This window comes from Catenulispora sp. MAP12-49, from assembly GCF_041262705.1.
Lineage (GTDB): Bacteria > Actinomycetota > Actinomycetes > Streptomycetales > Catenulisporaceae > Catenulispora.
Genome location: NZ_JBGCCP010000051.1, coordinates 1 through 57,671, shown reverse-complemented (window position 1 = coordinate 57,671; position 57,671 = coordinate 1). Strand labels below are relative to the sequence as shown.

The following is a 57,671-nucleotide window of genomic DNA, read 5'->3' as shown; positions in this document are numbered from 1 at the left end:
GTCCGGGCTCTTCATCGTCAGCTCGCCGATCAGCTCTGCCAGCAGCAGGTCCTCCGGGTGCCGGCCCGCCATGGTGCGCAGGTTGCCCACTACGGCGCGCGCCTTGCGGTTCCAGTCCTGGTACAGCTCGCGGCAGTGTGGGTCGAGGAACAGCATCCGGCTCATGTTCGGGCGGCGGACTGGGTTGTGGGGAGCCAGGGGATCCAGGTGTCCGGCGAGGAGTGCGTGGCCCAGGCTGTTCCAGGCGAGCACGTCTGTGCGCCGGCCGAGGAGCAGTGCCGGGACACCGTCCATCGTGCGCATCAGGTCCCGGGTCTCCTCGGCGACCTTTTCCGGCCGGGGCCGGCGGATCCGGGTTGTGCGGCGTGAGGAGTCGGCGAGCCGGGTGAGGTGGTCGCGTTCGTGGTCGCCGAGTTGCAGGGCCCGCCCGATGGCGTCCAGCACCTCCCGCGAGGCGCCGCGCGACAGTCCTTGTTCGAGCCGGGTGTAGTAGGAGGGGCTGACGCCTGCCAGCTGCGCCAGCTCCTCTCGGCGCAGTCCGGCCACCCTGCGGGGCCCGAAGGTGGGCAGCCCGATGTCCTCCGGTCGGAGCTGAGCCCGGCGCGCCTGTAAGAAGTCGCCCAGTGGGCCGGGTCCGTCCATACGCACAGTGTGCAACGTGGCGAAGGACGCAGCCACTCCCTGACAGGGGTAGGACATGGCGGGACTGGTCGGCCCGGGTGACACCGCCCAAGCTCGGGGTACCTGCTCACGTTCCCGATCACCAAGGAAGACCATGGAACAGATCACCCTGGGCGATGTCACCGTCGACCGTGTCAAGGAGTACTACGGCTCAGTCGGGATGGCTCCTTCAGAGTTCTTCCCGGACGCCTCCGACGAGGCTTGGGGACGGCACCATCCCGTCCTGGCGCCGGACTTCTGGGACCCCGCGACGAACGAGTGCAACTCGGCCCTCCAGTCCTGGCTGCTTCGCAGCGAAGGGCGCACGATCCTCGTCGACACAGGGGTGGGCAACCACAAAGACCGGCCCTACGCGCCGGTCTGGAGCCGGCTGGACACCGACTACCTCGAAAACCTCGCGGCTGTCGGCGTCCGGCGCGAAGACGTCGACATCGTGGTCAACACCCACCTGCACATCGACCATGTCGGCTGGAACACCTACCTCGACGGCCGTACGTGGGTGCCGACCTTCCCGAACGCCACCTACCTCATGCCGCGGCGGGACTTCGACTTCTGGAACCCGGCCAACGGCCACGAACCACGTCTGGGCCGCGGCAACCAGAACGTGTTCGAGGACAGTGTCGCCCCTGTGCATCAGGCCGGGCTGGCCGAGCTGTGGGACGGCTCCTACCGGATCGACAAGAACCTGCGGCTGGAGTCGGCGCCCGGCCACACCCCGGGTTCATCGGTCCTGACGCTGGAGTCGGGTCCTGATCGTGCGCTCTTCGTCGGGGACATGGTGCACACCGTCCTGCAAATCATGGAACCGGACACGAACTCCTGCTTCTGCGAGGACCCGGTCCAGGCGCGGGCGACCAGGCACAAGCTGCTCGGCCGTGCCGCTGAGAGCAACGCTCTTGTCTTCCCCGCGCACCTGGCCGGCCACGGAGCGGCCGAGGTCGACAGGGACGGCTCGAAGTTCGCGATCAAGCAGTGGGCCGGATTCTCCCGCATCGCCTGAAGCGCCGAGATCGAAAGGAAGTGCTCCCATGTCCCAGCGCTCCCAGCGCTCATACCGTCTCGTCGAGACGCCTGCCGGCACCGTCCGCGGCCTGCGCGACCGATTCGGCGAGTGGTACCGGGCCATCCCGTATGCGATGGCACCGCAAGGCGCTCGACGCTTCGCCGCCCCGGTACCGCACCCCGGCTGGTCCGGAGTCAGGAACGCCACTGAACCCGCACCGACGGCACCGCAGCCCGCCCGCACCTTCGGCCGTCTCGACATGACGCCCTACTTCGGACCGGGATGGGTGCCGGGTGAGGAGTACCTGACCGTCGACATCCGCACCCCCGCGGCGGACGGCGAGAAGCGGCCGGTCATGGTCTTCGTGCACGGCGGCGGGTTCGTCAGCGGGTCCACCCGCGCCGCGCTGTACGACGGCGCGGCCTTCGCCCGCGACGGAGTCATCCTGGTGACGGTGAACTACCGGCTCGGCATTCCAGGATTCCTCGACCTTGCCGGAGCCCCGGCCAACCGCGGACTGCTCGATGTGCTCGCCGCGCTGCGCTGGGTGCGCGACACCATCTCCGCCTTCGGGGGCGACCCCGGCAACATCACCGTCTTCGGTCAGTCGGCGGGCGCGACGATCACCGGTGCACTGCTCGCGACACCGGAGGCGGCGGGCCTGTTCCGGCGCGCGATCGTCCAAAGCGGCAGCGGCACCGGCGCCTTCACCCCCGAGCAGGCCGAGCGGGTGACCGCGGCGGCGGCGAACGCGCTCGGCGTCCGGGCGACCGCTGAGCAGTTCGCCGCGGTCCCGGACGAGCGCCTCCTCGGCATTCTGCCGGAGCTGACCGGACTCGATTTACGCACGGCCACGGCCAGGGACCCGCTGCTCGGGTTGAGCCCGTTCAGCCTGGTCTTGCCGCTCCAGCCCGCCGACGGGCTGGCCGACGGACCAGCCGCCGAGGTCTCCGTGCTCATCGGCGCCAACACCGAGGAGGGGAATCTGTACCTCGTGCCCCAAGACAAGCTGGAGACCTCCACCGAAGCCGACGTCCTCGCGCTCGCCGCAGCCGGATACGCCGATCCCGACGCGGCGGTCGCTGACATCAAGGCAGCGCGCCCGAACGCGACTCCCGGTGAACTGCGCTCGGCACTTCTCGGTGAAGCACTGTTCGGCACCGGTACCACGCGCATGGCCGAGGCCCACGCCCGGATCTCGGGACGCCAGACACACCTCTACTCGTTCGCTCAGCGCTCGACGGCTCTAGACGGCCGACTCGGGGCCGCGCACGCAAGCGAGCTGCCTTACGTGTTCGACCTCGCCGAAAAGCCATGGCTGCACGGCGACAGCGGACTGCTCGGCCCGGACACGGCACCGGCCGGCCTCGCCGAGGCGATGCACGGAGCGTGGATCGCGTTCGCCCGCGACGGCGACCCCGGCTGGGACGCCTACGATCCGGAACACCCGGCTGTGAAGGTCTTCGGGGGCTGACGCACCAGGCTCAGGGGCCGCGCAGCCGACGGGTCGATCAAAGCTCGGGGCTTCTCCCGACAGTCCCGACAGGGTCCTGAAAAAGCGGCTCCAGAGCGAACTGTGCTCCGCCGCGGACCGTCGAGGTGTACCGGTACGTGGACGGCCGCACCTCACAGCGGCCCGTGGACGGAGCCAGGACCCGTTCGTCGATCGTTCGCTGTACCGGTTCGAGCAAGTAGTCGGCGAACTGGGTGAAGTAGCCCCCGAGTACGACGAGCTCGGGGTCGAACGCGTCGACCAGCAGTGCCACGCCGCGTCCCAGGCCGGCGGCGACCTCGCGGAGCGCGGTCAGTGTGCGCTCGTCGCCGGCCTCGGCGCGGCTGTGCAGTTCGGCCAGCCGCCGCTCCCGGTCGGTCAGCGGGTCCCGGACGGCGTCGCCGGAGTCGGTGGCGCGTTCCAGGAACGCTCCCAGGCCGACCATCGTCTCCCAGCACCCGACCCGGCCGCAGGGACAGGGGACGGGTTCGGGATTGATCGGCATGTGGCCGAATTCGCAGGCCCGACCCCGAGAACCCTGATACGGCTGCCCGCCGTTGTAGACGCCGCCGCCGACGCCGACCTCGCCGGTCACGTACAGCAGGTCGCGCACGCCGTCGCCGGCCACGGCCACGTACTCCGCCACCGTCGCGACGTGGGCGTCGTTGCGGATGGCGATCGGCGGGAGCGGGGTGTGCGGGCCGAGCCGTTCGCGCAGCGAGGCGACGATCGGGGCGTCGCGCCAGCCCAGGTTCACCGCGGTCGTGATCGATCCATCGGCCGCGTCGACGCCGCCGGGCGCCGCGATCGTCATCCCGACCGGGCGGATGCCCGCGGCGCGAGTCCGGGTGACCGCCTCGGTGGTGAGCTCGGCGACGATGGCGACCGTCCCGGCCGGACCCAGCGCCGGAACGTCGGCGGCGGCGCGCCGCTCGAAGACGGTCCTGCCGCGCAGATCCAGGGCGATGGCGGCGACATAGTCGACGTTGATCTCGACGCCGATTCCGCAGACGCGGCTTCCGTCCAGTTCCACCGCCAGACGCGGACGCCCGATCGCGCCCTCGCTGCGCCGCGGATCGCCCTCGCGGACCAGGCCGAGGTCCGTCAGCTCGTTCACCAGGGTGGAGACGGTCGCCTTCGGCAGACCGGTGTCCGCCGCGAGCTCGGTCCGGGAGCGCGGACCGTCGTCCCGCAAGCGCCGCAGGATCGACCCGAGGTTGCCGGGGCGGATCGAGGAACGGTCCGTGACCGGGGCGCGGGTGCGGGCGCCCGGGTCTTTCGGCGCTGCGGGCAAGGGGCTCTCCAAGGGGTCGCGTCGTCGCTTCCTGTCATACCACGGCTGGTGAAGCGGTGTATTGACAGTCGTCCGAGTTAGTTAGAACAATAGCCGAACTAAAGGTCCCGTGTCACATGCGCCACGGAAGGATCCCTTCACCGTGTTCCGAATCCCCCCGTCATCAGCTTCCGCATCACGCCCCCGAAGAGCGCTCGCCGCCGTCGCCGCCCTGGCCGCCACCGCCGCGATCACGGTCAGCCCGCTGACGGCCACGACCGCCTCCGCGACCCCGCCGAGCGCCACCTACAGCGTCACCGTCGACTCCACGGGCAGCTTCCCCTACCAGACCGACTCGCCGGCCAGCCCTTACATCGACAAAGACGGCACCTTCTACTTCCAGCAGTCGTACAACCAGTACGACGCCGCGACCACGCCCGACCACTATTGGCAGTTCTTCAGCGGCACCACGATGGACACCGCCACGGAGAACACCGCCATCAGCAACGCGGTCGACCCGAACAACCCCCAGGACAGCAACGCCAACACCGTCTGGCGCTGCCAGAACAGCCCCACCGGCCTCACCGCGACCCCGAGCTCGGGGTACCCGCTGGACGACTACTGCGACCTGATCGGCACCTGGGTCGACCCGGACACCGGCGACTGGTACGGCCTGGTGCACAACGAGTTCACCGGCCAGCCCTTCGGCGACGGCCTGCACTACGACTCGATCGACTGGGCCGTCTCCCGCGACCAGGGCAAGACCTGGAAGATCACGGGCCACGCGATCACGTCGCCGTACAGCACCACCCGCGGCGACACCACCGCTTTCCCGAACCAGTCCTACGACTACGGCGACGGCGACCCGCGCTTGTACGTGGACGCGGCATCAGGGTACTTCTACCTCTACTACACCTCGCGCATCGTCCCCAAGGGCGGCGCCGGAGGAAACACCGACAGCCTGGCGCACGTCGCCCGCGCGCCGATCAGCGGCAAGCTGGCGACCGGGACGTGGCAGAAGTGGTACGACGGCGCCTGGTCGCAGCCCGGGGTCGGCGGCCTGGAAAGCAACATGGTCCCGGTGACGTCCGCGAACGCCAACGGCTACACGCCTGTGGCGAACGACTACAACCCGGCCACCACCGGCACCACGGACCAGCAGATAGCCGCCGGGACGCTGCCGCCCAAGTCCGACCTGCTCACCATGAACATCGCCTACGACGCCTACCTGGGCCTGTACATCGGCGAGCCCGAGGTCAACGACCAGGACACCGGAGCACCCCAGCGGTTCTACGTCACCGACGACCTGGCGACGCAGAAGTGGTACCTCATCGGCGACACCGGCAGCAGCTACGCCACAGGGTCCTGGTACCGGTGGTTCCTCGACAACGTCAACAAGACGAGCTCCACGATCATCGGCAAGACGTTCCGCTCGTACTGCTCCACCAACTGCATGAACCTCGGCTCCGAGGCCACGATCACCATCGGCTCGACCGCACCCGCGGCCTCGCCGATCGACACCTCGAAGACCTACCTGATCGGCAGCGGCTCCGGACGGGTCCTGGCCCAGGTGTCCGGCGGTTCGGCGACGACCTCGGTGCCGGCCGCGACCGGTTCGGCCTTGCAGTCGTGGTCGTTCAAGGCCCTCGGTGACGGCTCCTTCGCCATCACCAATGCCGGCACCGGCCAGGCCCTGGGCGTCGACTCCAGCACCACCGCGGGCCGCGCGTGGGGCACGAAGCCGACCGCCGCGGCGCTCGGGGCGGGCGGCGCAACCGTCGGGCAGGAGTGGTTCGTCATCAAGAACGCGGCCGGCACCTTCCGCCTCGTCAACCGGTACAGCGGACTCATGCTGGCCATGTCCTCGGACACGTCCCGGCTCGCCGAGACGACCCCGCTGCGGAACTGGACGAACGCCACCGGCAACGCCGTCGGCGGGACCCGCACCGAGGCCGAGCAGACCCTGAACTTCACCCCGACCGGATCAGGGGTCGATATAGCCCAGGGCAAAGCGACCACCGCCTCGTCCACCGAGAACGCGAACTTCCCGGCGGCTTTCGCCACCGACGGCGACCCCGGCACGCGCTGGTCCAGCGCCTACAGCGATCCGCAGTGGCTCCAGGTCGACCTGGGCCAGTCCTACGCCATCACGCACGCGACGCTGAACTGGGAAGCCGCCTATGCCAAGGCGTATCAGATCCAGACCTCACCGGACGGCACGAACTGGACCACCGTCTATTCGACCACCACCGGCGCGGGCGGTACCGATGACCTCGCGATCACCGGCACGGGCAGATACATCCGCATGTACGGCACCGCCCGAGGCACCGGTTACGGCTACTCGCTATGGGGGTTCTCCGTCCAGGGCACCCCGACCTCCAGCGGACCGACCCTGCTTTCCCAGGGACGCCCGACCACGGCTTCGTCCATCCAGAGCACGATGTATCCGGCTGCCGCCGCCACCGACGGCGACCCCACGACCCGCTGGTCGAGTGCGCCGAGCGATCCGCAATGGCTCCAGGTCGACCTCGGCGCCACGCACACCCTCACCGCCGTCGATCTGAACTGGGAGACGGCCTTCGCGACGGCCTTCAAGATCCAGACCTCGAACGACGGCACCACCTGGACCACCGTCTACTCCACGACCAGCGGTACGGGCGGCGTCCAGAATCTGGCCGTGTCCGGAAGCGGGCGCTACGTCCGCATGCTCGGCACCACCCGCGCCACCGGGTACGGCTACTCGCTCTGGGAGTTCCCGGTCTACGGGACCTGATTCACCGTGCCGGGCGGGAGCGGTCCCGCCCGGCACGGCTGGACCCGGGTCGCGGTGGATCAGGAGCGGTGGATCAGGAGTCGTATACCGTCCAGTCGCTGTTGTTGGTCACGATGTGGAAGACCATCTTCGGGCACTTGTAGGACGACGGGTTCGGGCTGGCCGAGGGCTGCCAGGTGGAGTTGCCGGGCCCCGACGGCGCCCAGCCGGAGGCGGTGTCGACCTGGACGTTGCTGCTCTCGATGGTCTCCTTGGCCTTGGCCAGGTCGCCGCAGACGTAGGTGTTGCCGGTGCTGGGGTTGGTGCTGGAGTAGAACTCGAACATGTCCCAGCCGTAGGACAGGCCGCTCTGGTCCGTGCCGCTGCTGGTGAACAGGGTGTCCCAGGCTCCGGTGCGCACGTTGTACAGGTACGCGGTCCAGGTGTTGGTGGACTTGTTGGTCTGGACGTTCTTCTGCGTGTACGCGATCCGGCCGTTGACCGTCGTGGTGTAGTTGCTCAGGAAGCTGCTGTCGACGTCGACCTCGGCGCCGGGCGCGATCGAGTTGCACCAGTCCCACGCCCAGACCTGCGGCGTCGTGGTGGTGTGCACGGTGACGACCTCGATGCACGAGTTGTTGGCCGGCGTCATCGTCGGCGCGTAGAGCACGTCGGCGGAGTTCGACAACCGCAGGTTGGGATCAACGCTCTGCGTCGCCATGCCGCCGGGACCGCTGTTGGTGTTGGGGAACGTGCCCCACCAGTCGTGGAGCTGCGAAGCCTGCGGCGCTGCGGCGCCGGTGTCAGCGCCGGTGCCGACGTTGGCATCGGCGTGCTGGGCCGACGCGACGATGTCCTGGTGGGTGCTGCGGAAACCGGACGCGGCAGTGCCCGCGCGCTGTACGGCAGTGGTTCCGTACACCGCCCCGGCGACCTTGTTCCCGCTTAGCGGCGCGGTCGCGGACACCGGCGCGGTGCGGGCGGTGCCGGCGGTGTCCGACGGTCGGGCGTACGCGGGACCCGGCACGACGGTCGCGGCGCCGACGACGGCGACCACGCAGGCGGCGAGGAGTGCGCCGCGGGACCGTGGGGATCTGATGGAGACTCGCATTTCGCCTTCCAATCACGGTGTGGCGGACGAGAGCGCGGCGGATCGCATCACGACCGCGGACGAGGGTGGCGCACCGCGGCGGGCACCGGACATCGGCCCGCGCACGGCTGGTCTGCGGCATATCTCGCAGACCATTGACTCTGTGATAAGTGTGCGCAGCGCGGGGCGTTCGCGGTATAGACAGATGGCGGCAAAATACGGACTCTGATTCGACAGCTGCTCAAACGCCCGGCGAACGCCGCATCACCGGTCATGCCCGCCGGCGGCTCTTCAGCCGGCAATCGCAGCGTCAGTGCTCCAGCAGCGGAGCCATCGTCAGCGCGAGCTGCAACCGCAGCCGTCCGTGGCCGGTCCGCAGGTCGATGCCCGTCACCTGTTCTGCTTTGGCGATCCGGTAGTAAAGCGTCTGCCGGTGGATGTGCAGCGCGCGGGCGGCGAGCTGCGCGTTGCCGGCGTGATCGAAATAGACCTGAACCGTGTGCCGCAGCTCGGTATCCGGATGCTCGATCAGGCGGCGCACCGCGTCGTCGATGACCAGCGCGGCCAGATCGACGCGCGTGTCGGCGGCCAGCAACCGGTAGACGCCGAGCGCGTCCCACTCGGCGATCGGCCCGGCGTCCGGAACCGTCGCGGCCACTCGCGCGGCCACGCGTGCCTCCTGCCAACTGGCGCGCGCATCGAGCAGATCAGTGCGCGGGGCCCCGATTCCGGCAGCCAACGCCGGCCGCCACTCCGCCGCGAGGAGCTGCGCGTAGCGGGCCAGGAGCAGCGCCGCGATCTCCCGCGCCGAGCCCAGATCGTCACCGCGCCGCACCGGCACCAGGAGAACGGTCTGCCCGCCACTGGCCGACCGCAGCACCGGCCCCGGCGGCTGCCAGGGATCGATCGCCACCTCCCGCGGCGCACCGCCCCGCCACACCCCCGCGACCACCGCGACCACCGCATCGCCCCGCGCCAGGAACCCGCTGTCCCGGAGCCGATCGGCAGCGGCCGAACTACTCTCCCGATCGGCGGCCAGCAGATCGTCGACCACCGCCGCCTCGCTGCGCCGCTGCCGGCTCTGCCGCGCCAAACACACCGCCGCATGCTCAGCCAGCGCGACGGCCCGGACCACGACCGGATCCTCCAACGCCCGCGTCTCATCGAGCACCCAGATATAGCCGTACGTGACCCCTCGCCACCGCGCCGGCACACACAACCGCGACCGCACCCCGTTGACGTCATCGGCCGGAGTCCGCAACGGCTCATCACTGGTGGCGATCCCGAACTGCTCGAACCACGCCCGCACTTCAGAGGTGGACCGCCGCGACAGGATCGACGCCTCCCGCACCGGATCGATATCAGCCCGCTGCGCCCCGTGCGCGATGAGGTTGAAGTCCCGATCCTCCATCGTCACCGCGGCGTCGAACAACCGAGCCGCCTCATCAGCGATCTGCTGCAGCTCCGTCGACATGCGGTGAAGCATAATGACGCAGTCAGGATGCTGACAGAGTCAAGCGCTTCGGGTCGGCACGCCAGTCAGGTGCCCGGGGGGGTCCGGGCACCTGACAGCGTTCTGACTTCCGGGCTACTGCTGAACCGCCTGCGGCCGCCCGCCCGCCGTCGACCCGGACGGCCGCTTGGCGGCCGCGGCCTTCTGGGGCTCCGCCGCAAGGCGCACCGACAAGGGCACGACGCCACCGGGCTCCAGCGAGTCGATGGAGACGTGACCGGGAACGCCGATCACTCCGGCCCCCTGCAGGGCGATGGCATTCGGCAGCGCGGCCGGTCCGCCGAGCAGGTGCAGCGCGTAGAGGCTCGACGACTCACCGCTGAGGTAGTTCAGCAGGGCCGGGCTCATGCCGGAGGGGTTCGTGAGCAGGAGCGGGCCGCCGCGGTGGCCCACCATCGCGCCGCCGGACAGGGCGTCGGGCCAGCTCAGGCCGGTGGCGACCGCGGCGTCGGTCTCGCCGCTGAAGAAGGCCTGGGCGACCATCAGGGACGTGGCGTACCGGGTGCTGCCGGCCAGCGGCAGGCGGCTGATCTGGTTGGGCCAGCTCGGCATCTCGTGGTTCTGGTAGCCGGAGACCAGAGCCTTGTCCCCCGGGCCGCCCACGGTGATGAGCTGGGTACCGCCCGAGCCCGGGTTGGGGTTCAGGCCATTGAGGTACTTCGCGGTGTCGGCGGGCATCGTCGCGCCCTCGGTCAGCAGCACGGGCAGGCCCGTGGCCCCCGCCGACAGCGCGTCGGGGTAGTCCGCCCCGGTCGCGACGATGACCGTGCGCGGGTGCGGATCGACGACGCGCGCGATCGCCACCGCGGTGGCGTACCGGGTGCTGCCGGCCAGTCGCTCGACCTGGAAGTGCTTCGCCGCCAGCGCCTGGGCGACCGCAGGGGACAGCGCCGCCGTGCCGCCGAGCAGGTAGACCTTGCCGCCGGGCGCCAGAACCCGGCTGATCTCCGCCGCGACGCCGGCATTGAGCGACCCGGTCGGGGTGACCAGCAGCGGTGCGTTCTCGTGGACGGCCAGCGCCGAGCCGCCGAGCGCGTCGGCGAAGTTGTCGTCGCGGGCCAGCACGACCGCGCCGGCCTGGGTGCGCTTCGGGTCGGAGGTGTCGCCGTGGTTGGCGAAGTTCAGCTGGGACGCCGCGATCGCGGTCCCGTGCCGGTCGGGCCCCCACTCGCGCACGACGTGGGTGGTCGCCGGCGGTGCGGTCCAGGTGGGGTCGTCGGCGTCGGGGATGCTTCCCACCGCGGCACCGCCGCCGGCCGGGATCTCGACGATCTCGTTGAAGACAGGGTTCTCATAAGCGAGGTACCTGCCGTCGGGCGACCACGCCGGCTTGGTCGCGCCGTTCCGGTCCTGGGTGATCTGGGTCAGTCCGGTCCTGCCGTCGGCGCCGACGCTGAACAGCTGCGGGATGCCGTTGGCGTCGTTCCGGACGAAGACGATCTTCGTGCCGTCCGGGGAGTACGCGGCCTGCCCGGCGTTCGCGATCAGAAGCGTCGTGGTGCCGTTGGCGAACCGGTAGGTGTCCGGCGGACCGGTCACCTTGTCGCACTGGAGGATGATGTTGTAATTCGGTGCGATGCTCGGGAACTCGTCACCCTGGCAATTGACGTCGCTGGTCGACGCCGGTCCCAGCGGGAGGGTGTAGCCGTGCCCGGCCTGCGAGCCGTCGGTCGCGAAGGACACCAGACCGGTGTCGGGGGTGAACGCCACCATGAACGAGCCGTCCGGACTCACCGCGGGCTCGCTGAACAAGCTGGCACCCGCCGCCGACTCGCCCGAGACCGGCTGCCGGCCCGAGCCGTCACGACGAACGCTCGATATGTCCGGACCCGATGTCGACAACAGCCGGGTTCCCAGCGGCGTCCACGCGGTGCGGCCGGTGTCGCCGGCCCCCACGGACGCCGGCGGAACGATCCCCGAAGCCGGAAGCGGAACAGTCGCGATCTGGGTACCGCCGACACCGCTTCCCGGATTGGAGATGATCGCCTGGCCACGCCGGAACGTGATCGGTGCGATGCTGCCGGACGGGGCCGCCGGCGGCAGGCCGGTCGGCGCGCCGGCCGGTGCGGGGCCGGTTGCGTTGTACCGCACCAGACCCTGGACTGTCTGACCGGTGAAGCCGACCGCACGGAAATGGGCCTCGAACTGCGTCACAGCCCCGCCGCTCCAGGCCAGCTGGTCGATGGTGAAACTCCCCGTCTGGTACTCGGCACCGCCGTCGAGTTCCAGCACCGGACCAGGCCCGCCGGCGTAAGTGGCGTTGTTGTACGTCGTACCGGCCGCGAGCGGCGCACCGTTCTCGGCGCTCTCGAACATCACGGAGAACGTCCCGCCGCCCGGCAGACCACTGACATTCGCGGTGACCTCGGACGTCGAAGCGTTCTGCACGCCGTTCACGGCCACCGCCTGGCCCGGCGGCACGGCCAGTCCGGTCCAGTTCACCACCGGGTAGTCCGTGGGCGAGGACTCCACGGCGACCTCGGTCGCCGGCGGATCGCCCGCGGACGCCTTCGACGTGGCGGCCATGGCCGGCAACACCGAAGGTGCCAGAGCGGTGAGCGTCCCCACCGCGATTGCAGACAGACGTTGCGCGCGCATTCGCGCCCCTCCCCGGGTATGCGGTCCCCGATTGGACCGCACGCGATCCTACATTCGCGCATCGGCACATGGACGCTGGTATTCGGCCATCGTCCAGGGGCGAGATTCCGCCCCGCCATCTGCGAGATTCCACGCGGGCCGCGATCGCGACCATCGCCGGCGCCCGGCTTCCGAAACCACCATGATCTACCACGGCAGCCGCAGCAGCCTGAAGCCCGGCCGCGAGTGCGTCTTCGAGTTTTGCGAAGTCCTCGCCATTCATTCGGCCAGCCTGGCTACGTTCTGATTGACCTCGCCGACACTCATCGCCTCGACAGCGGGGATCTCCACGGTGTCGTTCACGCGGCCGTGGCCCAGGTCGGGAGTCATCGGCTCGATCACCGCGGCACGGCGCAACCGCACGATCCTGGCGCTCCCGATCCCGGCGGCCGTCACGCCGGCCGAGGCGGCGGACGCCAGCAGGGCCACCGCGCGGGGGAAGCGGCCGTGCCAGCCCAGGAAGCTCACTTGAACCGGTTGGGAGTTCTGGGCGATGAACACGATGAGCGCGACCGAGACGCCGATCGCGCCGCAGATCGCGATACCGGATTGGTCGGATTGGTCACCAATTCATCTGACTTCCGACATGCGCTCACCGGCAATCCAAGAAGCCCTCGGCGCCGAATAACGACTGTGAGGCGACATTCGGGAGAGCCGGCGCGACTGCACACCGCAGACGGCGTCGAGGACTGGAGACGACAGCCGATGCTTGGACGTACCAGTTCCAAGGACGCCGAGGCGCAGGCGACGCTGGAGTCGCACCTGCATCAGGTCGCCCTCGGGGACCGCGAGGCCTTCGACGAGGTCTACCGGCAGCTGGCCGGGCCCATCCTGGGCATGGCCCGCCGGGTCGTGCGCGATCCGGCGCAGGCCGAGGAGGTCGCGCAGGAGGTGCTGGTCGAGATCTGGCGCACCGCCAGCCGCTTCGACCCCGCTCGCGGGTCGGCGCGCGCCTGGGCCCTGACCATGGCGCACGCCCGGGCCGTGGACCGGGTCCGGTCCGCCGACGCCGCCGCCCGGCGTGACACCCGGGCCGCCGCGCTCATGGTCGAGATCCCGTTCGACGAGGTCGTCGAGACCGTCGAGGCGCAGCTGGACCGTCAGCGGGTCCGCCACTGCCTGGAGGCGCTGACGGAGTTGCAGCGTCAGTCCGTCACGCTGGCCTACTACGGGGGCTACACCTACGCGCAGGTCGCGCACCTGTTGAACACTCCGCTGGGCACTGTGAAGACCCGCCTGCGCGACGGTCTGGCCCGGCTCCGCGACTGCCTGGGGGTGGCGGCATGAGCACGATGAATCCCGACGTCCACTCGCTGACCGGCGCCTACGTGTGCCACGCGCTGGAACCGGCCGAACGCGCCGCCTTCGAGCGCCACCTGGCCCAGTGCCCGGTCTGCACCGCGGAAGTGGCCGAGTTGCTGGAGACCACGGCGCTGCTGGCCTGGGCCGCCGCCGAGCCCCCGCCGGCCCGGCTGAAGAGCGCGGTCGACGCCCGGATCGCGACCACCCGGCAGATCCCGCCGATCATCGCCCACGTCCCGGTGCCGCACACCATCGCCCGGCCGCGGCGGCGCTGGTTCACCGTCGCCGGCTGGGGCCTGGCCACCGGTCTGGCCGCGGCCGCCGCGGTGCTCGGCGTCCAGGTGGGCGACCAGCAGCACCACGTCGACCAGGCCAACCAGCACGCCACCGCGATCTCCGCGCTGCTGTCCGCCCCGGACGCCCGCAGCGACAGCGTGGCCGTACGTACCGGCGGAACCGGCACGGTCCTGGTGTCGCGCTCCCACGACGAGGCCGCGATCACCATCACCGGACTCGCCAAGCTCTCGCCCGGCCAGGCCTATCAGCTGTGGATGATGGGACCGTCCGGCACCCGCTCCGGCGGCCTGCTGGCCCCGGGAGCGGACGGCACGCACGGGGCGGTCCTGGCCCACGGTCTGGGCGACGCGCAGACCATCGGGCTCACCGTCGAGCCGTCCGGCGGATCGACTCAGCCCACGACTGTTCCGGTCATGCTGTTGCCGATGCCGGCGTGATCTCTTCAAAGGGACATCATTGGTTCCATGATCCGCATTCACCTGGATCCGGCGACGCTGGCGCGCACCCGGATCGCGACCAGCCCGCTGGCCGAGGCGGTCTCCGCGCTGCAGATGGTCCAGCGGAGCGGGCCGCGCGCCCCGTGGCCTTACACCGCTTGGTCGGAGCAGGCGTGGAGGGTGTTGCAGACGGAGGAAGGGCTGGCGCCGTTGGGGGTGTACGGCCTGTTGCAGGAGTGGCAGAAACACGGGCCGACGCCGGACTTCTTCGAGCCGGTGCCCGAGACGCCGCGCGCCGAACTGGCCGACGAACTCGAAGCGCTGCGGCGCACGCCGGCGACGGTGGTCGGCGAGCAGTTCGCCCGCCACTTCCCACCGGACCCGCGCAACCTGCCCGAGCCGCTGCGCCCCTTACACGACGATCACGTCTCGGCCCTCGGCGCACTCGCCGACGCGCTCGACCGGTTCTGGCGCCTGACGTTGGAACCGGTGTGGCCCAGGATGCGCGCCGCCCTGGACGAGGAGGTGCTGCTGCGGGCCCGCTCGCTGGCGTCCTACGGCCCCGAGTCCGTGATCGCGGGCCTGGGCGGACGCACCGTGTGGGAGGAGCCGGTGCTCTCGCTGCCGAAGCGGAAGGTTTCGAAGATCGACACCGTCGACCAGCGCCTGGTGCTGGTGCCGCTGGTCTTCGCGCAGGAGCGGGTCTCCTGCTCCACCGATCATTCGCGCATCGTGCGGGTGAGCTACCAGGCGCGGGGTGCGGCGCTGCTGGCCGGGGGCGCGGCGGCGCCGGCCGGCGCCGAGCCGGATCGGCTGGTCCCCCTGGTCGGGTCACGGCGCGCCGCGGTGCTGCGGGCGCTGGAGGCCCCCATGACCACGAGTGCGCTGGCCACGCGGCTGGCATTGGCTCCCAGCACCGTCTCGGAACAGTTGGCGGCGCTCGTGGAGTCCGGAGTCGCTCGGCGGACGCGATCGGGTCGGCAGGTCTTCTACGAGCTGGAGCCCGCCGGAGAGGTGCTGCTCGCCCTGTTCCAGGCGGCCGGCACACCGCCGCCGGCCGCATGATTCGGTGACGCCGAATCCATGGAGCCCTTGAGCCGAGGGTGCATACCGTGGCGCCGTTCCGCTGAGAAAGGGCGCCACTATGACAGAGTCCATATCCGCGCACGCCGCCGGCATTCCGCTGCCGCGCGACGTCCTGCGCACCGTGCTGCGAAGGCAGGCACGGTCTTTGACGATCGCGGCCGCGGCTTCCTGCGTCCACCAGGCCTGTGAGGCCCTGGTACCGCTGGCCATCGGCCTGGCCGTTCAGGACGCGGTGGCCGGCGGGCACCTGTCCGACACCGTGTCGGCCGTCGCGGGCGTCCTCGGGCTGTTCGCCGTACTGGCGGCCGGCGGGGGAATCGCGTTCTACCTCAACGCCAGCAGCGTGTTGCGGGAGGCACACCGGCTGCGGACCGATGCCACGGCCCGCCTGCTGGCCGACCGCTCGGCCGGGGCCGGACGCACCGCCGGGGAGTGGGCCTCGGTCCTCACCTCCGACGCCACCGCGACCGCGCAGGCCGCGCGCGCCCGCTCGAACGTGCTGTCCGGGGCCGTGGGCCTGGCCGTCACCGCGCTGGTCCTGCTGGACATCGACCCCTGGCTGGGCCTGGGCACGCTGGTGACGGTGCCGCCGCTGATCCTCGGCATCGAGGCGATCAGCCCCCGGTTGGAGGCGCGGCTGCGCGAGCGTTCGCAGGCCGCCGGGCTGGCGGCGGCGCTGGCCGCGGAGCTGGTTCGGGCCCTGGCTCCCCTGCGGGCCTTCGGCGGGACCGGCGAGGCGCTGCGCCGCTACCGGGCTGCCACCGCGCGGTGCCTGGACGCCGACCTGGCCGCGGCGTCGGCGAACGCGGTGGTCGCGGGGGTCGGCCTGGTCGCGACGGCGGGTGTGACGGTGGCGATCGCCGCGGCGGCGGGGTGGATGGCCTTCGCCGGACGGATCGACGTCGGGCAGTTCGTGACCGTGGTGGCGATGGCGTCCTTCGTCGGCGATCCGGTCAGCAGGGTCGCCTTCGGGGTCCAGCAGCTCACCGCCGCCCGGGCGAGCGCGGCTCGCATCGCTCCGCTGCTCGGATCCGTCTCCGGCAGCGGCGACCGTACCGAACCGGACGCCCGACCCGGCCCGGATGAATCACCTCTGGGGCCTGTTATCCTCAGCCAGATGTCGGCCGGCCCGATCCGGGCCCTGACACTACGCCTCGATCCCGGCACGGTCCTGGGCATGGTGGCCCTGGATCCGGCGGCGGCCACGGCGCTTCTGGCGATCCTGACCGGACAGTCGGCACCGGCCGCCGGCACCGCATGCTGGGGCGACACGCCGTTGCACGCTGTCGCCCCGTACGAGCTGCGTTCCCACCTCCTCGTGGTCCCGCACGAGATCCACCTGCTCGGTCCCACTCTGACGGAGGCCCTGAATACCGGACGCGGCACCGATGCGGCACAGCTGCGAACCGCGCTGACCGCCGCGAGTGCGACAGGGCTGCCGGAGCAGCTGAGCGAGGCCGGCACCAACCTCTCCGGCGGTCAGCGTCAGCGGGTCGCCCTGGCCCGCGCCCTGGCCGCGGAGCCCGCCGTCCTGGTGCTCAGCGACCCGCTCACAGCCCTGGACGCGGTGACCGAGGACCAAGTGGCCGCCGGCCTGACCGCCGCCCGCCGGGCCCACGGCGGGGCGACCCTGGTCATCACCACCTCCCCTCCCCTGCTCTCCCGATGCGACCACGTGCTGTTCATCGACGCCGAAGGCACCGTGCTGGACGCCACCCACGCCGAGCTCATGGCCGAGCCGGGCTACGCCGCGGCGGTGCTTCGGTGAGTACTGCGATGAGTGCTGCGGTGAGTGGTGCGATGAGGGCACTGCCGGTGGCCGGCGGGCGGCGGACCCTGGCCACGATGGTGCGTCTGGCGCGACGCCATCCGCGCGACTGCGCGGCGACCGCGGCGTGGACCGTCAGCGCCGCGACGGCGACCGTGTGCGCGCCGCTGATCCTCGGCGCGCTGGTCGACGCGGTCGGCAGCCGGCACCGCGACCAGGTGATACCGCTGGTCGCCCTGCTCGCCGTGGTCACGGTCGGCGCGGCGGTCCTGAGCGCGCTGGCTCAGCGGGCGATCGTCGCGCTCGCCGCGCGGATCACCGCCGTGCTGCGCGAGCAGATCGTGGACCGGGTCCTGGCCCTGGACCCGACCGTCGTGCACGGCGCCGGAAGCGGGGACGTCACCTCGCGGGTGACCGAGGACATGGAGATCTTCTCCGAGGCGGCACCGCTGCTGGCCGAGGTCTTCGCCGCCGCGGTGACCGTCGCCGTGGCACTGGTCGGCTTCAGCTCGCTGGACTGGCGCCTGGCGGCCACCTTCGCCATCGTCTTCCCGGTCTACGCGATCAGCCTGCGCGGCTACCTGCCGAAGGCCGGTGTGCGCTACGCCGCCGAACGCCGCGCCGCCGCCGCTCGCACGCAGACGATCCTGGAGTCGCTGCACGGAACCGCGACCGTCGAGGCCTTCACCATGGCCCCGCTGCAATCCGGCCGCGTCGCCGGCGCCTGCGCCCACGCCACCGAGGCTGGAATCAGTGCTCTGCGTCTGTCGCTGTGGCTCACCAAGACGATGAACGGCGCCGAGGCCCTGGGCCTGTCGGCGATCCTGCTCACCGGCTCCCTGCTGGTGCACGACCACGCGATCGCCGTCGGCGCCGTGGCCGCCGCGGCGCTGCTCTTCCACCGGCTGTTCGACCCGCTCGGCACCCTGCTGGGCTCCTTCGACGACGTCCAGCGGGCCGGCGCCGCGATGGCCCGCGTGGTCGGCGTCGCCGTGATGCCGGCGAAGCAGCCGGCGCCCGTGCGCGCGCCTTCGGGCGCCGTCGCGATCGAGGTGCGCGGCGTGCGCCACAGCTACGACGGCGAGACCGACGTCCTGGGGCCCCTGGACCTCACCGTGCCGGCCGGCACATCGGTCGCCGTGGTCGGTGCCAGCGGCGCGGGCAAGTCCACGTTCGCCGCGATCGTCGCCGGCCTGCTGCCGCAGACAGCCGGCACGACCGTGCTGCGCGACGCGGACGGGGCCCTACCGTGCGCCGACCTCGGCGAAGCCGGCCGCTCCCGCTGGATCGGCATGGCCTCGCAGGACACGCATGTCTTCGCCGGAACCCTGCGCGAGGACGTGACGCTGGCCGTGCCCGACGCCGACGACCAACGGATCAGCGCGGCCCTGGCCGCCGTCGGTGCCCGCTGGGCCGCCGCCCTCCCGGATGGTCTTGACACCCGGGTCGGCCCCGACGGCCTGCAGCTGGATGCCGCCCAGGCCCAGCAGCTCGCACTGGCCCGCATCGTGCTGGCCGACCCGCCGGCGGTGATCCTGGACGAAGCCAGCGCCGAGGCCGGCAGCGCGCACGCCGGCGAGCTGGAGGCGGCGGCCACCGCGCTCGTGCGCGGACGTACGGCGCTCGTGGTCGCGCACCGGCTTTCGCAGGCTCGCGCGTGCGACCGCGTCGTCGTCCTGGAGGAGGGCCGGGTCATCGAGGAAGGCACTCACGAGGAACTGGTGGCCCGCGCGGGCCGGTACGCGATGCTGTGGAGCGCTTGGACGATGCGGACTCATGCCCCGACCGGACGATGAAGCGTGCTGGAGGCCGGCGAGAGCTTGACGCGGCGTCGTCGTAGGCGCACGACTGCCGATCACATGTCTGGTTCGCTTCCGGTCATCAGGGCGAGCACGCTGTGCGGGGCCTGGTCGTCGATCATGATCGTGTAGAACCCGTCGTCGTGCGCTTCCACAGCGGCGGCCCGGGCGAACATGGCTTGTTCGTGTGCGGCGAGCGCGGCCTCCGCATCGCCGGGGTGCGCGGCGAGGGCGCGGCCGAGTTCGGCTCCGTCCAGCATGGCCAGGTTGGCGCCTTCGCCGTTCGGTGCCCGCAGGTGGGCGGCATCGCCGAGCAGGGTCACCCCGGGCGCGCGGTCCCAGCGGTGCCCGGCCGGCAGGGTGAAGATGGGGCGCAGCACCGGCGGTGTGTCGCTGTCGGTGATCAGGGCGGTGAGTGCGGGAGCCCACCCGTCGAACTCCTTGGCAACCCGCGCCGTGAGGGCTGCGGCGGCGGTGGCATTGGTGGCGTCGGTGGTGTCAGTGGCATCGACGTCACCGAACCACTCCTGCCGCACCTTCAGCTGCGCGTACGCGTGCAGGGTTCCGCCGCCTTCACGGTGGGCCAGCAGTCCCCTGCCCGGTGCGAGCGCGAACAGCGAGCCGGCTCCGACCGCCTCGGCGGAAGCGCGGTGGAGGGCATCCGCCTCGAAGAGGAACGTCTCCACGCCGCAGACGCCGAAATACTCAGGAGCGGCCGTCGAAAGCAGCGGTCGTACCCGCGACCAGGCTCCGTCGGCACCGATGAGCAGGTCTGCGACAGTGGCGGTGCCGCCGGCGAAGTCGACCTGGTGGCGGCCGTCGCCCAACGCCCGCACGGCCGTGACCTTGCGGCCCCAACGGACCGTGCCGGCGGGCAGGGAGTCCAGGAGCATCTGCCGCAGCTCGCCGCGCGGTGCCTCCGGGCGTTCGCCGGTTCCCTCGTCAGGCAGATCGAGCAGCACGTTCCCCGCGTGATCCATGACCCGGTACGCCTCACGGCCCGGGAGGATCAGCTTCCGGTACTCCTCGGTCAGCCCGGCCGTTTCCACAGCGGCCTGCCCGCTGCCGGGGTGCAGGTCGAGCAGGCCGCCCTGGCGGCGGGAGTCCGGTGCGGGCTCGGCCTCGTAGACCGTGGCCGGGATGCCGTGCACGTGCAGTACCCGGGCCAGCGTCAGGCCGCCCAGACCTGCTCCGATGATCGTGACAGGCGTCGTCATGGTGTCCTCCACAGCCGGCGTGCCGGCGCCCCGGCGCCCCATTGGATCGCCGCTCCAATCACGCTAACACGAAGTTGGATCGCCGCTCCATCCATGCAATCCTGGGGCCATGGCGAAGGAAGCAGCGAAGGGATCCACGCGGGCGCCGCGACGAACGGACAGCCTGTCCAGGGAGCTGATCATCCAGACCGCGATCGAGATGCTGGACGCAGGCGGCGAGAAGGCCCTGACACTGCGCGCACTCACCCTGCGCCTGAGCACCGGCTACGGGGCGATCTACCACCACGTCGCGGACAAGGGCGATCTGCTGGCGACCGCGGCCGACGAGGTCATCGCGGGCGTGCTGTCCGGCGTGGTCGCCGACGCGGACCCGCGAACAGCTCTGCGCCACCTCGCCCTCGGCCTGTTCGACGCGATCGACGCCCACCCCTGGGCCGCCACAGAATTCTCCCGCCAACCATGGCGCCCCGCACTGCTGGACTTCTACGAGGGCATCGGCCGCCTGCTCGACGATCTCGGCGTTCCGGAGAAAGCGCGCTTCGACGCGGCGGGCACCCTCGTGAACTACGTCCTCGGCGTCGCCGCACAGAACGCAGCGAACGCACGGCTCCGGTCAGGCACCGACACGGACCGGGAAACCTTCCTGAAGAACGCCGCCGCGCAATGGGCCCAGATCGACCCGGCCCGGTACCCGTTCGTACACGCGGCGGCGACACAGTTGGCCGAACACGACGACCGCGAGCAGTTCCTGGTCGGGGTGGACATCTTTCTCGTCGGCATCTCAGCCCTGCGCTAACAGATGTGTTCGGCAGCGCCTGCTCGGCGCGGCCTGCACGGAGCGCGATAACCCGTTGCGTCCCGGTGGCCGCTTCGCCGCCTTTGCCTGGTGACAGCACACGTCTCGGCGACCCGCTGGTCGACCACGACGGCCGGAGTCGTGGCAGACGAGGTGGTCTGCCATGGCGACTTCGGTCCCTGGAACGTCGTGTGGAGCGGTGACCGGCCGATCGGGATCATCGATTGGGACCACGCCCGTCCGGCGCCGCGCCGGCATGATGTCGCCTACGCCCTCGAATACGTCGCCCCGTTCCGCGACGATGCCGAGTGCCTGCGCTGGCTGCGTTACGCCGAGCCGCCCGACCGGCGCCGCCGCCTTGAGCTGTTCGCCGGCGCATACGGTCTCACGGACACCGCGGGCCTGGTCGATGCCGTCATCGCCGTTCAGGAACAGGATGTCGACGCTGTTCGGCGGCTGGCCGAGCAGGGCCACGAGCCGCAGGCCGCGTGGGTTGCCGACGGGCATCTGGACGAGCTTCGAGCCCGGGTCGCGTGGAGCCGGGCCAACCGGCACCTGGTGGACTGACGGCTCCGCCGGTCTCGCGTCGGCGGCCTCGGTCCTTCCCGTGGCCGCCCGCCGTTACTACGCAGCCGTCTCTTGCAAGTTCTGCCACGCCTCGAAGACCCGCTCCCGCGCCACGTCCACCGCGGCCGCCACCGCCCCGTGCAGCACCGCCCCGGGGCCGAGTGTCGAGGCCGCCAGCTCGATCCGCAGCGGAGTGACCGTCGCCAGTGCCTCGCGCGTCAGCGGAAGCAGCAGGTCGGCGTTCTTTCCGACGCCGCCGCCGAGGATCACCAGATCCGGGTCGATGACGGCCGCCACCGCCGCGATGCCGTGCGCCAGGCGTTTCGCTTCCTCCGCCACGACGGCGCGGGCCAGGTCGTCGCCGGCGCGGGCGGCGTCGAAGACCTGCTTCGCGGTGGAGACGTCGGCCACGCCCGCTGCGCGCGCCATCGCCACCACCGCATCCGCGGCGGCGGCGTGTTCCAGGAGACCGCGGCGTTCCTCGCGGCCACCGGCCGGCGTGCCCGGAGTGTGCGGCGCCCCCGGCGTGCCCGGCGTGCCCGGCGTGCCCCAGGGCAGATAGCCGAGCTCCCCGGCGGCACCGTGGGCACCGGGAAAGAGTTCGCCGTCGATGACGATGCCGCCGCCGACGCCGGTGCCCACCATGACGTACACGAACACCTTCCGGCCCTGGCCGGCGCCGGCCGCGTATTCGCCGAGCGCCGCGAGGTTCGCGTCGTTGCGCAGCGACAAGCCGGTGCCCAGTTCGGCCTGCAGCCGGTCGGCGACGCCTGGTTCGCCCCAGCCCGGGAGGTTCACCGCGTAGCGGACGGAGTGGGAGTCCGTGTCCACGACCCCGGGGCTGCCGACGACCGCGTGCAGCACGCTGTCCATGGCCACTCCCGCCTCGGCGGCGACCTTGCGGGCCACCGCCGCGACCGCGGCGACCATGCCGTCGGCGTCCTGGGCCGCGTTCGGTGAGTCGTGGCGGCCCACGATCAGCCCGTCCAGGTCGGCCAGCGCGACACGGATCCAGCTCCGGCCGATGTCCACGCCCAGCGCGAACGCGGCGCCCGGATGGGCCTCGTAGAGCACCGGCGAGCGGCCCCGTCCGGCGGCCGCGACTTTGCCGAGCTCGCGGACCAGGCCGGCCGAACTCAGGCGGTTCAGCGCGGTCGACACGGTGGGCTTGGACAATCCGGTGGTGCGGGCCAGTTCGGCCCGGGAGGTGGCGCCGCCCGCACGCAGCAGGTCGAGCAGGAGACGCTCGTTGTTGGTTCGCAGGACACTGCGGTTCCAGGCGGCTTCCACGGCGGTGAGGTCTTCTTCCTGTCGGCGGTCTTCCTGTCGGTGGCGGCAGCCCTACCTGGTCAGCGTGACCTTGGCCAGACCTGCCGGCCGGTCCGGGTCGACGCCGAGGGCTTCGGAGGTCGCCAGGGCCAGTTGCTGGCCCCTGACTGTCGCCAGGAGACACTCCAGGAGGTTGCCGGTGGCGGGCCAGGACAGGTCGGCTTCCGGGGCCGTGCCGGCCAGCAGGACCGGGGCACCGCGCTGAGCCAGTGCCGCGCGGAGGTCGAGCGTGTCCGCGTCCGCCGGGCCGGAGCCCGCGAGCAGCAGGCCCGGGGAATCCGGCCCGCAGACGGCGATGGGTCCGTGCCGGAAGTCCGCCGTGGAGAAGCCGTGCGCCATCAGGCCCGTGGTCTCCTGCAGCTTCAGCGCACCTTCCAAAGCCGCCGGGTAACACGCACCGCGCCCGACCACGGCGAGCCGGTCATGCGCCGCGAGCACCTGCGCGGCCCGCGCCGGCGCTTCGGTGTCGCCCAGGACGCCGGCCACGGCTTCGGGCAGGACCTCGACCTGGCTCGTCGTCAGACCGCCCAGGCCCAGGCCCGACGCGATCGCCAGGACCGCCAGCATCTGGGCGGTGACCGTCTTCGTGGCGGGCACGGCCAGCTCCGCACCGGCGTTCAGTGCGATGGTGAGGTGGGAGGCATCGGCGAGGTCGGAATCAGGGTCGTTCGTCACCGCGACGACCCGGGCGCCCGCGGCGGCGTGGCGTCGGGCCAGGTCGACGATTTCCGGCGTCCGTCCGGACTGCGAGAGGGCTACCAGCAGCCAACTGTCGAAACCCGTGGGGTCGTTGCCGTACGCCGTCGCCAGGCTCGGCGCGATCAGGCAGGTGGGCAGGCCGGTCTGCAACTCCACCGCGTAGCGGCCCAACAGCGCGGCATGGTCTGAGGATCCGCGTGCCAGGAACGCCACGCCGAGCGGGGCCGTGCTCCGGTTCAGGTTGGCGACCTGCGCGGTCAGCATCGGCCAGCGAGCGGCGAGCGCCGCCAGCACCTGGGGCTGTTCCGCCATCTCGGCGCGCATCTGGCTGCCGGGACGAGTGGCTGGGGACGAGACGGACATGAGAGGACTCCAAGGTCTAGATCACCAAGGTCTGGGTCACGAAGGGCTATGGCTGTGGGCTGTGCCGGCGCAGGCTGTCCAAGGCCAGATCCACCGCTCCGTGGAGTGCGGCGTCCTGGGAGAAGCGGGCCGCCCGGAGTTCGGGCGGGAACGGGACGGCACCGGAGAGCAGGCGTTCCAAGGCGGGAAGGATCACGTCGGCGGCGTTCATCAGGCCGCCGCCGAGGACGATCCGGGACGGGTCGACGAGAACCGTCATGGTGGCCAGCGCCGTCGCCAGGATGCCCAAGGTCCGCTGGGCCAGTTCCCGGGCCGCGGGCTCGGCGCTTCGGAAGAGGGCAGCCGCGCCGACTGGTGCTCCCAGCAGTTCCTCGGCGCGCTCGGCGAGGTACCTGCCGCCGATGATCTCCTCAAGCGGTGCGCGCCCGGCGGCTACCGCATCCTGCGGCGCGATGCCGGGGTTCAGGTAGCCGATCTCTCCGGCGGCCTGGTTGGCGCCGGGCACGACTCGTCCGCCGAAGGTGACCGCGGCGGCGATCCCCGTGCCGAGGTTGACGTACAGCCCGGGGTCCGCGTCACGCAGGGCGCCGCGCCGCAGTTCGGCCAGGGCTCCGGCCCGCACGTCGTTGGCGACCGGGACCGCCGGGACGCTCAGTTCCTCGGCGAGCCGCGAGCTCAGGTCCAGATCCTCCCAGCCGGGCAGGTTGGGCGTGAGCAGGATCCGACGGGGCTGGATGATGCCCGGCGCCACCGCCGCGTGCGCCGCGACCGGGGCGCCGAAGCGGTCCTCGGCTTCGGCGGCCAGCGTGCGTGCGGTATCGGCGGCACGCGCGATGGTCTGGTCCGGCCCGCGCTCGGCCCGGGTTTCCAGCCGCTGCCGGGCCAGGATGGCGCCCTTCGGGTCGGCGAGGGCGACTTCGGTCTTGGTGCCGCCGAAGTCGATGGCCATCACGGTGAACGCCGGGCCGTGATCGCCGGCGCCGGGCGTCTGGTCGTGGTGGTCGAGAAGGGACGAACTGCTCTGCTGCATCAGGGGTTTCCTCTTGCGCGGGCCCGGCCGATCACAGTGTGCTGCGAGCGGCCGAGCCCGACGTTCCGGTCGTGGTTCTAAGATGCCGAGCCGACGCGCTCGGCCGGCGCTTCGGCCAGGTACTGCTCGTGGATCTCCTTCGCGCCGAAGGGCCAGACCTTCTCGACCCGGGACCAGATCAGGAAGGCGATGATCCCCAGGACCACCCAGGCGATGGACCATTCGATGGGGTGCACACCGGGGTTGGCCTTGTCGGCGTAGCAGTAGATGACCAGCCAGCCGATGCCGGCCACGATGCTCGGCAGCGGGTAGAGCAGCATCCGGTAGGGCCGGGCCAGGTTCGGCTGGCGCCTGCGCAGGACCGTGACGGCGGCGATCTGGGCCAGCGCCTGGACGATCACCATGACCGTGGTCAGCAGGGCGATCAGGACGGCCAGCGGCGGGTGGGACGCCGAGGTGCCGACGTGCCGGGCGAACAGGAAGCCGGCGATGGTGATGACGCACATCGCGACCAGGCCGGCGACGGGGAAGTTGTACTTCGGGTGGAGCTTGGCGAACGAGCGGAAGAAGACGCGGTCCCGGGCGGCGTCGTAGGGCACGCGGGACCCGCCGAGCAGACCGGTGAACACCGAGGCGAACGCCGTGATCAGGATCAGCACGGTGACGACGTCGGCGGCGGTCTTGCCGAACGTCTTCTGCAGCACCGCCGAGGCGACCGACTGGGAGGCGACGTTGTTCGGGTCGAGCATGTCCTTCCACGGCACCACGCCCAGGACACCGACCTGCAGCAGCAGGTAGATCCCCATGATCGAGATGATCGAGAAGACGATGGAGCGCGGCAGGACCCGCCCCGGGTCCTTCACCTCGGCGCCCATGTACGCGGTGGTGTTGTAGCCGAGGTAGTCGTAGATGCCGATGGTCAGGCCCGAGGCGAACCCGATCCAGAACGTGCCGTGCCCGAGCTGGATGGCGTGCGCGGGCCAGGTGAAGGCCATCGACGGGTGGAAGTGCGTGAAGGCCGCGAAGATCACGACGCAGACCGAGACGACCATCACCGCCCACAGGACGACCGTGACCTTGCCGATGTTCTCGATCTTGCGCCACAACAGCAGGAACACCAGCACCACGACGCCGACCCCGACCAGGTCCCCCTGCCCGGTGCTCATGTGCGGCCACAGGTAGCCGAGATACTGCACCAGCCCCTGCACACCGGTCGACATGATCAGCGGAATGAACAGCATCGCCGTCCAGACGAACAGGAACGGCATCAGCCGCCCACTGCGGTACTGGAACGCCTCCCGCAGGTAGACGTAGGTCCCGCCGGAGCCGGGCATCGCCGCCCCCAACTCGGCCCAGATCAATCCGTCGACCAGCGCGAGGATCGCACCGGCGATCCACCCGATGATCGCCTGGGGACCGCCGAAGGCGGCCACCATCAGCGGGATGGTGACGAACGGACCGATACCGCACATCTGGCTCATGTTGATGGCGGTGGCTTGGAACAGGCCGATACGTCTGGCCAGGGCGGGAGGGCGATCGAGGGACATGGCTTCCTCCGGGACCGGGGGCTGAGGGTTAAGTAAAGTTAAATTCCTTTATCTCCCGGCGTCAAGGGGTCGGAGGTAACGGATCACACACGGATTCTCGGAGCCGGCTGGGCGCACGTTGACAGGTTCAGCAGCCGGCCGCTCCGAAGTCTCGCGGATCTGACCTCACGCTATCTGGACATGATGTTGATTTCCGACCGCCGGCCAAAGATCGGACTGGACAAGGCCACTCGGGCCCTGCCACTGGAGATCAATCCGCCAGAACGTCTCGACGCTCTCGACTGGTCCGCTCAGCCGCGACAGGCCGCGCGGGCCCCGGCCCCGGCTGCGGCTGCGGCTGCGGCTGCGGCTGCGGCTGCGGCTGCGGCTGCGGCTGCGGCTGCGGCTGCGGCTGCGAGGCGGAGGTGGATTCGCTGGGCGTCCGCGCCCATGCCGAGGCGCTGATAGATCTCCAGGGCCTGCCGGAGGTGCGCGGTTCCCTCCGGGGTGTCGCCGGTGGCTAGATGGTGCTCGCCGATGCCTTCCAGGGAAATCGCTTCGTCGTCGGGTTTGTTCAGTTCCTGGTGCGTGGCCAGAGCCTGTTGGTAGAGGGCCAGGGCGCGGGGTCGGTCGCCGGCTGCGGCGATCGCGGCGGCGTAGTGGTTCAGCGCCCAGGCCTCGTTGCCGCGCTCGCCGAGTTCGCGGTAGATCTCCAGGGCCCGGGTGAGGTCGGCGACGGCTTCGGGGAGGTCCCCTTCCTGCTGCCGGATGCGTCCCAGGTCGGCTATGGCGTTGGCCTCGCCGTTGAGGTGACCGGTCTCGCGGAAGATGTCCAGGGCCCGGGTGAGGTTGGCGATGGCTGCGGAGGAGTCCCCGGTCAGGTCCCGGACGTTGCCCAGGTTCATCTGGGCGGTGGCCTCGCCGTTGCGGTGGCCGAGCGCGCGGTAGATCTCCATGGCTTGGGCGAAGGCCTCGCCGGCCCCGGGGTGGTCGCCGGTCTGCTGCCGGATCCGCCCCAGGTTCATCAGGGCGGTGCTTTCACCGTTACGGAGGCCGAGCGCGCGGTAGATGCCCATGGCGCGGGTGAAGGCTTCGCCGGCCCGGGCGTAGTCCCCGGTCTGGCTCCATGCGCGCCCCAGGGCGGTCAGCGCTGTGGCTTGGCCGAGGCCGTGGCCGGTCTCGTCGTAGATCTCCAGGGCCCGGGTGAGGTCGGCGACGGCACCTGGGACGTTCCCGGCCTGCTGCTGCATACCGGCCAGGTTCATCAGGGTGGTGCCTTCACCGGCGCGGTGGCCGAGTTCGCGGTAGATCTCCCTGGCCCGGGTGAAGGCTTCGCCGGCCCGGGGGTACTCCCCGGTCTGGATCCATGCGCGCCCCAGGTCGGTCAGCGCGATGGCCTGCCCGGCGGGTTCCCCCAGGCGTTCGGCGGCCTCGACGGCGGCGAGGTGGAGTTCCACGGCGTCGGGCCAGGGACCGTCGGTGTGGAGGATGTCGGCCAGTCCGGTGACCAGGGCGACGGTGTGGCCGTCGAGATGGTGGGTGCGCGCGTGGGTGAAGGCGGCGAAGAGGTTCGGGTGCTCGATCCGCAGCCAGGCCCGGGCAACGTCCGGGTCATGGACGTCCGGCATGTGGGCCGGAGCCGGGGTGTCCGGTTCGGGTCGTGGAAAGCGGGTGGTGGCTTGCGAAGCGCTTTGCGAGGTGTGGGAGTAGTAGTGCAGCAGGCGGTCCAAGGCGCGGTCGCGCTCGGGTCCGGGGTCCACGGCCGTCGCCTTGGTGTGGGCGTAGCTGCGAATCAGGTCGTGCATCTGGTAGCGGCCGGCAGTCGGTTCGGTCAACAGGTGATGGTCGACCAGGTCCTGCAGGAGATGTTCGGCCCGGGCCGGGTCGGTGTCCAGCAGGGCGGCCACGGCGTAGGAGTCGGCGTCCGACCCGGGAGCCAGGCCCAGGCGCCGCAGCACCTCCCGCTGGTCGTCGGCCAGGCTCTGGTATGAGAGGTCGAACACCGTCGCCAGGTCCCGCTCGCCGTCGGTGAAGGATCCCGGATCCAGCGGTGCCGCACGCAGCTTGTCGGCCAAGTGGTCCAGCGTCCAGGCCGGACGGTGACGGATCAGGGCCGCGGCGATGCGCAGGGCCAGCGGCAGACATCCGCACAGGTCGGCGATCTCCTGCCATCCCGGGTCCTGGGCCGGAGCGCGGGTGGGCCCGACCAGGGCATGCAGCAGAGCGACCGCGTCTAGAGCCGGAAGCACGTCCAAGGCCACGGTGTGGGCGTCGTCCAGAGCTTTGAGGCGTTTGCGGCTGGTGATCAGGACCAGGCATCCGCCGTGGCCCGGTATCAGGGGCCGTACCTGCGCCTCGGAGGCGGCGTTGTCCAGCAGGATCAGGGTTCTGGTACCGGCCAGGCGGTCGCGGTAGGCCGCGGCCCGGGCCTCCAGCTCCGCGGGGATCTTCCCGGGCGGGACGTCGAGCGCGGCCAGCAGCGAGGCCAGGGCGTCGGCGGGGTCGCGCGGGGCCAGGCCCCGGGTGTAGCCGTGCAGGTCCAGGAACAGCTGTCCGTCCGGGAACCGGTCGGCGAGCAGATGCGCGGCACGCACGGCCAGCGTGGACTTGCCGACCCCGGCCATCCCGTCGATCGCCGTGATCACCATGGCCGGAGTCGGCGTGCGGTCGATGCCCGACCGGGCCGCGTGAAGCAGACCGTCGAGTTCCGCCGCACGACCGGTGAACGTGCGGGTGTCCGCGGGCAGGAGGCGCACGACGTTCGCGGACTCAGCTCGTCTGGGCTCACCATGTGCCCGCACGCAGGCGGCGCGCCACCGCGCCACATCCGCCTCGGGCACGCCCAGCGCCCGCACGGTCGCCACCACCAGATCCAGGTCCAGCCGCCGGCGGCCGGGCTGGAACATGTGGGCGAGCGTCCGGAAGGGCACCTCGCGCGGTGGCCGCAGCAGCGACCCGACCCGCTTGGCCAAGGTCCGGTAGGGCGGATTCCCGGCACGGGCCCGCAGCAGGCCCAGTCCCGCGATCAACCCGTCGACATCGACGACATCCTCTGGCCGTGGAACGTCCCCCAACGCTTCCAACGCCGCCCCTCCCCCGCGTGTTCTGGCCGTGCTCCGTGCTTGTGCAACCTTGTGCCGGCCTGTGCAAGAAGCCTGGCCGCCGAAATCCAGCCACGGCAACAGTAGTCCCGGCACGAATCAGCCCTCACACCATCGGGGAAACGATATGAAGCTCTCCAGAAGAATCGCCACAGACCAGTACACCACCGGCGTGGCGGGCTGCCGAGCAGGCGTGGGCGACGCGCAGTCGGCCACCTTGTCGCGTTCCGCCGACCGTGACCCGGACAGGCCGGCATCGTACGCCCTCGTCTTCCACCGGGACGAGGAGTCCGGCCGGCAGCCGGTGTCGAGAACGCAGGTCGTTCGAGACTCCAGCGCGGCCACCTACACGTACTGGTACGGAGTCCTGCATCAACCCCTTCTGATCGGTTGAAAGGGCCGAAATCCGGGGAGCGCCCCAGTGTCGTTCAATCTTCGTCAGTGCTCTGAGGTACGCGCCACCGCGACCCCGCCGGCGACAGGAGTCAGTCGTGACCCAGGTGCAGCTGAGAACCGGACTGGCCCGGGATGCCGTGGGCCTGCGCGAAGTACTGTTCCAGAGCATCACCGCGATGGCGCCCGGCGCCGCCATCGCGGCCTCCATCCCCTCCGGGGCCGCGTTCGCCGGCGGCGCGCTGCCTTTGTCGGTGCTGCTGGCGATGGCTGCGTGCCTGCTGGCCGCGAACTCCATCGCCGAGCTGGCCCGGCATCTGCCCGCGGCGGCCTCGGTCGGCGCGTACGCCGGGCGGGGGTTGCACCCCGCCGCGGGCTTCGTCGTCGGCTGGATGTACGTGTTCGTCCAAGCGCTGGTGCCCACGCTGCTGCTGCTCCAGCTGGGCTTCACCGTGGCGCCGACGCTGCACGACGAGTGGCGTTCCTACCCGGCCGACCTGTGGTGGCCGTGGGTCCTCGTCGGGGCGCTGGTGATCGGCGCCGCCGACTACCGCGGTATCCAGACCAGCGCGGTGCTGGGCACCGTGCTCGGCGCCTTCGAGATCGCGGTGTTCGTGGTGCTGGCCGCGATGTTCGTGGTGAAGGCCGGCAGTCACAACACGCTGTCGGTGTTCGGCACGAGCCACACCCCGCCGGCGCACCGCGGGATGAGCGGTGTCATCGCGGGGTCCGTGTACACGATCCTGGCGTTCGCGGGTTTCGAGGCCGCCGCGCCGCTGGCCGAGGAGGCGCGCGATCCGCGCCGCACCATCCGCCGGGCCGTGCTGGGCGCGACGCTGGCGATCGGCGCCCTGTACGTGTTCACGACCTACGCCGCCGCGGTGGTCTTCGGCCCGGACAAGTTCTCCGCGTTCGGCACCGACTCGTGGACCGGCATGGCCAAGGCGTCCTACGGACTGTTCTGGGTGCTGGTGTTCTTCGCCATCGTGAACTCGACGATCGCCAACGCCAACGCCGGATTGAACGTCTCGACCCGCACGGCGTTCGCCTTGGCGCGGGCCGGGGTCCTGCCCCGGCAGCTGGCCGTCCTGCACCCGCGGTTCCGGTCGCCGGTGGTGGCGGTCGCGGCCCAGTTCGTGATCGCCGTCGGCGCGACGCTGGCGGTCGGGTTCGCCTGGGGTCCGTCCGCGGCGTTCCTCCTGGTGGCGACCGGGATCGTCATCGTGGTCATCGCCGTCTACATGATCGCCAACCTGGCCTGCATAGGCTTCTTCGCCCGCTTCCGCCGCGAGGAGTTCTCCTGGCTCCGACACGGCCTGGTGCCGCTGCTGGGCATCGCCGCCTTCGTGCCGGCCCTGCTGACGGCGGCCGGCGTGCCGGCGTTCTCCTTCGTCAGCAAGCTGACACCCCCGGCCTCATACGCGGGCCCGGCGGTGGGCGTCTGGCTGCTGGTGGGACTCGGCGTCCTGGCGTGGCTCTGGACGCGGCATCGGGAGCGGGTCGTGCGGATCGGCACGCTGGCCGGAGAAGCCGAAAGCCCTGAAGCCGAAAGCCCTGAAGCCGATAGCCCTGAAGCCGAAAGCCCTATCGCCGAAAGCCCTCACTGAAACAGCACCACAGAGCGCAGCACCTCGCCGCGGTGCATCCGCGCGAACGACTCCTCGACGTCCTCCAGCCGGATCGTCTCGCTGACGAAAGCGTCCAGGTCCAGACGCCCCTGCCGGTACAGATCGATCAGCATCGGGAAGTCGCGGCTGGGCAGGCAGTCGCCGTACCAGGACGACTTCAGCGCGCCGCCGCGGCCGAAGACGTCCAGCAGCGGCAGCTCCAGCGTCATCTGCGGGGTCGGAACGCCGACCAGCACCACCGTACCGGCCAGGTCGCGGGCGTAGAACGCCTGTTGGTAGGTCTCGGGACGGCCCACCGCGTCGATGACGACGTCGGCGCCGAAGCCGCCGGTCAGCTCACGGATCGCCGCGACGGCGTCGGTGGTGCGGGAGTCGACGGTGTGCGTGGCGCCGAGCCGGCGCGCGCCGTCGAGCTTGCGCTCGTCGACGTCCACGGCGATGATCCTCGACGCGCCGGCCAGCCGGGAGCCGGCGATCGCGGCCCCGCCGACGCCGCCGCAGCCGATCACCGCGACCGAGTCGCCGCGGGTGACGCCGCCGGTGTTGATCGCCGCTCCGAGCCCGGCCATCACTCCGCAGCCCAGCAGTCCCGCGGCCGCCGCCGAGGCAGTGGGGTCGACCTTCGTGCACTGACCCGCCGCGACGAGCGTCTTCTCCGCGAACGCGCCGACGCCCAGCGCCGGGGACAGGACCGTCCCGTCCTCGAGGGTCATCTTCTGCGCCGCGTTGTGGGTGTCGAAGCAGTACCAGGGCCGCCCGCGCAGGCACGCACGGCACCGGCCGCACACCGCTCGCCAGTTGAGGATCACGAAGTCGCCGGGAGCCACCTCGGTCACGCCCGCGCCGACCGACTCCACCACCCCGGCGGCCTCGTGGCCGAGCAGGAACGGGAAATCGTCGTTGATACCGCCCTCGCGGTAGTGCAGGTCGGTGTGGCACACGCCGCACGCCTGCACCGCGACCACCGCCTCACCGGGGCCGGGATCCGGGACGACGACGGTCTGGACGCGGACCGGCGCGCCCTTGCCGGGGGCGATGACGCCGTTGACCTTCTGAGACATGGAATGCGCCTTTCACAGGAACAGTGGTGTGGGCGGGGACGAGGAGTGCGCGCGTTCGGGTCAGCCGCGCAGCCGGTCGCCGACCCACTCGTGGAACGCCGCGATGTGGTGCTCGCTGGGCACCAGCACCCCGCCGGCGCGGTAAGCACGGGAGTCCATGGCCGGCTGGCAGCGCTCGCAGGCCTCGAAGTCCTGCTCGTTGACGCGGTGGAACAGCTCCACCGAGCGGCTGACGTCCCGCCCGGACTCCACCACCGCCGGCAGGAAGAGCCAGTCGCAGTCGATGACGGTGTGGTCGGCCGCGAGCGGGTACATCCGGTGCACGATCACGTGGTCCGGGACGAGGTTGATGAAGACTTGCGGCTTGACGGTGATCGCGTAGTACCGGCGGTCCTGATCCTCCGAGACGGTCGGGATGCGGTCCACACCCTCGCTGCCGTCCACCGTGAAGCCCTTCGCCTCGCCGGCGAACTCCGCGCCGTGGCCCACGTAGTACTGGGCGGCGTAACCGTCGGCGAACTCCGGCAGCACCTCGGTGAGTTCCGGGTGGATGGTCGCGCAGTGGTAGCACTCCATGAAGTTCTCGACGATCAGCTTCCAGTTGGCCTTGACGTCGTAGCGGATCCGGCGGCCCACGGCGAGTTCGTCCACCTGGTAGTGCGTGACGGCCTCGGCGTCACCGAGGCGCTCGGTGGCCGCGGCGACGACGTCGTCCTCGAAGGACGGCGGCTCCTCGGCCAGGCACACCCACACGTAGCCGAGCCATTCGCGCACATGGACCGGCAGCAGGCCGTAGGCCGTGCGATCGATGTCCGGCATGCTGGTCAGGTTCGGCGCCGCGACGAGCTTGCCGTCCAGGCCGTAGGTCCAAGCGTGATAGGGACATTGGAAGGCGCGCTTGACTTCGCCGCTCTCCTGCGTGCACAGGCGCGCGCCGCGGTGGCGGCAGATGTTCAGGAAAGCTTTGACCTCGCCGTCCCGGGACCGGGAGACCAGCACGCTCTCGCGGCCGACCTGGACGGTCTGGAACCGGCCCGGCCGGTCCACGTCGGAGGCGCGGACGGCGCAGAACCACATCCGCTCGAAGATCTTCTCCTGCTCCAGCGCGAAGATCTGCGGGTCGGTGTAGGAGGAGCCCGGCAGGGTGGGGATGAGGCTCGGGGGAAGCTCGATCGCGGTCACTGCGAAGTGCCTTTCGTCAAAGGAGCTGGGGTCAGCGGCGGATGCGGGCCATCTGCGGGTCGAACAAGGGCTCCTCGGCGACCGTGGCGGACAGAAGCTCGCCGAAGTACTCGACCGCGACCTTGGTTCCCGCCACGGCGGCGGTCCGGGGCAGCCAGGCGTAGGCGACCGATGCGCCCACGCTGTATCCGTAGGCTGCGCTGGTGACGTACCCGGCGGGAACCCCTTCGACGTACACCGGTTCCTTGCCCATGACGACGGCCCGCGGATCGTCGATCAGCAGGCAGGTCAGCCGTCGGGCCACCGTCTCCTCCGAGACCCCGACAAGCGCCTCGCGTCCGAGGAAGTCGCCCTTGTCCATGCGGACGGCGAAGCCGAGCCCCGCCTCGTACGGGTTGTGCTCGGCGGTCATGTCGGTGCCCCAGGAGCGGTAGCCCTTTTCCAGGCGCATGCTGTTGAAGGCGCTGCGGCCGGCGGCGATGACGCCCAGTTCCTGCCCGGCCTCCCATAGCGTGTCCCACAGCTTGGCGCCCATGTCGGCGGTGGTGTAGAGCTCCCAGCCGAGTTCGCCGACGTACGACAGGCGCATCGCGGTGACGGGCACGTGGCCCAGGTGGGTCTGCTTGGCCTTGAAATAGCCGAAGCCCTTGTGCGAGAAGTCCGTGTCGGTGAGCGGCTGCACCAGGTCGCGGGCCCGGGGGCCCCAGACGCCCAGGCAGCAGGTGCCGGCGGTGATGTCCCGGACGTGCACCGAGCCGTCGGAGCCGAGGTGCCGGGTGAACCAGTCCAGGTCGAGATTGCCGTTCGCGCCGATCTGGAACTCCTCGTGCGCCACGCGCGCCACTGTCAGGTCGCTGCGGACCCCGCCGGTCTCATCGAGCAGGAGCGTGTAGGTGACCGAGCCGACCGGCTTGTCCAGCTGGTTGGTGGTCAGACGCTGCAGGAAGCCGAGCGCCCCCGGACCGGTCACCTGCAACCGTTTCAGCGCTGTCATGTCGAACATGGCCACTCGTTCACGGGTGGCCAGCGCCTCGGCGCCGGCGATGGCAGACCAGTAGCGCGAGGCCCACGCTCCCCGCCCCGGGATGTCGGCGACCTCGGGCAGCGCGCTGTTGGCCTGGTACCAGTGCGGCCTCTCCCAACCGGACGCCTCCAGGAAGTACGCGCCCAGCTCGCGCTGGCGGGCGTGGAAGGGGCTCAACCGCAGCGGACGCGGCTCCTCCATGGGCTGGAGGGGATGGATGATGTCGTAGACCTCGATGAAGTTCTGGCTGGCACGCTGGTGCACGTAGGCGGGGGCCAGTTGCATCGGCTCGAAGCGGTTGACGTCGCACTCGTGCACATCGGTCCGCGGAGTGCCCTCGATCAGCCATTCCGCCATGGCCTTGGCCACGCCCGCGGAGTGGGTCACCCACACCGCCTCGGCCAGCCAGAAGCCGCGCAGCTCCGGCGACTCGCCCATCAGCGGGAACCCGTCGGTGGTGAAGGAGAAGATGCCGTTGAAGCCCTCCTCCACCTTCGCCCCCGCCAGGGCGGGCAGCAGAGCCTTGCTGTCGGCCCAGGGCTGCTCGAAGTCCTCCTCGGTGAACGGCAACATGGACGGCATCAGCGGCGCGCCCTGACTCGGGTGCGTGATGGCGTCGAGGTCGACGGGCATCGGGCGATGCGCGTAGGAGCCGATGCCGATCCGGTCGCCGTGTTCGCGGTAATAGAGGTCGCGGTCCTGGTGCCGCAGGATCGGCTTGGTGGCTTCGAGCGCCTCGGGGTTGACTCCGGCCAGGGCGGGCACCGGGGTGGTTTTCGCGTACTGATGGGCCAGCGGCAGCAACGGCACGGAGACACCGGCCAGCTTGCCGATCGCCGGCCCCCAGAACCCGGCGCAGGAGACGACCAGGTCGGCGGCGAAGACGCCGTGGTCGGTGGCCACACCGGTGACGCGGCCGTTCGCAGACTCGATCCCGGTCACGGTGTGGCGGGGCAGGAAGCGGGCACCCCGGTCGATCGCCCGCAGGGCCTGCGCCTCACCGGCCCGGACCGACTTGGCCAGTCCGTCCGTGGGCACGTGGAAGCCACCGAGCACCCGGCTCGGGTCGAGCAGGGCGTGCAGGGCCGCACACTGCTCCGGTTCGAGCAGTGCGCTCTCGACTCCCCAGGAGGTGGCGAGCCCGTGCTTCCGCTTCAGTTCCGCCAACCGCTCCGCGGTGGTGGCGACCTCCAGACCTCCCACTTGGCGGAAGCACCATTGCCCGTCGAGGCTCAGCGAGGAGTACTTGCCGACGGTGTAGGAGGCGAACTCGGTCATGGTCTTGGACGCGTTGGTCTGGAAGACGAGGCCGGGGGCGTGTGAACTCGATCCGCCGGCGGCGAACAGCGGGCCCTGCTCCAGCACGGTGACGTCGGTCCAGCCGCGCGCGGTGAGCTCCTCGCTCAGGGCGCAGCCGACGATCCCGGCACCGATGATCACGACTTTCGGTTGGGCTGGCAACGGAACCGTCCTCTCAAGAGGGAGCACCTGAGTTGCGGAGTTGCACATTGCGCATAGCAATGCGTAATGAGGAACAGACTGAAGCCAGCTGTGGGACCTGTCAAGAGCCGTCCGCCTCCGGTGCGGCGATCCCTTGACAGAGGTGGTGGCCGCTTCCATACTCGGCGCAACCGTTGCGCATGAAGGCGCGCGTATCGCATAGCGCAACTCACCTAAGGAGGCGCCTATGCCCCTCTCGGACAGCCCGACACCGCTGCCCCGCCCACTCCTGGATGACAGCACACTCCTCATAGGCGGTGCCTGGTCAGCACCCGAAGGCAGCGGCCGCCGCGAGATCGTCAACCCCTTCGACGCCTCCGTCATCGCCACCGTCGCCGAGGCCTCGGCCGCCGACGCGGATCGCGCGGTGCGCGCAGCCCGTTCCGCGTTCGAGGAAGGGTCGTGGTCCCGCGCCCCCCGCACGCACCGCGCCGAGGTTCTCACCGGCCTGGCCGACTCCCTCCAAGAACACCGCGAGGAGTTCGCCCGCCTGGAGACCCTCGACACCGGCAAGACCCTGGCCGAGAGCCGCTTCGACGTCGACGACACCACCGCGGTCCTCCGCTACTACGCCGCACTGTCGACCACTGACGCCGGACGCACCGTGGACACCGGGCGTCCGGGCGCCCAGAGCCGCGTGGTCCACGAGCCGGTCGGCGTCTGCGCCCTGATCACCCCGTGGAACTACCCGCTGCTGCAGATCTCCTGGAAGCTCGCCCCGGCGCTGGCCGCCGGGAACACCGTGGTGGCCAAACCCAGCGAACTGACACCGCTGACCACGATCCGCCTGTTCGAGCTCCTCCACGAACAGCTGGAGAAGGCGGGTGCTCCCGGCGGCACCGCCAACCTCGTCCTCGGCGGCGGCGCCGTCGGCGCGGCACTGGCCGGGCATCCCGAGGTGGACCTGGTCTCCTTCACCGGCGGCGGGGTCAGCGGCCGGGCGGTGATGCGGGCGGCGGCGGACACCGTCAAGAAGGTCGCCCTCGAACTCGGCGGCAAGAACCCGAACATCGTCTTCGGCGACGCCGATCTGGACACCGCCGTGGACTTCGCGCTCACAGCGGCGTTCCTGCACTCCGGTCAGGTGTGCTCCGCGGGCTCAAGGCTGCTGCTGCACCGCGGACTGCACGCCGAGTTCACCGCCGAACTCGCGCGCCGCGCCGAGCTCATCCGGCTCGGCGACGGCTTCGCCAAGGGCACCGAATCGGGGCCGCTGATCTCGGCGGAGCACCGGGAGAAGGTCGAGCGCCACGTGGCCGGCGCGCTCGCCGAAGGCGCGGTGCTGCGCGCCGGGGGCACGCGGCCCACCGAGCCCGAGCTGCAGGCCGGATTCTTCCTCCGGCCGACCGTGCTCGACGGTTGCCGCGCCGACATGGCGGTGGTCCGCGAGGAGGTGTTCGGCCCGGTCCTGACCATCGAGCTGTTCGACGACGAGGACGAGGCCGTGGCGCTGGCCAACGACACCCCCTACGGCCTGGCCGGCGCGGTGTGGACGCGGGACACCGCGCGCGGCGAGCGGGTCGCGGCCCGGCTCCGCCTGGGCACGGTCTGGATCAACGACTACCACCCCTACGTGCCGCAAGCGGAGTGGGGCGGTTTCAAGCAGTCCGGAACGGGGCGCGAGCTGGGCCCCTCAGGCCTGCGCGAGTATCAGGAAACGAAGCACGTCTGGCGCACGCTCGACCCCGTACCGCAGCGCTGGTTCGCCGGCTGACGGCGCGATCGGCGCCGGCGGCGATGCCCCTCCTCCCGTTCCCTCTCCTGCGGTCCCCCATCCGACCGACGCGGTCAGATCTCGCAGTACGCACTCCCCCACATCCCGCCTCACATCCCGTGCCCGACCTTGGAGTGACCATGAGCAACCAAGGAACCATCGGATCAGACCTCTCCTCCCCGACGCCCGGTAATGACGACGGCGGCGACGGCGGCGACCTCGCCCGCTTCGGCTACCGCCAGGAGCTGCACCGCTCGCTCGGCTCCTTCTCCAGCTTCGCCGCCGGGTTCAGCTATATCTCGATCATGACCGGCGTGTTCCAGCTGTTCGGCTTCGGCTTCGCCTCCGGCGGGCCGGCCATGATCTGGACCTGGCCGCTGGTCTTCATCGGCCAGCTCGCCGTCGCCCTGTGCTTCGCCGAGATGGCCGGCCAGTTCCCGCTCGCCGGCGGGGTGTACCAGTGGTCCAAGCAGATCGCCCGGCCGGTCACCTCCTGGATGTCCGGCTGGATCATGGCGATCGGGGCGATCGTCACCGCCGCCGCGGTGGCCGTGGCCTACCAGATCATCCTGCCGCAGGTCTCGCTGGCCTTCCAGCTCGTCGGCGGCTCCGCCGACGCCGGCCAGACCGCCACCCCGAACGGCGCCAAGAACGCGATCCTGCTCGCGCTGGGCCTGGTGGTGTTCACCACGGTCGTGAACATCGTGGGCGTCCGCCTGATGGCGAAGATCAACAACCTCGGCGTGGCCGTCGAACTGATCGCCGTCACCCTGCTGATCGTCATGCTGGCCATCCACATCCGCCGCGGGCCGCAGATCGTCCTGCACGCCCAGAGCACCGGATCCGGCCACTCCTGGGGATACCTCGGCGCCTTCCTGGTCGCCTCGATCATGAGCGCCTACGTCTTCTACGGCTTCGACACCGCGGGCACGCTGGCCGAGGAGACCGTGGAACCCCGCAAGCACGCCCCGCGCGCCATCATCCGCGCGCTGTCCGCCGCCTTCCTGGCCGGCGGGCTCCTGATGCTCGTGGGCATGATGGCGGTCGGCAACATCAAGGCGCCGGAGCTCGGCACCCTGGGCATGCCCTACCTCGTCAAGTCGACCCTCGGCAACGGCCTGGGCGACGCGTTCCTGGTCTGCTCGGCGATCGCCATCACCGTGTGCTGCCTGGCCGTGCAGACCGCCGCCATCCGGCTGCTGTTCTCCATGGCCCGCGACGGCCGGCTCCCGTTCGGCCACGCCATCGCGAAGGTCTCGCCGCGGTCCCAGACGCCGGTCGTGCCGGCCCTGCTCACCGGCGTGCTGACCATCGCGCTGCTGCTGGTCAACATCGGCAACCAGCGGGTCTTCTACATCCTCACCTCGGTCGCCATCATCCTGTTCTACATCCCCTACCTGATGGTCACCGGACCGATGCTGGTGCGCCGGCTCCGCGGGGAGTGGCCACGCCGCGACCACGGACCGTACTTCACCCTCGGACGCTGGGGCCTGCTGACGAACCTCGTCGCGGTGCTCTACGGCGCGGCCATGACGGTCAACCTGGCTTGGCCCCGGGCGGCCGTCTACGGCAGCGACCACTGGTACTACCAGTGGGGAGCCATCGTGTTCACCGCCGTGATCGTCGCGGTGGGGGCAGGACTGTACCTGCGCTACCGCAAGACGACGGGGATCAAGGCCGAGCACGCCGCCCCTGACGACGGCCTCGCCCTCGACCCGGCCTGACAGCGCCTCCTGCGATGCCCGGCCCCCGTCACCCCGGGCCGGGCGAACAGGGCTGATAGGGGCGAGGCGATCAGAGGCGATCAGTTCGCTGCGACGTGACCGATCCGGGCCGAGATCTCCGCCGCGGCCGAGCGCACCGCGCCGGCCGCCCGCTCCAGCCGTTCCCCGGTGAGCCGGAACGACGGCCCGGACACGCTGATCGCCGCGATGACCTGGCCGTTGTCGGCGAAGACCGGCGCGGCCACAGCGTTGAGGCCTTCCTCCAGCTCCTCGACGGTGCAGGCGTAGCCGTCCGCCCTGACCCGCTCCAGCTCGGCGCGCAGGACCTCGGCGTCGGTCACCGTGCGCGGCGTGAACCGCTCCAGGCCGGCGGCGAGCCGGGCGTCGAGCGCGGGGCCCGGCAGGTACGCCAGCAACACCTTTCCGCTGGAGGTGGCGTGCAGCGGGGTCCGCTGCCCGACCCAGTTGTGGGTGGTGATCGCCGAGGGACCGAGCACCTGGTCGATGTTGACGGCCGCGTCGGAGTCGAGGATGGCCAGGTTGATGGTCTCCGCGACGTCGGCGGCCAGGCTCTCGCTGACCGGCCGGCTCTGCTGGGTCAGGTCCATCCGCACGGTCGCGGCCCCCGCCAGACGCACCAGGCCCAGCCCGAGGCGGTACTTGCCGCGCTCTCCCGGCTGCTCCACAAGTCCCCGCAGCTCCAGGGCGGCGGCGAGCCGGAAGGCCGTCGACTTGTGCACGCCGAGCTCCGCGGCGATCTCGGTGACTCCCGTGTCACCCTGGCGCGCCAGCAGCTCCAGGATGGACACCGCCCGGTCGACGGACTGGACCGGGGACTGCTCACTGTTGCCCATGACGCAACATTATGCGCCTTCCGAAGTCGACAGTCTTGACAACCCCCCAAACGCCCGAGACCATCTGTTGCGTATACCGAAATGTGTTGCGTAATACTCTACAGTCTGGCCCGTCTGACCAGCCGGAGGTTTCCATGATCACGGTGTGCCGCGTCGACGACCTCCCGCCGGGCGAGGCCGTCCGCGTGACCGACGGCGTGCCGGCGCCGGTCGCGGTGTTCAACGCCGACGGCGACCTGTTCGCCGTCGACGACACGTGCACGCACCAGGACGCCTCGCTGGCCGACGGCTGGCTGGAGGGCTGCTTCATCGAGTGCCCGCTGCACGCGTCCGCCTTCGACCTGCGCACCGGACTGCCGACCTGCCTGCCGGCCAAGGCGGCGTTGCGGACCCACCGCGTCACCGTCGAGGACGGCGAGGTCAGGCTCCACGTCAGCGTCGGCGAGCCGGCATGAGGTCGGTCGCCGTCGTCGGGGCCTCGCTCGCGGGCCTGAGCACGGTCCGCACACTTCGCGCCGAAGGCTACGAGGGCTCACTCACCATCATCGGCGCGGAGCGCCATGAGCCGTATGACCGCCCTCCGCTGTCCAAGGAGTTCCTCAAGGGCGGCGTGGAGGCCGAAGCGCTCGCACTCGGCAGCGCGAATGAGTATCAGGACCTGGACGTGCGCTGGGTCCTAGGCCGGAGCGCGGTCCGCCTCGACCCCCGGAGCGCGACCCTCACCCTGGACGACGGCCGTCAGATCCGCAGCGACGCCGTGGTCATCGCGACCGGAGCCACGCCCCGCACGATCCCCGGCAGCGACGGGCTGCGCGGGATCCATACCCTGCGCACTCTGGACGACGCCGTGGCGCTTCGCGCGGACCTCGTCAGCGGCCGGCCCCGCGTCGTCGTCATCGGCGCGGGCTTCATCGGCGCGGAGGTGGCGTCCACGGCCCACGCGCTGGGCCTGGACGTCACGGTCGTCGAGGCGATGGAAGTCCCGCTGGAGCGGGCCCTCGGGCGCGAGATGGGGCGGATCTGCTCCGCCCTGCACACCGACCACGGGGTCCGCCTGCTCTGCGGTGTGGGCGTCAGCGGCTTCACCGGCGCGGAGCGGGTCGAGGGCGTCCTGCTGGACGACGGCCGGCTGCTGCCCGCGGACGTCGTCGTCGCGGGCATCGGCGTCACCCCCGCCACCGCCTGGCTCGCCGGGTCAGGCGTCGAGGTCGGCGACGGAGTGCTCTGCGACGCCGGCTGCGCGACCAGCGTGCCCAACGTCGTGGCGGTGGGCGACATCGCCAACTGCCCGAACCCCTTCACCGGACGGCGCTCCCGGATCGAGCACTGGACCCACGCGATGGAGCAGCCGAAGACCGCGGTACGGACACTGCTGTCCGGCTCACCCGCGGTGCCGCCCGCCGTGCCGCCCTACTTCTGGTCGGACCAGTACCATGTGCGGATCCAACTGGCCGGACACGTCGGCCCGCAGGACGAACCGCAGATCGTCGAGGGCGACGTCGACAGCCGCTCGTTCGTGGCCGTCTATCGGCGGGCCGGCAAGGAGGTCGCGGTGCTGGGCGTGAACCAGCCCAAGCTCTTCAACCGGCTTCGTCGGAGTCTGCAGAAACAGCCCGGCGTGGTCACGCCGGGCCGTCTCTTGTCCTGAGGCGGTCAGCTCGTCACCAACGTCGCCGTATCCATGTCCGTGGTGCCGCCGTTGACGGCCGGGTACACCTGGAAACGCAGGCCCGAGAGGGCCTGCGGGGCGGTGTAGACGACCTTGTACAACGTGTAGTTCCCCGCGGCCACGCTGTAGGTCGTGCAGGCGTTCGTGTTGGGGCCCAGACCCCACAGGCAGAAGGTGCCGCTGGTCGTCCCGCCCTGGGATGAGAGCCACACGGTCGCCGTGTAGGAGGCGCCCGCCGCTGCGGTGACCGGTACGTCCTGGTAGACCGAGCCGCCGGCGGCGTTGGTGTTGAAGGCCAAGTAGCCGCTCGCGTCCTGGGCCGGGGCCGGGGCGCCGGTGGAGGTGTTGTAGTCGACCATGTTCACGGTGCCCCCGGTCGGGACGAAACGCTGCCAGCCGGTGGTGTTCTGCTCGAAGGAGCCGGCGGTCAGCTTGTTCGCGACGAGGCTGGTGGTGTCCAGGTCGGTGGTGCCGCCGTTGACGGCCGGGTAGACCTGGAAGCGGATCGAGGAGTACGTCGAGGGCAGGCTGAGGACCACCTGGATCTGGGTGTAGCCGGTACCGACCGTGTAGTTGTGGCAGCTGTTGACGTTCGGTCCCAGGGCCCAGGCGCAGAACGTGCCGCTGGCGGTGCCGGACTGCGCGGCGACCCACGCCGTGGCGGTCCACGAGCTGTTGGCCGCCGAGTTGACGTTGACGTCCTGGTAGACCGAACCGCCGGCGGCGTTGGTGTTGAAGGCCAGGTACCACGTGCCGTCGTGGGCCGAAGCCGGGGCGCCGGAGGCCGTGTTGTAGTCGACCATGTTCACGGTGCCGCCGGTCGGGACGAACGCCTGCCAGCCGGCCGCCGATCCCTCGAAGGACGGCGACTGGAGCAGGTTCCCGGTCGAGGCGGTCGGGGCGAACGCCGCGGTGCCGTTGGGAGTGCCCAGACCGGTGGGGCCGTCGTAGCCGGGTTCGGCGGTGCAGAAGTAGGCGGGGCTGCACGTGCCGTTGTTGCCGGCGGTCACGTCGTTCAGGGCGGCGGTGTGCTGGTAAGGGTACTGCGACGGCCGGTCGCCGCTGCCCGGGGCGCCGGCCAGGGCGTAGACGGACGCGATGATGGGCGACGCCGCCGAGGTGCCGCCGTAGACCTGCCAGCCGGCGGCGCCGTAGCTGTCGTAGACGGCGACGCCGGTCGCCGGGTCGGCGACCGCGGACACGTCGGCGACCATGCGCTTGGCGCAGCCGGAGTCGGTCTGCCAGGCGGGCTTGGCGTCGTAGGCGGAGCAGCCCGAGCCCGCGCCCTCGGTGGGGCTGGTCTTCCAGACGCTCTCGGTCCAGCCGCGGGCGTTCGAGGCCCGGGTCAGGCTCGTGCCGCCGACCGCGGTCACGTACTGCGACGCGGCCGGGTACTCCACGCCCGCGCTGTAGGCGCCGTCGCCGGAGGAGACGGTGATGGCCACGCCCGGGTGGTTGAAGTAGAAGCTGTCGTAGTTGGCGTCCGAAGCGCTGTCGCCACCGCCCCAACTGTTGCTGACGAACCGCGCGCCCAGGGCCACGGCCTCGTTCTCCGCGGTGCCGAGGTCGGTCATCATCGAGGAGTTCGCCTCGACCAGCAGGATGTGGGCCGACGGCGCGATGGCCGAGACCATGTCCACGTCCAGCGAGATCTCCCCGGCCCAGCCGGAGTCGCCGGCCGGGTAGTGGGTGCCGCCGGTCTGGTCGACCTTGCGGAAACAGCCGTTCGCGGTGGTGCAGGCGCTCAGGCCGTACTGGCTGCGGTAAGCGGCCAGGTCGCTCTCGGCGTTCGGGTCGTCGAAGGCGTCGACGATCGCGATCGTCTCGCCGGCGCTGCCGCTCCCGGAGAGGTTGTAGGCGGAGCGCAGGTCGGTCGGGCCGTATCCGGACGGGGTGGCGTTCGGCGCGACGGCGTCCGCGTTCACCCCCGGGATGTCGGTGCGGGCCAAGGCCATACAGGCCATCCGCCCATCGCTCGGCGCGGCGCACAGGCGCTTGACCGCGACCTGGTGCCCGCCGGAGGACGCAGTGCCCGGGACGGGGCCGGACGCCGCGAGGGCGCTCTGGGCGGGACCGATCGAGAGCGCGGCGGCGGTGAGGGTGGCGAGCGCGATCAGGGATCTGACCGCGCGATGCCGGTGGGGTGTTTCCACGAAGGCTCCTGGAAAGGCGGGGACGGTGGCGTGGAGCGGACGGCGCACAGTGAATCAGGGTTCGTATTCACTGACGGCGATGGTGAACCTACTGACCGTTCCACCGGGGTGCAAGGGCGCCCGGCCGGCCGGGCCCGCCGAACCCACCGTGTTGACCGGCCCCGAGACGATGCGGTAACCGTATGGCACGCAGCCGCGTGATCGGGGACTGATAAAGGTGCGAGGTCGGGGGGACTATGGAGCCGCTGAGCGAGGATGATCCGGAATCGATCGGCCCCTACCGGATCATCGGCGTCCTCGGCGAGGGCGGCATGGGCCGGGTCTATCTGGGAGCCGGCGACGACGGCGTCGAAGTAGCGGTGAAGTCGGTCCACGCCGACCTGGCCCGCGACCGCGAGTACCGCAAGCGGTTCGCCCGCGAGGCCGAGGCAGCCGGCCGGATGCGCGGCCCCTACATGGCCGCCGTGCTCGCCGCCGATCCGGACGCGCCCCGCCCCTGGCTGGCCACGGAGTACATCCCGGCGGAGTCGCTGTGGACGTCGGTCACCGAGAGCGGACCCCTGTCGTCCGACCGCGTCCGCGAACTCGGCGCGGCGCTCGCCGAGGCGCTCGCCGCCGTCCACGACGCCGGCCTGGTGCACCGGGACGTGAAGCCCTCGAACGTGCTGATGGCACCCGACGGCCCGCGCCTGATCGACTTCGGCATCGCCCGCGACCTGGGCCGAAGCACGATGACGCGGACCGGGATGCTGCTCGGCACGCCCCAGTTCATGGCCCCCGAACAAGTATCCGACCGGGCCGCGGAGCCGACCGGCCCGCCCGTGGACGTGTTCGCCCTCGGCGGCCTGTTGGCCTTCGCCGCGACGGGCCGCCTGGTCTTCGGGGACGGAGTGCCGGCCGCGCTGATCTACCGGATCGTGCACCACGAACCGGACCTGGAGGGGATCGAGGAGCCGCTGCGTTCGCTGCTGGCGCGGTGTCTGACGAAGGATCCTGACAAGCGTCCGACGGCGCAGGAGCTCATGGACCTGTTCCGGGGCGGGCCAGAGGCGATGTCGGCCTTCGCTCAGGATGCTGAAACGCAGGATACTGAGACGCACGTCTCGGAGAAGGAGGACGGCAGCGCCCAGCCTTCCACTGCCGACCCAGACCCCGAAGACGCAGAAGCCGGACCTCAGGTCGAGCCTTCCCCAGCACGCCGCGTACCGCGCAAGGCCGTGGTGGTCATGGGCGCGGCCGCGGTCCTGGTCGTCGCGGCGGCCGTGATGCTGGGGATCGACGGCGGCGGCAGCCCGGTCGTGGCCGCGGGCAACAGCCCCACCTCCCACACCATCCCAGGACGGTCGGGCTCGACCCCGGCGGCGAACACGACACCGTCGTCACCGGCCTCGTCCTCGCCATCCTCGTCCTCCCCGACACCCCAGCCGACCTCCGATGCCACCAGCACCCCTCCCGGCCCGACCACGACCCCACCCCCGGCCCCCGGCTCCACCACGGTCCTGACGACAACAAGGAACGCCCCCGCAGGCAGCACCACCACGACGCCGGCCCACCCCGCGACCACGCCACCCCACACAACCGCACCGGCCCCGATCACCACCCCGCCGCCCCAGGCGCAGTACACCCTGCAACCGGCCCCCAACGGCACCGCCGGCACACGATGCCTGGGCACCGACGGCACCGCGGTCAGCATCCTCACCGACTGCACCGGCCCGACGGCCCACTGGAAGCTGCACCAAGGCCCCGGCGGCTCCATCCAGCTGGAGACCGCATACGTCCCCGGACAATGCCTGCACTCAGACGAGTGGGACCAACTCTTCACCGTCAATCTCTCCTTGGCCACCTGCGCAGGCACGTCAGACGGCTCCCAGTGGTTCACCGAGCAAGCCGCCGGCGCAAGCTACATAAGCGTCCACAACACGGCCCCCGGACACGGCGGCCAGCCCTACGACACCTGCCTCCGGACCAGCCCGGTGAAGAGCAGCAACGTGGCATCGATTCAGAGCTGTGGGAGCGGGACCGAGGACCAGTGGTCGATCGCGGCTTGGCCGTGAGGCCGGGCGGCGGCCGCGTAGTGCAGCGCGGGCTGGCAGGCGTGCAGGTGCAGTCACAGTCGCAGTGACGTATGTGTAGGTGGGCGTGGCGGGCGCGGGTTTGTTTGTGGGTTGACAAGCACAGGCATTTTTTGACGGCTTCGCGCATGGTTTACGGGATTCGTTGGTGGCGCGGGTCGGGAGTGCCGCTGGTTTCGCGGGGCGGCGGTGGTGTGGGTAGATGGTCGGGTCTACTGCGACAGTCAAGAGCAAGGGCAACAAGCAAGGTCAAGAGCGCCTCCGGCGGCGCCTGTAAGCCCTTGACCTTGCCCCCGCACCTACACGAGGACCTCACCCACACACAAGTCAGAGGCCCGCTGTCTCGAATTACGCACAGCGTTGCTAACTAAGCAACTCCTCGCACGAGCCCGGAACCTTGACGTCCGGTGACGGCAGGGTGAAACTGTTGCGCACCACGGTTCATGTTTCTCATAGCGAAACTTGCGCCCCGTTGGGTGCCGACAGCTCGGGCAGGAGAACGATGTCCCTGCACTACGATTTCATCATCGTCGGCGGCGGTTCGGCCGGCTGCGCGCTCGCCAACCGGCTCAGCGCCGATCCCGGCCATCGGGTGCTGGTCCTGGAAGCGGGCCGGCCGGACTATCCGTGGGATGTCTTCATCCACATGCCCGCCGCCCTGACCTTTCCGATCGGCAGCCGTTTCTACGACTGGAAGTACGAGTCCGAGCCCGAGCCGTTCATGAACGGGCGCCGTGTCTACCACGCGCGCGGGAAGGTCCTCGGCGGCTCGAGCAGCATCAACGGCATGATATTCCAGCGGGGCAACCCCATGGACTACCAGCGCTGGGGCGCCGATCCGGGGATGAAGGAGTGGGACTACGCCCACTGTCTGCCGTACTTCAAGCGGATGGAGAACTGTCTGGCCGACAAGGACGGTGTCTTCCGCGGCCATGACGGGCCCCTGGTGCTGGAGCGCGGGCCGGTCGCCAACCCGCTGTTCTCCGCCTTCTTCGAGGCCGTGCAGCAGGCGGGCTATCCGCTGACCGACGACGTCAACGGGTACCGGCAGGAGGGCTTCGCCGCCTTCGACCGCAACCTGCGGCGCGGACGCCGGCTGAGCGCCGCTCGCGCCTACCTGCACCCCGTCCTCAAGCGGCCCAACCTGGAAGTGCGGACACGCACGCTGGTCCACCGGGTTCTGTTCGAGGGAAAGCGCGCGGTCGGCGTCGAGTTCGCCCGCCGGAACGGGGCGCCGGAACAGGTCCGCGGCGGCAAGGTGATCCTGTGCGGCGGCGCGATCAACACACCGCAGCTCCTCCAACTCTCCGGCGTGGGCAACGCCGAGGAGCTCAAGGCCCTGGGCATCGACGCCGTCGCGCATCTGCCCGGTGTCGGCGAGAACCTCCAGGACCACCTGGAGGTCTACGTGCAGCACGCGTGCAAGCAGCCGGTCTCGATGCAGCCGGCCATGAAGATGTGGCGGCGGCCGTTCATCGGCGCGCAGTGGCTGTTCCTGCGCGAAGGCCCCGGTGCGACGAACCACTTCGAGGGCGGCGGCTTCGTCCGGAGCAACGAGGATGTCGCCTACCCCAATCTGATGTTCCACTTCCTGCCGATCGCCGTCCGCTACGACGGCTCCGCCCCGGCCGGCGGCCACGGCTACCAGGTCCACATCGGCCCGATGTACTCCGACGCCCGCGGCAGTGTGAAGATCACGTCGCGCGACCCCGGCGACAAGCCGGCGCTGCGCTTCAACTACCTGTCCACCGACCAGGACCGCCGCGAATGGGTCGAGGCGATCCGGGTCACCCGCTCCATCCTCGGCCAACCCGCGTTCGCCGAGTACAGCGACGGCGAGATCTCGCCCGGCCCGGCCGTCGAGACCGACGCGCAGATCCTGGAGTGGGTGGCCAAGGACGGGGAGACCGCATTGCATCCCTCTTGCACGGCCCGGATGGGCACCGACGCGATGTCCGTGCTGGATCCGGCCAGCATGGAGGTGCACGGCTTGGAGGGACTGCACGTGGTCGACGCGTCCGCCATGCCGTATGTGACGAACGGCAACATCTACGCACCCGTGATGATGCTCGCGGAGAAGTCCGCCGACCTCCTTCTCGGGAACACGCCGCTGGAACCCGATCACGCCGAGTTCTACCGTCACGAGAAGGCGCAGTGAGCCCCCATCAGGAAGGCCGGTTCAGCGGGCCTGATCACAAAAGGGCACGGATCGCCGCTTCGAATCCTGTGACGTGCTCGGCCGCCAGAACCGCCGCCTGGTCCTCCTCGCCCGCGAGCACCGCCCGCACCATGGGGCCGTGCTCGCCGACATGGCCGGCCAACCCTGGCAGACGATCGAGGAACAGGCACCAGATGCGGGTGGCGAGGTTGTCGTACCGCACCAAGGTGTCCTCGAGGAAGGGATTGGACGTCGCGGCGTACAGGGCGCGGTGCACCCGCATGTCCAGCCGGATCAGCTCATCGACGTCGGCGCCGTCGGCATCGTCGAGTTCGTCCAGCAGATCGGTGAGCGCGGCCTTGTGCACCGGGCTCGCCCGGCGCGCGGCCATGGAGGCGGCCAGCGGCTCCAGGCGCTGGCGCACCTCGGTGAGATAGCCCAGATCGGTGATCTGCACCTCGGTGGCGAAGGTGCCGCGCCGCGGATAGGACACCACCAGGCGCTCGGCCTCCAGGCGCTTGAGCGCCTCGCGCACCGGAGTGCGTCCGACTCTGAGCTCCGCGGCGACGTGCACGTCGTTGATGGGCGCGCCCGGCGGGATCTGCAGCGTCACCAGGCGGTCGAGCAGGTCCCGGTAGGCCTGCTCGGTCAACGACAGCTGGCTCTGGCTCCGACTCTGGCTCTGGCTCCGGCTCTCCACCGCCACCGACATGCGCACACCCTCCCTCGCCCTCCCTCACCCGACACGTGCCTTGCCCAACTGTAGCGCAACGACTGATATATCAGTCGCCTTGAAGGCCTTGACGTGCGGCTGCGCTCACCGTACAACTGATATATCAGTCATCCACATCTAGTCTTCCAAGGGGTTGGCATGGGCCTGGAGACCACGGAGGCGACCGCGGCGAACAGTGCCGCGAGCGTCCTGTCCCGACCGTTGGCCGTCTTCGACCCGGAGGTCGCCGCGGCGGTCGGGGCGGAGCTGGAACGCCAGCAGTCGACGCTGGAGATGATCGCGAGCGAGAACTTCGCCCCGCTGGCGGTGATGGAGGCTCAGGGCTCTGTCCTGACCAACAAGTACGCGGAGGGCTATCCGGGCCGGCGGTACTACGGAGGCTGCGAGCATGTCGACGTCGTCGAGCGCCTGGCCATCGACCGGGTCGCCGCGCTGTTCGGCGCCGAGGCGGCCAACGTCCAGCCGCACTCCGGCGCGCAGGCCAACGCCGCGGCGATGTTCGCCCTGCTCGACCCCGGCGACACGATCCTCGGCCTGGACCTGGCGCACGGCGGACACCTGACCCACGGTATGCGGCTGAACTACTCCGGCAAGCTCTACAACGTCGTCCCGTACCACGTCCGCGAGTCCGACTTCCGCGTCGACATGGACGAGGTCGAGCAGCTCGCGCGGGAACACCGCCCCAGGATGATCGTGGCCGGCTGGTCCGCGTACCCCCGGCAGCTGGACTTCGAAGCCTTCCGGCGGATCGCCGACGAGGTCGGCGCCTATCTGATGGTGGACATGGCCCACTTCGCCGGGCTGGTGGCCGCCGGACTGCACCCGTCCCCCGTCCCGTACGCGGACGTCGTCACGACCACCACCCACAAGACGCTCGGCGGGCCGCGCGGCGGCGTGATCCTGTCCCGGGCGGACCTGGCCAAGAAGATCAACTCCGCGGTCTTCCCCGGTCAGCAGGGCGGCCCGCTGGAGCACGTCATCGCGGCCAAGGCGGTGGCGTTCAAGGCGGCCGCGTCCGAGGAGTTCCGCGAGCGTCAGCAGCGCACCCTGGCCGGGGCGCGGATCCTGGCCGGACGGCTGCTGGCCGACGACACCGCCGAGGCCGGGATAACGGTGCTCACCGGCGGCACGGACGTGCACCTGGTCCTGGTGGACCTGCGTCGCAGCACCCTGGACGGCCGGCAGGCCGAGGACCGGCTGCACGCGGTCGGCATCACCGTCAACCGCAACGCCGTCCCGTTCGACCCGCGCCCGCCGATGGTCTCCTCGGGGCTGCGGATCGGCACTCCGGCGCTGGCCACGCGCGGCTTCGGCGACCCGGAGTTCCGCGAGGTCGCCGACATCATCGCCCGGACGCTCATTCCCGAACAGCTCGACGACAGGCTCGCGGACTACCTTCGGTCCCGGGTCGCCAAGCTCGCCGGCGCGTTCCCGCTCTACCCCGAGCTGAACGGAGGCGCGGCATGACCGGCACGACCGGCATCACCGGCGCGACCGGCACGACCGGCCTGACCGGCCTGACCGACACGCCGCTGCCGGAGCACCCCGACTTCCTGTGGCGCAATCCGGATCCGAAGCCGTCCTACGACGTGGTGATCGTCGGCGGCGGCGGGCACGGTCTGGCCACCGCGCACTACCTGGCCCAGAACCACGGCATCACCAACGTGGCGGTCCTGGAGAAGGGCTGGCTGGCCGGCGGCAACATGGCCCGGAACACCACCATCATCCGCTCGAACTACCTGTGGGACGAGAGCGCCGGCATCTACGAGCACTCACTGAAGCTGTGGGAGGGGCTGGAGGAGGATCTCGACTACCCGATCCTGTTCAGCCAGCGCGGCGTGCTGAACCTCGCACACAGCCTGCAGGACGTCCGGGACAGCAAGCGGCGGGTGTTCGCCAACCAGCTCAACGGCGTCGACGCGCAGTGGCTGAATCCTGAGGAGGTGGCGAAGATCTGCCCGATCGTCAACATCTCCCCCGACGTGCGCTACCCGGTGCACGGAGCGACCTACCAGCCGCGCGCGGGCATCGCCAAGCACGACTACGTCGCCTGGGGCTTCGCCCGCCGCGCGGACGCCAGCGGCATCGACCTGATCCAGAACTGCGAAGTGACGGGGATCGACGTCCGCGGCGGCCGGGTCGTGGGCGTGCAGACCACCCGCGGGCCGATCGCCACGGGAAAGGTGGCGCTGGCCGCCGCCGGCCACACCTCGGTGCTGGCCGGCATGGTGGGCCTGCGGCTGCCGCTCCAGAGCCACCCGCTTCAAGCCCTGGTCTCCGAACTGCTCGAACCGGTGCACCCGACCGTCGTGATGTCCAACGCAGTGCACGTATACGTGTCCCAGGCGCACAAGGGCGAGCTGGTGATGGGTGCCGGCGTGGACAGCTACAACGGATACGGGCAACGCGGCTCGTTCCACATCATCGAGCGCCAGATGGCCGCAGCGCTGGAGTTGTTCCCGATCTTCGCCCGCGCCCACCTGTTGCGCACCTGGGCCGGCATCGTCGACGTCACCCCCGACGCTTCGCCGATCGTCGGGCTCTCCCCCGTCGAGGGCTTGTATCTGAACTGCGGGTGGGGCACCGGCGGGTTCAAGGCCACCCCCGGGGTCGGTTGGTGCTTCGCGCACACTGTCGCGCACGATGAGCCGCACCCCCTCAACGCCCCGTTCACCCTCGACCGGTTCACCACCGGGGCCCTGGTCGACGAACACGGCGCCGCAGCCGTCGCCCACTGAGGAAAGAGAAGCCATGCAGCTCATCCCCTGCCCCTGGTGCGGCGAGCGTGAGGAAGCCGAATTCCACTACGGCGGCCAGGCGCACGTGCCCTACCCGGCCGACCCGTATGCCCTCTCCGACGCCCAGTGGGCCGAATACCTCTTCTTCCGCGACAACCCGAAGGGCCGCTTCGCGGAACGCTGGGTCCACTCCGCCGGCTGCCGGCGGTGGTTCAACGCCGTCCGCGACACCGCCACCCACCAGGTGCTCGCCACCTACCGCCCCGACGCACCGAAGCCGGTGATCGCATGAACGCCTCCCTGCGGCTGCCCTCCGGCGGACACATCGACCGGACCCGCACTCTGACCTTCGTCTTCGAAGGGATCGAATACACCGGCCACCCCGGCGACACGCTCGCCTCGGCGCTGCTCGCGCACGGCGTGCACCACGTCGCGACCAGCATCGCCCACGGTCGGCCGCGCGGCATTGTCTCGGCGGGGGTGGAGGAGCCCAGCGCCCTGGTGCAGATCGAGGCGCCGTTCCCCGAGCCGATGCTCACCGCGACGACCGTCGAGCTGTACGACGGCCTGGTTGCCCGCGGGCTGCGAGGCCAGGGACGACTTGCGGACGAGCCGGACCCGAGCCGCTACGACACCATGCACGCACACTGCGACGTCCTGGTCGTCGGGGCCGGACCGGCAGGGCTCGCGGCGACGCTGACCGCCGCTCTGGCCGGAGCCCGGGTGATCCTGGTGGACGACCAGGCGCAGGTGGGCGGCTCCCTTCTCGGCACGACAGAGAAGATCGACGGCGTCCCCGCCAGCGAGGTGGCGGCCGCCGAGTCGGCCCTGCTGTCCACCTTCCCCGACGTGCGCGTCCTCACCCGGACCACGGCCTTCGGACGCTACGACGACAACCTGGTGCTCGCGCTGGAGAAGCGGACCGACCACCTCGGTATTTCCGCGACAGCCTCCGCCGACGCGCCCTCACACCTGTCCAGACAGCGGGTCTGGCGGATCCGGGCGAAGCAGATCGTGGTCGCCGCCGGAGCATACGAGCGGCCCGTGGTCTTCGCCGACAACGACCGTCCCGGCATCATGCTGGCCGGCGCGGCCCGCACCTACCTGCACCGCCACGCCGTGCTCCCCGGCCGCCGCATCGCGGTGTTCACCACCAACGACAGCGCCTATGCCGCAGCGATCGAACTCGCCGACGCGGGCGCCGAGATCGCTGTGGTGCTGGACTCCCGCGACCAGGCACCGCAGGAGTGGGTTCGGCAGTGCCGGGAGCGCGGCATCGCCGTCATGCCGGGACATGTGGTCGCCGGGACCACGGGAGAGGAGCGGATCGCCGGAATCCGCGCCGCGACGCTGCACCAGGGCAACCTGACGCCGCGCACGCAGATCCCCTGCGACACGCTGCTGGTCTCCGGCGGGTGGAACCCGGCCGTGCACCTGTTCAGCCAGGCCCAGGGCAAGCTTCGTTACGAGCCCGCCCTCGGCGCGTTCGTCCCCGGCGAAGAACTGCCGGGCGTCCGGACCGCCGGTTCGGCTCACGGCGTGTTCACGCTCGGCGAATGCCTTGCCGACGGCACGGCCGCCGCGCGCCGCGCGTTGGCAGCGCTCGGGCGCGAGGTCGCGGTGGCGGAGCCGGCAGGGCTGCACGCGGCCGCGCTGCGGTCCGAGGACATTCCGGTTCAGGTGCCGCCGTCCGAAGGCCTGCCCGGCCAGGTGCCGCAGTCCGAAGGCCTGCCGGGCCAAGTGCTCTGGGCGGTCCCGGACCCGGCGGAAGCCGACGGTGTCTGCACTCGCTTCGTCGATCTGCAACGCGACGCGACCGTGGCCGACGTGCTGCGGGCCACCGGCGCCGGGCTGCGTTCGGTGGAGCACGTCAAGCGCTACACGACCATCGGCACCGCCCACGATCAGGGCAAGACGTCAGGAATCCTGGCCTCCGGCATCATCGCCGAGGCGCTCGGCGTGGACATCGCAGATCTCGGCACCACCACCTTCCGTCCGCCCTTCGTCCCGGTCCCCTTCGCGGCACTGGCCGGCCGGGACCGGGGCGCGCTGTTCGACCCGGTCCGCGTGACGGCGCTGCATCCGTGGCACGTCGCGCACGGCGCGCTGTTCGAGAACGTCGGCCAGTGGCACCGGCCGTGGTACTTCCCGCAGCCGGGCGAGGACATGGAGACGGCCGTGCTGCGCGAGTGTCGCGCCGCCCGCGAATCGGTGGCCCTGATGGACGGCTCCACGCTCGGCAAGATCGATGTGCGGGGACCCGACTCGGGGGTCTTCCTCGACCGGGTCTACACCAACATGATGAGCACCCTGAAGGTCGGCTCGGTCCGCTACGGCGTCATGTGCGGCGCGGACGGCATGGTGCTGGACGACGGCACCGTCATGCGCGTGGCCGAGAACGAGTACGTACTGACCACGACCACGGGCAACGCCGCCAAGATCCTGGAATGGATGGAGGAATGGCTGCAGACCGAATGGCCGGAGCTGCGCGTGCACCTGACGTCGGTCACCGAGCACTGGGTGACCATCCCGCTGGTCGGGCCCCGGTCCCGGGACGTGCTCGGTGCGCTCGCCCCCGACCTGGACGTGAGCAATGACGCGTTCCCGTACATGACGTGGCGCGAGGCCACCGTCGCCGGGGTGCCCGCCCGCGTGTGCCGGATCAGCTTCTCCGGCGAGCTCGCCTACGAGATCAACGTGGTGGCCTGGGACGGGCTCGCCGTCTGGGAGGCACTGATCGACGCGGGCGCGCCGTACGGGATCACGCCCTACGGCACCGAGACCATGCACGTGCTCCGGGCCGAGAAGGGCTTCCCGATCATCGGCCAGGACACCGACGGCACGGTGACGCCCCAGGACCTGGGCATGGCGTGGGTGGTGTCGAAGAAGAAGCCGGACTTCATCGGCAAGCGGTCCTTCACCCGCGAGGAGAACCTTCGGGCCGATCGCAAACAGCTGGTCGGCCTGCTGCCGACCGACGAGCGGGTGCTGTTGCCCGAGGGGGCCCAGATCGTCGCCACCTCGACGCTGTCCGCGCCGCCGATGCCGGTGCCGATGCTCGGCCACGTCACCTCCAGCTACCGCAGCGCCGCGCTCGGCCGGACCTTCGCGCTCGCGCTGGTCCGCTCCGGCCGCGAGCGCGTCGGCGAAACGCTGTACGCCACGCTCGACGACGGCACGCTCGCCTCGGTGACGGTCACTGATTCAGTGCTCTTCGACAAGGAAGGGGCCCGCCGTGACGGTTGAGACGCCCATCCGCCATAGTCCGCTCGCCGGCTATGCGGCGGCCTTCGCCGAGTTGCCCGACGGGTTGCGAGTCACGGAGCTGCCGTTCCTCGGCCAGTTCTCGCTGCGCTTGGATCCCGCCAGTCCCGTGGCGCCCGCGGTCGAGGAGGTGCTGGGGTGCCAGCTGCCCGCGGCCTGTTCCGAGACCGGCTCGGACGCTACGCGGGTCTTGTGGCTGGGTCCGGACGAGTTCCTGGTCCTCACGCCTGCCGACGACGCGCGGGACCTTCCTCGGCTGCTGCGCGAGGCCATCGGCGAGGAGTTCGGCTCGGTCGTCGACGTCTCGGCCCAGCGCACTGCGGTGAGCCTGGACGGTCCGTTGACCCGTGAGGTGCTGGCTCGCGGGTGCTCGGTCGATTTGGATCCGCGCTTGAGCCCGGCTGGCCTGTGCGTGCAAACGCTGATCGCGCAGACCGGGGTGATCCTGCGGGTCTTCTCGCCGACCAGCGTCGGCCTGCTGGTCCGGCCGTCCTTCGCGCCCTGCCTCGCGGACTGGCTCATCGACGCCTGCGCCGAATACCGAGAGCGGCCGCTGTGAGCCTGAGCGTCTTCGACCTGTTCAAGATCGGCATCGGTCCCTCCAGCTCGCACACGGTGGGGCCGATGCGCGCCGCCCGGATGTTCGCCGCCGCGCTGGAGGACGACGGGCTGCTTGGCGAAGTGCGCTCGGTGCGGGCGCAGCTGTTCGGGTCGCTCGGCGCCACGGGGCACGGGCACGGCAGCGTCAAGGCCGTCGTGCTCGGCTTGGAGGGCGCGGAACCCGAGCTGGTCGATCCCGCGGAGGCGGACCCGGCCGTCGCGCGAGTGCGGGCGGCCGGCGAGCTGCGGCTGCTCGGCAAGCATCCGATCGGCTTCGCGCTCGACGACCACATCGTGCTGCACCGACGTCGGCGCCTGCCGTTCCACTCGAACGGTATGACGTTCACGGCGTCCGGTTCCGACGGACAACCGTTGGCTGAGCGCACGTACTACTCGGTCGGCGGCGGGTTCGTCCTGGATCACGCCGAGACCGCCAAGACCTCCGAAACCTCCACGACCGGCGAGCCGCGGATCGTCCCCGACCCGACTCCGCTCAGCCATCCCTTCGCGACCGGCGCCGAACTGCTCGCGCTGACCCGGGACACGGGCCTGACGATCAGCGCGATCATGCTCGCCAACGAACAGGCATGGCGCAGCGAGCAGGACATCCGCAGCGGGCTGCTACACATCTGGTCCGTCATGCAGGAATGCGTTCGCAGCGGCTGCGCCCACGAGGGCACCCTGCCCGGAGGCCTGCGGGTCCGACGCCGCGCCCCGACCCTGCACCGGCGGCTGCGCGCCGAGAACGACGGCCGCGATCCGCTGCACGCCATGGACTGGGTGACCCTGTTCGCGATCGCGGTGAACGAGGAGAACGCCGCCGGCGGCCGCGTGGTCACCGCGCCGACCAACGGCGCGGCCGGGATCGTCCCCGCGGTACTGCACTACTACATGCGGTTCGTCCCCGGCGCGGACGACGAAGGCGTGGTGCGCTTCCTGCTGACCGCGGCGGCGATCGGCATCCTGATCAAGGAGAACGCCTCCATCTCCGGTGCCGAGGTGGGATGTCAGGGCGAAGTGGGCTCCGCGTGCGCCATGGCCGCCGCGGGTCTGACCGAAGTGCTCGGCGGCACCCCCGAGCAGGTGGAGAACGCCGCGGAGATCGCCATCGAGCATCATCTGGGCCTGACCTGCGACCCGGTCGGCGGCCTGGTGCAGATCCCGTGCATCGAACGCAACGCGGTGGCCTCGGTCAAGGCGATCACCGCCGCCCGCATGGCCCTGCGCGGCGATGGCCGGCACCACGTCTCACTGGATCAGGTCATCAAGACCATGCGGGAGACCGGGGCCGATATGAAGGTGAAGTACAAGGAGACGGCTCGCGGAGGGCTCGCGGTGAACGTCATCGAGTGCTAGATGATTGAGTCCGAAGGCTGGGCTGGTCGTGGGCCTGCGTGACGGCATGGCGAAGGGTGTCGTTGTCTGTGTGTGAATACCGACCTCGAC

General features: G+C 70.7%; 42 protein-coding genes (1 of these 42 running past the window's edge). 24 read left to right on the top strand and 18 right to left on the bottom strand.

All coding sequences use genetic code 11. From position 1 onward, the window contains the following. Positions 1 to 642 carry the 5' portion of a helix-turn-helix transcriptional regulator gene (locus tag ABIA35_RS45505; RefSeq protein ID WP_370362162.1) on the bottom strand. It extends 273 nt beyond the left edge of the window, so 642 of the gene's 915 nt are visible here — the first part of the coding sequence; the start codon lies at positions 640 to 642; its stop codon lies off the left edge, out of view. A gap of 133 nt (positions 643 to 775) precedes the next feature. Between ABIA35_RS45505 and ABIA35_RS45500 the strand changes: the two genes are divergently transcribed. Beyond that, on the top strand, positions 776 to 1,681 hold the full coding sequence (locus tag ABIA35_RS45500) for an MBL fold metallo-hydrolase (protein ID WP_370362161.1): 906 nt from the start codon (positions 776 to 778) through the stop codon (positions 1,679 to 1,681). Between the two features lie 28 nt (positions 1,682 to 1,709). Next, positions 1,710 to 3,158 carry a carboxylesterase/lipase family protein gene (locus tag ABIA35_RS45495; RefSeq protein WP_370362160.1) on the top strand — a complete coding sequence of 483 codons (1,449 nt, stop codon included), beginning with the start codon at positions 1,710 to 1,712 and terminating at the stop codon, positions 3,156 to 3,158. 37 nt (positions 3,159 to 3,195) lie between these two features. On the opposite strand, the gene ABIA35_RS45490 is transcribed toward ABIA35_RS45495, so the two are convergent. Continuing rightward, on the bottom strand, positions 3,196 to 4,470 hold the full coding sequence (locus ABIA35_RS45490; protein WP_370362159.1) for an ROK family protein: 1,275 nt from the start codon (positions 4,468 to 4,470) through the stop codon (positions 3,196 to 3,198). A gap of 151 nt (positions 4,471 to 4,621) precedes the next feature. Between ABIA35_RS45490 and ABIA35_RS45485 the strand changes: the two genes are divergently transcribed. Then, positions 4,622 to 7,222 (top strand): discoidin domain-containing protein, encoded by a 2,601-nt coding sequence (locus tag ABIA35_RS45485; RefSeq protein WP_370362163.1) that lies wholly within the window; start codon positions 4,622 to 4,624, stop codon positions 7,220 to 7,222. 73 nt (positions 7,223 to 7,295) lie between these two features. Here ABIA35_RS45485 and ABIA35_RS45480 read toward each other — a convergent pair whose 3' ends face one another. The 4 genes from ABIA35_RS45480 to ABIA35_RS45465 all read right to left on the bottom strand — a co-directional run bounded on the left by ABIA35_RS45480 (position 7,296) and on the right by ABIA35_RS45465 (position 12,942). Then, positions 7,296 to 8,312 carry a carbohydrate-binding protein gene (locus ABIA35_RS45480; protein ID WP_370362158.1) on the bottom strand — a complete coding sequence of 339 codons (1,017 nt, stop codon included), beginning with the start codon at positions 8,310 to 8,312 and terminating at the stop codon, positions 7,296 to 7,298. A 289-nt stretch (positions 8,313 to 8,601) separates the two neighbouring features. Then, the gene (locus ABIA35_RS45475) at positions 8,602 to 9,765 is read right to left on the bottom strand and encodes a PucR family transcriptional regulator (protein ID WP_370362157.1); all 1,164 of its coding nucleotides are present in this window, start codon (positions 9,763 to 9,765) and stop codon (positions 8,602 to 8,604) included. 114 nt (positions 9,766 to 9,879) lie between these two features. Beyond that, positions 9,880 to 12,402 (bottom strand): cell wall-binding repeat-containing protein, encoded by a 2,523-nt coding sequence (locus ABIA35_RS45470; RefSeq protein WP_370362156.1) that lies wholly within the window; start codon positions 12,400 to 12,402, stop codon positions 9,880 to 9,882. A gap of 258 nt (positions 12,403 to 12,660) precedes the next feature. Further along, complete coding sequence (locus ABIA35_RS45465; protein WP_370362155.1) at positions 12,661 to 12,942, bottom strand: lipopolysaccharide assembly protein LapA domain-containing protein; 282 nt, start codon at positions 12,940 to 12,942, stop codon at positions 12,661 to 12,663. Here ABIA35_RS45465 and ABIA35_RS45460 point away from each other — a divergent pair. The 6 genes from ABIA35_RS45460 to ABIA35_RS45435 all read left to right on the top strand — a co-directional run bounded on the left by ABIA35_RS45460 (position 12,935) and on the right by ABIA35_RS45435 (position 19,127). Then, positions 12,935 to 13,069 carry a hypothetical protein gene (locus ABIA35_RS45460; RefSeq protein WP_370362154.1) on the top strand — a complete coding sequence of 45 codons (135 nt, stop codon included), beginning with the start codon at positions 12,935 to 12,937 and terminating at the stop codon, positions 13,067 to 13,069. The two genes, ABIA35_RS45465 and ABIA35_RS45460, sit on opposite strands and share 8 nt — an antisense overlap. Before the next feature lie 77 nt (positions 13,070 to 13,146). Further along, positions 13,147 to 13,728 (top strand): ECF RNA polymerase sigma factor SigK, encoded by a 582-nt coding sequence (sigK, locus tag ABIA35_RS45455; RefSeq protein ID WP_370362153.1) that lies wholly within the window; start codon positions 13,147 to 13,149, stop codon positions 13,726 to 13,728. Continuing rightward, entirely contained in the window at positions 13,725 to 14,477 is a 753-nt protein-coding gene (locus ABIA35_RS45450) for an anti-sigma factor domain-containing protein (protein ID WP_370362152.1), read from the top strand. Before sigK ends, ABIA35_RS45450 begins: the two co-directional genes overlap by 4 nt. Before the next feature lie 27 nt (positions 14,478 to 14,504). Further along, complete coding sequence (locus ABIA35_RS45445) at positions 14,505 to 15,542, top strand: ArsR/SmtB family transcription factor (protein ID WP_370362151.1); 1,038 nt, start codon at positions 14,505 to 14,507, stop codon at positions 15,540 to 15,542. Between the two features lie 79 nt (positions 15,543 to 15,621). Further along, entirely contained in the window at positions 15,622 to 17,331 is a 1,710-nt protein-coding gene (locus tag ABIA35_RS45440) for an ABC transporter transmembrane domain-containing protein (protein WP_370362150.1), read from the top strand. Between the two features lie 32 nt (positions 17,332 to 17,363). Next, on the top strand, positions 17,364 to 19,127 hold the full coding sequence (locus ABIA35_RS45435) for an ABC transporter ATP-binding protein (protein ID WP_370362149.1): 1,764 nt from the start codon (positions 17,364 to 17,366) through the stop codon (positions 19,125 to 19,127). 59 nt (positions 19,128 to 19,186) lie between these two features. On the opposite strand, the gene ABIA35_RS45430 is transcribed toward ABIA35_RS45435, so the two are convergent. Beyond that, a complete protein-coding gene (locus ABIA35_RS45430; RefSeq protein ID WP_370362148.1) occupies positions 19,187 to 20,347 on the bottom strand; it encodes an FAD-dependent oxidoreductase in 1,161 nt (386 codons plus the stop codon). Between the two features lie 109 nt (positions 20,348 to 20,456). Between ABIA35_RS45430 and ABIA35_RS45425 the strand changes: the two genes are divergently transcribed. Both ABIA35_RS45425 and ABIA35_RS45420 read left to right on the top strand, forming a co-directional pair. Further along, positions 20,457 to 21,143 (top strand): TetR/AcrR family transcriptional regulator, encoded by a 687-nt coding sequence (locus tag ABIA35_RS45425; RefSeq protein WP_370362147.1) that lies wholly within the window; start codon positions 20,457 to 20,459, stop codon positions 21,141 to 21,143. A 90-nt stretch (positions 21,144 to 21,233) separates the two neighbouring features. Then, positions 21,234 to 21,710 carry an aminoglycoside phosphotransferase family protein gene (locus tag ABIA35_RS45420; RefSeq protein WP_370362146.1) on the top strand — a complete coding sequence of 159 codons (477 nt, stop codon included), beginning with the start codon at positions 21,234 to 21,236 and terminating at the stop codon, positions 21,708 to 21,710. A gap of 57 nt (positions 21,711 to 21,767) precedes the next feature. Here the strand turns inward: ABIA35_RS45420 and ABIA35_RS45415 are convergent, their stop codons facing one another. From ABIA35_RS45415 to ABIA35_RS45395, 5 genes are all read right to left on the bottom strand, one after another. Continuing rightward, on the bottom strand, positions 21,768 to 23,000 hold the full coding sequence (locus ABIA35_RS45415) for an ROK family protein (RefSeq protein WP_370362145.1): 1,233 nt from the start codon (positions 22,998 to 23,000) through the stop codon (positions 21,768 to 21,770). Between the two features lie 51 nt (positions 23,001 to 23,051). After that, the gene (locus ABIA35_RS45410; protein ID WP_370362144.1) at positions 23,052 to 24,101 is read right to left on the bottom strand and encodes an SIS domain-containing protein; all 1,050 of its coding nucleotides are present in this window, start codon (positions 24,099 to 24,101) and stop codon (positions 23,052 to 23,054) included. Between the two features lie 46 nt (positions 24,102 to 24,147). After that, entirely contained in the window at positions 24,148 to 25,131 is a 984-nt protein-coding gene (locus tag ABIA35_RS45405) for an ROK family protein (protein WP_370362143.1), read from the bottom strand. Positions 25,132 to 25,208: 77 nt separating this feature from the next. Continuing rightward, positions 25,209 to 26,678 (bottom strand): APC family permease, encoded by a 1,470-nt coding sequence (locus ABIA35_RS45400; RefSeq protein ID WP_370362142.1) that lies wholly within the window; start codon positions 26,676 to 26,678, stop codon positions 25,209 to 25,211. Between the two features lie 290 nt (positions 26,679 to 26,968). Next, positions 26,969 to 29,686 carry a tetratricopeptide repeat protein gene (locus ABIA35_RS45395; RefSeq protein ID WP_370362141.1) on the bottom strand — a complete coding sequence of 906 codons (2,718 nt, stop codon included), beginning with the start codon at positions 29,684 to 29,686 and terminating at the stop codon, positions 26,969 to 26,971. A gap of 563 nt (positions 29,687 to 30,249) precedes the next feature. On the opposite strand from ABIA35_RS45395, the gene ABIA35_RS45390 reads away from it, so the two are divergent. After that, positions 30,250 to 31,758 carry an APC family permease gene (locus ABIA35_RS45390; protein ID WP_370362140.1) on the top strand — a complete coding sequence of 503 codons (1,509 nt, stop codon included), beginning with the start codon at positions 30,250 to 30,252 and terminating at the stop codon, positions 31,756 to 31,758. Here ABIA35_RS45390 and ABIA35_RS45385 read toward each other — a convergent pair. The 3 genes from ABIA35_RS45385 to ABIA35_RS45375 are packed head-to-tail and all read right to left on the bottom strand — an operon-like array spanning position 31,752 to position 36,507. Further along, positions 31,752 to 32,840, bottom strand: coding sequence for an S-(hydroxymethyl)mycothiol dehydrogenase (locus tag ABIA35_RS45385; protein ID WP_370362139.1), 1,089 nt, complete (start codon positions 32,838 to 32,840; stop codon positions 31,752 to 31,754). The genes ABIA35_RS45390 and ABIA35_RS45385 overlap by 7 nt on opposite strands. A gap of 60 nt (positions 32,841 to 32,900) precedes the next feature. After that, the gene (locus tag ABIA35_RS45380; RefSeq protein ID WP_370362138.1) at positions 32,901 to 34,022 is read right to left on the bottom strand and encodes an aromatic ring-hydroxylating dioxygenase subunit alpha; all 1,122 of its coding nucleotides are present in this window, start codon (positions 34,020 to 34,022) and stop codon (positions 32,901 to 32,903) included. 31 nt (positions 34,023 to 34,053) lie between these two features. Continuing rightward, complete coding sequence (locus ABIA35_RS45375; RefSeq protein ID WP_370362137.1) at positions 34,054 to 36,507, bottom strand: FAD-dependent oxidoreductase; 2,454 nt, start codon at positions 36,505 to 36,507, stop codon at positions 34,054 to 34,056. Between the two features lie 226 nt (positions 36,508 to 36,733). On the opposite strand from ABIA35_RS45375, the gene ABIA35_RS45370 reads away from it, so the two are divergent. After that, on the top strand, positions 36,734 to 38,260 hold the full coding sequence (locus ABIA35_RS45370) for an aldehyde dehydrogenase family protein (protein ID WP_370362136.1): 1,527 nt from the start codon (positions 36,734 to 36,736) through the stop codon (positions 38,258 to 38,260). Positions 38,261 to 38,400: 140 nt separating this feature from the next. After that, positions 38,401 to 39,984, top strand: coding sequence for an amino acid permease (locus tag ABIA35_RS45365; protein ID WP_370362135.1), 1,584 nt, complete (start codon positions 38,401 to 38,403; stop codon positions 39,982 to 39,984). 80 nt (positions 39,985 to 40,064) lie between these two features. Here the strand turns inward: ABIA35_RS45365 and ABIA35_RS45360 are convergent, their stop codons facing one another. Beyond that, the gene (locus ABIA35_RS45360; RefSeq protein WP_370362134.1) at positions 40,065 to 40,838 is read right to left on the bottom strand and encodes an IclR family transcriptional regulator; all 774 of its coding nucleotides are present in this window, start codon (positions 40,836 to 40,838) and stop codon (positions 40,065 to 40,067) included. A 134-nt stretch (positions 40,839 to 40,972) separates the two neighbouring features. Here ABIA35_RS45360 and ABIA35_RS45355 point away from each other — a divergent pair, with 134 nt between their 5' ends. Continuing rightward, the gene (locus ABIA35_RS45355; RefSeq protein WP_370362133.1) at positions 40,973 to 41,293 is read left to right on the top strand and encodes a bifunctional 3-phenylpropionate/cinnamic acid dioxygenase ferredoxin subunit; all 321 of its coding nucleotides are present in this window, start codon (positions 40,973 to 40,975) and stop codon (positions 41,291 to 41,293) included. Further along, positions 41,290 to 42,486: an NAD(P)/FAD-dependent oxidoreductase gene (locus ABIA35_RS45350; protein ID WP_370362132.1), complete on the top strand. Its 1,197-nt coding sequence runs from the start codon at positions 41,290 to 41,292 to the stop codon at positions 42,484 to 42,486. Before ABIA35_RS45355 ends, ABIA35_RS45350 begins: the two co-directional genes overlap by 4 nt. A 5-nt stretch (positions 42,487 to 42,491) precedes the next feature. Here ABIA35_RS45350 and ABIA35_RS45345 read toward each other — a convergent pair whose 3' ends face one another. Then, the gene (locus tag ABIA35_RS45345) at positions 42,492 to 44,660 is read right to left on the bottom strand and encodes a hypothetical protein (RefSeq protein ID WP_370362131.1); all 2,169 of its coding nucleotides are present in this window, start codon (positions 44,658 to 44,660) and stop codon (positions 42,492 to 42,494) included. A 236-nt stretch (positions 44,661 to 44,896) separates the two neighbouring features. Between ABIA35_RS45345 and ABIA35_RS45340 the strand changes: the two genes are divergently transcribed. Both ABIA35_RS45340 and betA read left to right on the top strand, forming a co-directional pair. Continuing rightward, positions 44,897 to 46,714 carry a protein kinase gene (locus ABIA35_RS45340; RefSeq protein WP_370362130.1) on the top strand — a complete coding sequence of 606 codons (1,818 nt, stop codon included), beginning with the start codon at positions 44,897 to 44,899 and terminating at the stop codon, positions 46,712 to 46,714. Between the two features lie 520 nt (positions 46,715 to 47,234). Then, positions 47,235 to 48,890, top strand: a complete 1,656-nt coding sequence (betA, locus tag ABIA35_RS45335; protein WP_370362129.1) for a choline dehydrogenase — start codon at positions 47,235 to 47,237, stop codon at positions 48,888 to 48,890. Between the two features lie 34 nt (positions 48,891 to 48,924). Here the strand turns inward: betA and ABIA35_RS45330 are convergent, their stop codons facing one another. After that, on the bottom strand, positions 48,925 to 49,602 hold the full coding sequence (locus tag ABIA35_RS45330; protein ID WP_370362128.1) for a GntR family transcriptional regulator: 678 nt from the start codon (positions 49,600 to 49,602) through the stop codon (positions 48,925 to 48,927). Between the two features lie 159 nt (positions 49,603 to 49,761). Between ABIA35_RS45330 and glyA the strand changes: the two genes are divergently transcribed. From glyA to ABIA35_RS45300, 6 genes are read left to right on the top strand one after another with little or no spacing between them, the layout of a single operon-like run. Then, positions 49,762 to 51,090 (top strand): serine hydroxymethyltransferase, encoded by a 1,329-nt coding sequence (gene glyA / locus ABIA35_RS45325; RefSeq protein WP_370362127.1) that lies wholly within the window; start codon positions 49,762 to 49,764, stop codon positions 51,088 to 51,090. After that, entirely contained in the window at positions 51,087 to 52,361 is a 1,275-nt protein-coding gene (locus ABIA35_RS45320; RefSeq protein WP_370362126.1) for a sarcosine oxidase subunit beta family protein, read from the top strand. The genes glyA and ABIA35_RS45320 overlap by 4 nt, the downstream gene beginning before the upstream one ends. A 13-nt stretch (positions 52,362 to 52,374) precedes the next feature. Continuing rightward, the gene (locus ABIA35_RS45315; RefSeq protein ID WP_370362125.1) at positions 52,375 to 52,653 is read left to right on the top strand and encodes a sarcosine oxidase subunit delta; all 279 of its coding nucleotides are present in this window, start codon (positions 52,375 to 52,377) and stop codon (positions 52,651 to 52,653) included. Continuing rightward, the gene (locus tag ABIA35_RS45310; RefSeq protein ID WP_370362124.1) at positions 52,650 to 55,607 is read left to right on the top strand and encodes a 2Fe-2S iron-sulfur cluster-binding protein; all 2,958 of its coding nucleotides are present in this window, start codon (positions 52,650 to 52,652) and stop codon (positions 55,605 to 55,607) included. Before ABIA35_RS45315 ends, ABIA35_RS45310 begins: the two co-directional genes overlap by 4 nt. Next, positions 55,597 to 56,184, top strand: a complete 588-nt coding sequence (locus tag ABIA35_RS45305; RefSeq protein ID WP_370362123.1) for a sarcosine oxidase subunit gamma — start codon at positions 55,597 to 55,599, stop codon at positions 56,182 to 56,184. Before ABIA35_RS45310 ends, ABIA35_RS45305 begins: the two co-directional genes overlap by 11 nt. Further along, on the top strand, positions 56,181 to 57,581 hold the full coding sequence (locus tag ABIA35_RS45300) for an L-serine ammonia-lyase (RefSeq protein ID WP_370362122.1): 1,401 nt from the start codon (positions 56,181 to 56,183) through the stop codon (positions 57,579 to 57,581). Before ABIA35_RS45305 ends, ABIA35_RS45300 begins: the two co-directional genes overlap by 4 nt. Positions 57,582 to 57,671: the final 90 nt, after the last annotated feature.

Excerpts from the sequence above, each read along its gene's own strand:
- ABIA35_RS45500 (WP_370362161.1), top strand. The coding sequence starts at position 776 with ATGGAACAGATCACCCTGGGCGATGTCACCGTCGACCGTGTCAAGGAG.
- ABIA35_RS45495 (WP_370362160.1), top strand. The coding sequence starts at position 1,710 with ATGTCCCAGCGCTCCCAGCGCTCATACCGTCTCGTCGAGACGCCTGCC.
- ABIA35_RS45480 (WP_370362158.1), bottom strand. The coding sequence starts at position 8,312 with ATGCGAGTCTCCATCAGATCCCCACGGTCCCGCGGCGCACTCCTCGCC.
- ABIA35_RS45475 (WP_370362157.1), bottom strand. The coding sequence starts at position 9,765 with ATGTCGACGGAGCTGCAGCAGATCGCTGATGAGGCGGCTCGGTTGTTC.
- ABIA35_RS45470 (WP_370362156.1), bottom strand. The coding sequence starts at position 12,402 with ATGCGCGCGCAACGTCTGTCTGCAATCGCGGTGGGGACGCTCACCGCT.
- ABIA35_RS45460 (WP_370362154.1), top strand. The coding sequence starts at position 12,935 with ATGAACACGATGAGCGCGACCGAGACGCCGATCGCGCCGCAGATCGCG.
- sigK (WP_370362153.1), top strand. The coding sequence starts at position 13,147 with ATGCTTGGACGTACCAGTTCCAAGGACGCCGAGGCGCAGGCGACGCTG.
- ABIA35_RS45450 (WP_370362152.1), top strand. The coding sequence starts at position 13,725 with ATGAGCACGATGAATCCCGACGTCCACTCGCTGACCGGCGCCTACGTG.
- ABIA35_RS45445 (WP_370362151.1), top strand. The coding sequence starts at position 14,505 with ATGATCCGCATTCACCTGGATCCGGCGACGCTGGCGCGCACCCGGATC.
- ABIA35_RS45440 (WP_370362150.1), top strand. The coding sequence starts at position 15,622 with ATGACAGAGTCCATATCCGCGCACGCCGCCGGCATTCCGCTGCCGCGC.
- ABIA35_RS45435 (WP_370362149.1), top strand. The coding sequence starts at position 17,364 with ATGAGGGCACTGCCGGTGGCCGGCGGGCGGCGGACCCTGGCCACGATG.
- ABIA35_RS45430 (WP_370362148.1), bottom strand. The coding sequence starts at position 20,347 with ATGACGACGCCTGTCACGATCATCGGAGCAGGTCTGGGCGGCCTGACG.
- ABIA35_RS45425 (WP_370362147.1), top strand. The coding sequence starts at position 20,457 with ATGGCGAAGGAAGCAGCGAAGGGATCCACGCGGGCGCCGCGACGAACG.
- ABIA35_RS45410 (WP_370362144.1), bottom strand. The coding sequence starts at position 24,101 with ATGTCCGTCTCGTCCCCAGCCACTCGTCCCGGCAGCCAGATGCGCGCC.
- ABIA35_RS45405 (WP_370362143.1), bottom strand. The coding sequence starts at position 25,131 with ATGCAGCAGAGCAGTTCGTCCCTTCTCGACCACCACGACCAGACGCCC.
- ABIA35_RS45400 (WP_370362142.1), bottom strand. The coding sequence starts at position 26,678 with ATGTCCCTCGATCGCCCTCCCGCCCTGGCCAGACGTATCGGCCTGTTC.
- ABIA35_RS45385 (WP_370362139.1), bottom strand. The coding sequence starts at position 32,840 with ATGTCTCAGAAGGTCAACGGCGTCATCGCCCCCGGCAAGGGCGCGCCG.
- ABIA35_RS45370 (WP_370362136.1), top strand. The coding sequence starts at position 36,734 with ATGCCCCTCTCGGACAGCCCGACACCGCTGCCCCGCCCACTCCTGGAT.
- ABIA35_RS45365 (WP_370362135.1), top strand. The coding sequence starts at position 38,401 with ATGAGCAACCAAGGAACCATCGGATCAGACCTCTCCTCCCCGACGCCC.
- ABIA35_RS45360 (WP_370362134.1), bottom strand. The coding sequence starts at position 40,838 with ATGGGCAACAGTGAGCAGTCCCCGGTCCAGTCCGTCGACCGGGCGGTG.
- ABIA35_RS45355 (WP_370362133.1), top strand. The coding sequence starts at position 40,973 with ATGATCACGGTGTGCCGCGTCGACGACCTCCCGCCGGGCGAGGCCGTC.
- ABIA35_RS45350 (WP_370362132.1), top strand. The coding sequence starts at position 41,290 with ATGAGGTCGGTCGCCGTCGTCGGGGCCTCGCTCGCGGGCCTGAGCACG.
- ABIA35_RS45340 (WP_370362130.1), top strand. The coding sequence starts at position 44,897 with ATGGAGCCGCTGAGCGAGGATGATCCGGAATCGATCGGCCCCTACCGG.
- betA (WP_370362129.1), top strand. The coding sequence starts at position 47,235 with ATGTCCCTGCACTACGATTTCATCATCGTCGGCGGCGGTTCGGCCGGC.
- ABIA35_RS45330 (WP_370362128.1), bottom strand. The coding sequence starts at position 49,602 with ATGTCGGTGGCGGTGGAGAGCCGGAGCCAGAGCCAGAGTCGGAGCCAG.
- glyA (WP_370362127.1), top strand. The coding sequence starts at position 49,762 with ATGGGCCTGGAGACCACGGAGGCGACCGCGGCGAACAGTGCCGCGAGC.
- ABIA35_RS45320 (WP_370362126.1), top strand. The coding sequence starts at position 51,087 with ATGACCGGCACGACCGGCATCACCGGCGCGACCGGCACGACCGGCCTG.
- ABIA35_RS45315 (WP_370362125.1), top strand. The coding sequence starts at position 52,375 with ATGCAGCTCATCCCCTGCCCCTGGTGCGGCGAGCGTGAGGAAGCCGAA.
- ABIA35_RS45310 (WP_370362124.1), top strand. The coding sequence starts at position 52,650 with ATGAACGCCTCCCTGCGGCTGCCCTCCGGCGGACACATCGACCGGACC.